The sequence below is a fragment of the uncultured Bradyrhizobium sp. genome, assembly GCF_936943645.1.
Lineage (GTDB): Bacteria > Pseudomonadota > Alphaproteobacteria > Rhizobiales > Xanthobacteraceae > Bradyrhizobium.
Map to the genome: position 1 here is coordinate 1 of NZ_CAKZJO010000102.1, position 56,168 is coordinate 56,168.

A 56,168-nucleotide genomic window follows, 5' to 3' on the forward strand; every position below is an offset into this window, starting at 1 on the left:
TCCACAAATACTTGATTCTCAGCCAAAATTACTGCGACCGGCTGACTCAGTACGATTAGCCGAAGGCGTAATCCGCCACCTTTGCTGCGGCAGGACGGCGGATTACGCTGACGCTAATCCGCCCTACGATGCTACGACTATCCAAACACATACGACGCCATCGCGACGCCTGCGACTTCGTCGACGAAGACGCGCTTGCCGACGTCGCTGCCCGCCGCGCCGGCGGCGACCATCAGCGGCAGCAGATGGTCCTCGCGGGGATGCGCGAGGCGCGCGCTCGGTGCGGTCTCCCAATCCACCAGCATCGCATTGCGGCGGGCCGGATCCGGATTGCTGATCGCCTCGTTCAGATAGGCCTCGAAATCGTAGGAGACCGGCTTGGACTCCGGCCGGTTGAAGCCGCGCATGTTGTGATAGGTCAGCCCGCTGCCGACGATCAAGATGCCCTCGTCTCGCAGCGAGGCGATCGCCTGCCCGACCTTGATGTGCTCGGCCGCGTCGTAAGCAGATTTCAGCGAGAGCAGCACGATCGGCATGTCGGCGTTCGGATACATCAGGCCGAGCGGCACGAAGGTGCCGTGATCGAAACCCTGATTGGGATCTTCGTGGCAGTCGACGCCGGCGCCGGCCAGCAACGCCTTCACCTTCGCCGCAAGCTCCGGCTTGCCCGGCGCCGGATATTTGAGGTGGTAGGTATGCTCGGGGAAACCGTAATAGTCGTACACCATCGGCGGATGCGCCGAGGTCGACACGGTGAAGGCATCGGCCTCCCAATGCCCGGTGATGACGAGCACCGCCTTCGGGCGTTCGGGCAACAAGCGCGGCAACCGGCCGAACTCCTCGGCGGTCCGGGCATATTGCACCCGCCTGTCCTCCATGAACGGCCAGGGGCCGCCGCCATGCGACAAGAACAGGGTCGGAAATCGCGTCATCGGGCTCGCCTCAATGGCAATACGCGCGCCAGTTCCGCGCGACCGGCGGCGAGCATAGGCAAACCGGCATGGTTAGCAAGTCGTTAACGATTTGCCGCCCAAAATCGGGCCGTGGCCGAAGCAGTCGGCCTGAAGACAAGTGAGACGTGAGATGAGGAAGTTTGCGCTGGGGGACGTCGTCAACAGTGACAAGGGCCGCCGCGGCATCGTCCGCGCCGCCTTCAAGTCGCGCGAAGGCCAGCAGTTCTACGCCGTCGAGAAGGACGGCGCGGTGGACTATCTGGAGGAAGACCGGCTGACGCCGGCTCCGCGCGTCGAGCTCGCGGCGTAAATCCGCTTCATTCTTGTCGCGCTAGCGCGCGAGCCGGTCGAGACGCTCCGCCAAGGGATCGTCGCCGCTCGCGATGCGATCGTTCGTGATCAGCAGCAGGCGGTCGCGGCTTGCGGCTCCATCCCAACGCGGCAGATCGGGACCGTTGGGATCGCCGGTCCTGGCGAAGTTGATCCAATAGGACCGTATGCGGCTTGCGACCTCGCGATCGCCGCGCGCGAGGATGCCCGCTCCCGGCACGCCCTCCACGCCGAAGATGAACTGCAATTCCCGCCCCTGCCCGCCCTCGGGGTTTGCGCGCCGGGCCTCGGGCACATAGGCGAAGCGATAGCGGAAGGTTGCCGCGCCGCTTGCGGCGTGCAGACGGGCCAGCAACCGTGCGGGCTCGGAAAAGACCTTGTCGGTATAGAGCCGTGCCGCAAGGTCGGAAGGCCTGGCGAGGTCGGGATAGAGCTTGCGCAGCTCATCGCTCGTGATGCCCGACGAGGCGACCTCCTCCTTGATGTCGAGCTCGCTGTCGAAACCGGTCTCGTCGCCGTTCGAGCCGATGATCAGGGGAATGCGGCTTTGATGTCCGGCGGCAAAACCCGCGGCAATGTCCTCGGTCACCAGACTGCCATCCAGCATCGGCGCGAAGCTGCGCCGCGATGTCTCCAGCAATCGGATTTCGGCGGCGAGCAGGCGTCGCGGTTCGACGGCGCGTGCATCCGCCGGCGATCCCAACACCGCCACGAACTGCCGGCCGATCGTTTCCGCCTCCTGCGCCGATCGCAACCGGGCGCGCGCGGGGATCGATTGCAGAATGGCCTTCTGGAACAGACCGCGCGCTTGCGCACACAGCATCAGAAGCGCGATCGACCTCGCGCCGGCGTCACGGCCAAACAAGGTGACGTTATCAGGGTTGCCGCCGAAGGCCGCGATGTTGTCGTGAACCCAATGCAGCGCGGCGATCTGATCCATCAGGCCGTAATTGCCGGAGCCGCTTTCCGAGAGCGCGGGATCGGCCAGCCAGCCGAGCGCGCCGAGGCGGTAATTGGCGGTCACCACGATGAGGCCGGCCTGCGCAAGCCTCGCGCCGTCGAACAGCGGCTCGTTCGCGGTGCCACCGATGAAGCTGCCGCCGTGAATGAACATCATCACCGGCAGCGGGCCGTCGACCCCGAAGGGGCGGAACACGTTCAGCGTGAGACAATCCTCGCTCGCCTCACGCCGCGCCGGCTGAAGACACGCCACGCCATATTCGTAGGCGGTGTGCATCTCCGAGTTCTCGGGCGTCGGCTGCGGCGGACGCCAGCGCAGCGCGCCGACTGGCGGCGCCGCGTAGGCGAGCCCCTTGAACGAGGCCACCTCGCCTTCGACAGCGCCGAGCATTTGTCCTTCGCGCGTCAGCGCAAATGGAAACTGTCCGACCGGCTGGGCCGTGGCCGAGCCGGCGAGCAAGGGGAATGCGGAAGCCGCAATGAGCGCAAGCAGGGATCGCATCTTCTGGGCATTTCGATGCGCGGAAACGTTTCCGTGAGGTTATGTCCGCGGCGCGCCACGAGGCAAGCCTGACGGCTCACTCACCGCGCTTTGCGAGGATCTCCGCCAGCGCGCGCCGCGCGATGATGCCGAGCTCACCCAGCGTGGAGTGCCCCGCCTGCGCGGCCTCGATCAGACGCTCGGCGATGAATCTGCGGCTGTCGTGATCGCCGCCATGCGGCAGCTGGCGGCAGGTCTCCTCCAGGACGACGTCCATGTTCGCTTTGGTCCGCTCACTCAACTCTGGCATGACGCTCGGTCGCTACGCGTGGCTTGTAACCGCAAGCATACACAGGCGGATCGGGCATGATTAGCCCGGGTGATCACGGCCATTGTGCATCGCGATGCGTGTAGCGCCGCAACATTCACGTGGCCACGATGCCGCCGCAAACAACCACCGAAGATTGCACTTGCTATGATGACAAGCTGAACCTGCAGCGATAGCCTGCCGGCAAAACGAAACATACGGGAGGAATGCCATGTCTGACGCGATGGTTGCTACACGTGCCTCCGAGGAACGCGGAACCGCTCAGCAGGTCGACGTCGCCGTGGTCGGCGCCGGATTTTCCGGCCTCTATCTCCTGCATCGCCTGCGCAAGGCCGGCTTCTCGGCCGTCGCCCTCGAAGAGGCCGACGACGTCGGCGGCACCTGGTACTGGAACCGCTACCCCGGCGCGCGCTGCGACATCCAGACCATCGACTACAGCTACACGTTCGATCCCGAGCTCGAGACGGCCTGGACCTGGTCGGAGAAATACGCCACCCAGCCCGAGATCCTGCGCTATCTCGGCTTCGTCGCCGACCGCTACGATCTCAGGCGCGACATCCGCTTCAAGACCAAGGTCACGGAAGCCCGGTGGGACGAGAAGGCCCAGCGCTGGCTGATCACCACCGACAACGGGCCGCCTGTCTCCTGCCGCCATTACATCATGGCGACCGGCTGCCTCTCGGCGCCGAAGCCGCCGGAGATCGAGGGCGTCAAGGATTTCAAGGGCGAGATCTATTTCACCGGACGCTGGCCGCATGGCGGCGTCAATCTCGCAGGGAAACGCGTCGCCGTGATCGGCACCGGCTCGTCGGCGATCCAGTCGATCCCGCTGATCGCCGAGCAGGCCGCGCATCTCACCGTGTTCCAGCGCACGCCGAACTTCGCGCTACCCGCGCATAACGGCCCGGCGCCGTCGGACCGCATGAGCCTGCTAACGAGCGACCGCGCCGCCTATCGCGAGCAGGCGCGCCAGTCGATGGCCGGCGTGCCTTATCCGCAGCAGACCGTCGTGAGCTGGCAATTGAGCGATGCCGAACGACGCGAGCGGTTCGAACGCGCCTGGGCCGCCGGTGATCTCGTCCATATCCTGACGCAGCTCTGGGCCGACCAGGCCGTCGACGTCGACGGCAACAAGATCGTCCAGGATTTGATCCGCGAGAAGATCCGCGCGGCGGTCAAGGACCCCGAAACGGCGGCGGCGCTGATGCCGGACGATCATCCCTTCGGCGCCAAGCGTCCCTGTCTCGACACCAATTACTACGCGACCTACAACCGGCCCAACGTCACGCTGGTCAATCTGCGCCAGGAACCGATCAAGGCAATCACGGCGAACGGCATCACCACGTCCAAGCGCGGCATCGACGTCGACGTCATCGTGTTCGCGACCGGGTTCGACGCCATGACCGGCGCGATCCGCGCCGTGCATCCGATCACCGGGCGCGGCGGCAAATCGCTCACCGACGTCTGGGCGCAGGGGCCGCAGAGTTATCTCGGTCTCACCGTCGAGGGCTTCCCGAACTTCTTCATGATCACCGGGCCCGGCAGCCCGTCGGTGCTGTCGAACATGGCGGTGTCGATCGAACAGCATGTCGACTGGGTGGTCGACCGCCTGGCCGCTCTGCGCGATGCCGGCTTCACCACGATGGAGCCGACCGAGACGGCGCAAGCCGGCTGGAACAGGCACATGGCCGACTGCGCGATGCTGACGCTGCACCGGCTAGCCAACACCTGGTACACGGGCGCCAACGTTCCCGGCAAGGTGCACGCCTTGATGCCCTATACCGGCGGCGTCGGCCCCTATCGCAGCATCTGCGACGAGGTCACCAGCCGCGGCATGCTCGGCTTCAAGCTCACCGGCCCCAACGGCGCCACGCAATGCAATGACGGCGAGGTGGTCCGCCTGCAGCCGGACGTGCGGCTGGTGCTCAACCTCCTGGCCACCCTCAACCTGCCGCCGATCGAGTCGATGGGAGCGGAAGGCGCGCGCGCCTTCGTGAACGAGTTCAACAAGGGCCGGCCCGCGGGTCGGCTGATCGGCGACATCGTCGACGGCACCCTGCCCGTCACCGGCGGCGCGCTGCCTTACCGGATCTACAAGCCTGCAACGCCCGGGCCGCATCCGGTCGTGGTCTATTTCCACGGCGGCGGCTGGGTGCTCGGCGACGAGCAGTCGGACGAGCCGTTCTGCCGCGACATGGTGCGGCGGACCGGCATGATGTTCGTCAGCGTCGGCTATCGTCACGCGCCGGAGCATCGCTTCCCGACTGCGGCCGAGGATGGCTACGCGGCAACACGCTGGATCGCCGAGCACGCCACCGAGCTCGGCGGCAGGTCGGGCCCGGTGCTGGTCGCGGGCTGGAGCGCCGGTGGCAATGTCGCCGCCGTCACCTGCCAGCTCGCGCGCGATCGCGGCGGGCCCGAGATCGCCGGCCAGCTCCTGATCTGCCCGGTCACCGACTGCAGCTTCGACCGTCCCTCCTACAACGACAATGCGACGGGCTATTTCCTGACGCGCTCGCTGATGTTCTGGTTCTGGGACCTCTACTGCTCGCCGGCCGACCGCACCGATCCGCGCGTCTCGCCGCTGCGCGGCAAGGTCGACAGGCTGCCGCCCGCTTTCGTGGCGACCTGCGAGTTCGATCCGCTGCGCGACGAGGGCATCGCCTATGCCGAGGCGATGTCGGCGGCGGGCGTCCCGGTCGAGCAGCTGAAGGCCCACGGCCATTTCCACTCGTCCTACACCATGGTCGACGTGGTGATCACGGGCGTGCCCGGTCGGGTGCAGATGGCGGAGGCCTTGCGGCGCTTCGCAGGGCTTCCGCCCAAGATCAGCAGCAGCGACGATCACGGCCACGGCCACGCCAGCCCGGGGCACAAGATCGCCGCGGCTGCGAGCTGAACGCGACGCGGCGGGGCGGGAACCTTTTGCCGACCGCCGCGTTGAGGCGTTGTGGCATTGAGATGCAGCGACAGGTGTAGGCCCCGGCACGCGGACCCGCGTGCTGGGGCGTTTTTTGCGTGAGGCGGGACGATGGGGGACGCGGTTGCGGAGTCAAAGGTCGATTTCGGTGCGCTTGCAGTGCTGAACAAATGGCCGTCACTGGGCAATCAGCGTCAGCCCGACCGGGAGCCTTACCAGGTCATCGAAGGCACGCTCGACGATTGCATCTCGGCGTTCATGGACAAGCCGGCGACAACCCGGCACCTCTATGAGATCCGCACCGCGGCGCAGCCGCCGCTCGTCACCGAAATCCTCTCGCCCGAGCACGTCCTCGAACTCTCGCGCCTGAGGGAATTCCTCTAACGGCCTTTCCGAAAATCGCGCTGGAACCTTCTTCCGGATTTTCCCGTTAATGGGGATCGAAGTCCGGAAAGCCAAGTCGCGAGTGCCCTGAGGATGCTTGAAGCTGGCCCATCATCTCCCGTCGTGCCCTATGGCGCAGACCAGACCCTGTTCGTGGTGATCGACCGCCGCGACAAGGCGACCGAGATCCGTGTCGAACGGAACGATCTCGAAGCCACGATCGGCGAGCTCGTCGCCGGATGCTTCAACGATCCCGTCAAGGTGATCTCGTTCAACACGCTCGAGCATTGGATGAAGGACATCTCGATCGATGTCGCCGGCGAGATCCGTGCACGCTGCGATATCGACGGCGTGAGGCTGCCGGACTATCTCAGCGACTTCGTCGAGAGCCATTCCCGATAGCGCGTCGCGCACGTTTGCCTGAAAGCACCTCGCGCCTTTGCGCGGACAACAAAAAAGCGCCGCTGCTGCGGCGCTTTTCGCGTGGTGTGAAACCTCAGTGGTGCCAGAACAACGCCAGCAGCAGAACGATCGGCAGCGGCACGCCAAGCAACCAAAGCAAAGCACCTCGTCCAAAACCCATGGTGTCCTCCTCTTTCTCCACTGCCCATATGACGCAGGAGAGGCCAAGAAGTTCCGCGCGTTTCGGAGAGGACGAATGCGTTCAGAGCATGGTTTACGGGCGTTATGCGCGGCGATATTTGCCGGCCATGACCTCGATCTCGCGGCGGCGTTCGTCGGCGAAGGTCTGGAGCTTTTCGATCGTCAGCGTATCGGTGATCCGTTTGGCGAGCCGTTCGGCGCGGGCGGCCTGATCTTCGAGATACTGGATCGTCTTCAAGCGCCCGCCTCCCCAACAGCCCCAAATTGTCTGGACACGCATGGTGCTTGAGAAGCCGCTAACAGCCGGTTAAGCGGCGGGCCGAACGCGATGTCTCCAACTCACTGCACCACGTCGAGCCGGACATTGGTGATGCCCTTGTCGACCATGCCGAGCGCCTCGGCTGCGGAGGGCGAGATGTCGACCACGCGGCCGCGGACGAAGGGGCCGCGATCGTTGACCCTGACGGTGACGAAGCGGCCGGAGGACACGTCGGTGACGCGCAGCTTCGTGCCGAACGGCAGGCTCGGATGCGCCGCGGTCAGTTCGTTGCGGTCGAACTTCTCGCCGCTCGCCGTCTCCGTGTCCGAATAGAAGCTGGCAACGCCGTGCGAGGCTTGCTTGGCCTCGCCCGGCGCCTCGGGAACGCGCGCCCGGCTGATCGGCCTTGGATGCAGCGCCGCCACCCGGTGCGGCCGCTCGACCGCGGCCTGCCGGCTGGTCGTCGCGAGATCCGCCTTCTGGCGGCCGACCGGCGATTGCGCGCAGGCGGCAAGCGAGGCGGCAGCGATGATGGCGAGCAGCAGCCGGGATGCGGCTGCTGGGGAAATCCGGGCAGTTTCGGCACGTGCGATGCAAGACATGGTACGCCCCTTCCGAACTGGGGCGGATTTTCGGTGGGCAATGAGGGCCAAACCTTGTCGGAACAAAAGCGGGCGTGGGGCCGCCGCCGTTTCGCACCGGCTGTGACGATTCCACCACAGTGATGCGTCCAGAATCGGGACAGATGGGCCCGCGCCGGCGCGCCTCACAGCGAGATCAGGCGCCCGCCGGAGGTCCGGGTGGCGCCTGACTACAGTTGGGTGTTCTTGCGCTGATCGCCTGTTGGTCTGGCGACGTCAGTAATGCGGCTCGTACATCTGGGACTGCACCAGCGCCTTGACGTCGTTGGGCGCCGGTCCATCCGCGAGGCCGCGCTGATAGGCGACGTCGGCAACGGCCGCGGCGATGCGGACCGAGACCTCGCGGATGCGCGGCAGCGCCGGATAGAGACTGCCTTGCGCGAGGTCCTCCTTGCCGACGCAATCGGCCAGCGTATGGGCGGCCGCCATGAACATCTCATCCGTCACCAGCTTCGAGCCGCTGGCGATGACGCCGAGGCCGACGCCGGGGAAGATGTAGGAGTTGTTGCCCTGGCGCGGCACGAAGCTGCGGCCGTTCAGCGTCACCGGATCATACGGGCTGCCGCAGGCGAACAGCGCGCGTCCTTCAGTGTAGCGATAGGCATCTTCCGCCGAGCATTCGGCCTTCGAGGTCGGATTGGAGAGCGCGAACACGATCGGCTGCTCGTTGAGCTCGGCCATCGCCTTGAGCACTTCCGGCGTGAAGGCGCCGCCGACCGCGGCCACGCCGATGATCGCCGTCGGCTTCAGCGTCTTGATCGCGGTGAGGAAGTCGGAGATCGGCGCCTGGCCGGTGTGCGCATAGCGCAGCTTGTGGCCGGAGAGGCCTTCGCGGCCGCCGACGACGAGGCCGCGGGAATCCACCAGCCAGTTGCGCCGGAGCGCGTCCGCCTCGGAAGCCCCCTCCGCCATCATCGCGGACACCACGAGATCGGCGATGCCGGTCGCCGCCTCGCCTGCGCCCAGGAACAGGATCTTCTGGTCCTTCAGCTTGCCGCCGGAGATGCGCAGGGCCGAGAACAGGCCGGCGAGCGCCACCGCCGCGGTGCCCTGGATGTCGTCGTTGAAGACGCAGGCCTCATCGCGATATTTATGCAGCAGCTTGAACGCCGAATGATTGGCGAAATCCTCGAACTGGATCAGCACGCCCGGAAACGTCTTTCGCGCGGCCGTCATGAACTCGTCGACGAAGCTGTCATAGGCTTCGCCCGTGAGCCGCCGCTCGCGCAGGCCGAGATAATAGGGATCGTTCAGCAGCTCTTCGTTGTTGGTGCCGACGTCGAGCACGATCGGCAGGCAGGCTTCCGGATGCACGCCGGCGCAGGCCGAATAGAGCGACAGCTTGCCGACCGGAATGCCCATGCCGTTGGCACCGAGATCGCCAAGTCCCAGAATGCGCTCGCCGTCGGTGACGACGATCAGCTTGGCCTGATAGGGCCAGTTCTTCAGGAGCTCGGCGATCTGGCCGCGGTCGCGCGAGGAAATGAACATGCCGCGCGGCCGCTGGAAGATCAGGCCGTATTTCTGGCAGGCGAGCCCGACCGTCGGGGTGTAGATGATCGGCTGGATCTCGTCGATATTGTCGACGACGACGCGGAAGAACAGCGCCTCGTTGCGATCATGCAGCGCGTTCAGCGCGACATATTTTTCCAGGTCCGTGGGCAGCGTGCGCAGATTGGTGAGGACGCGCTGCGCCTGCGTCTCCATCGTCAGCACGCATGGCGGCAGCAGGCCACGCAGGCCGAGTGCGGCGCGCTCGGATTCCGTGAAGGCAGTGCCCTTGTTGAGCAAGGGATCGCGCAGCAGCGCCATGCCTTGCGGCGGATTGGTCGAGGTCGATTGGGCAACGACCCGGGCAGGTCTATTCACGAATTCCCCCAAAGAAAGCTTCACATTGAACCGCGCGCATTGTCGGCCAGCGCTTCTTCGAGATCAAGGACGTAGCGACCGGGGCCTCGATTGTGATCTCGCACCGCAGCGAGATTTGCGCGAACGACTCGCAGCCGCGCGAGACGCAAAGGTTAACGCCGCGAGCTATTCCGGCTTGATGTTGGCTGCCTTCACGACCGGCCACCATTTGTCGGTCTCGGCCTTCTGAAACGCGGCGAGCGCTGCGGGTGTCTGCTGGTCGGGCGGTGGTATCTCTTGCCCCAGTTCGGCAAAGCGCTGCTTGACCGCGGCATCGGCCAGCACGGCGACGATCGCCGCGTTGATCTTGCCGACGATCTCCTTCGGCGTGTTCTTCGGTGCCCAGATGCCGTGCCAATAGGAAATATAAAGTCCCGGCAAACCCGCTTCGTCGACGGTCGGAACGTCGGGCGCAGAGGCAAGCCGCGTCGGCGAGGTCACGGCGAAGGCCTTGATCGCACCGCTCTTGACATGCGGCAGCGAGTTCGACGCCTGGTCGAACATGATGTCGATCTGGCCGGCGACGAGATCGATCATCGCGGGCCCTGCGCCGCGATAGGGCACGAACTGGAAATCGGTGCCGGTCTTGTCCTTGAAGAACACGCCGGCGACATGTGCGCCCGTGCCGGCGCCGGCCGTCCCGGCGGTGGCCTTGCCGGGATTGGCCTTCAGCCAGGCGATCATCTCCTTCAGATTGTTCGCCTCCAGCGACTTCCGGCCGACGATGAGCTGCGTGCCCATCGCGATCATCGCGACCGGCTCGAAATCGATGACGACGTCATAGGGCAGCTTGAAGATCGCGCCGTTCAGCACATGGGTGCCCCAATGGCCGATCGTGATCGTGGTGCCATCGGGCGCAGCGCGTGCCACGCGCGCGCCCGCGATGCTGCCTGACGCGCCTGCCACGTTCTCGACCACGACGGTGGTGTGCAGCTCGGCGGCGATCCGTTCCGACAGGATCCGTGCCAGCGTGTCGGTCGGGCCACCGGCCGCGAACGGCACGATGAGGGTGATCGGGCGCGATGACTGGGCGCCTGCCGGTGCCCACCACATCGCGCACCCGATCAACGCGCCAACGACGATCACATGACCGCGCAACACGGCCCAAAGCCCCCGCATCAGCCTCTCCCCCTTTTTGCCGCCCGCATGTCGTCAGCGGGCTGGAGGGCGAGTGAACGCTGCCGGACGGGCCGAGACAAGCGGTAAGTTGATCGCTATCCGGCTGCGCGCCGCGGCGTCAGGTTGGCGGCGCCATCGGCCGGCGGCGCGATATGCATCAGGATGGTCTGGGTGGCGGAGGCGACATTGATGCCGTGCTGCTGGAAGCGCAGCTTCATGCGGCGGTTGAATTCGCGCTGGACCGGCCAGCGTCCGGCTTCGGTGCAGCGGATCTGGCCGACGATCGAGACCATCGCGCCGTCGACCTTGTCGATGCCCCAGAGGTCGAGATCGCCCCGGATCAGCGCGCGGAAATCCGGCTCGCGGCGCATCTCCTCGACGATCTCCTTGAGGATCTGGCCGGCACGGTCGGTGTCCTCCTTGTAGGCGACGTTGACGCTGACCGAGGCGTTGCCGGCGCCGCGGCTGGCATTGGTGATGGTCGTGACCGCGCTGAACGGCACGATGTGCACGGCGCCGTCGCCCGCGCGCAGACGTATCGTTCGAATGGACACATTCTCGACCACGCCCGACAGCCCCGAGACGCTGACATTGTCGCCGACCTGCACCGTGTTCTCCAGCAGCAGGAACAGCCCGGTGATGAGATCCTGCACCAGCTTCTGCGAGCCGAAGCCGATGGCGATGCCGACGATGCCGGCGCCCGCCAGCAGCGGCGCGACATTGACGCCGATCTCGCTGAGCGCGGTGAGGCCGACGACGGTGGCGATCAGGCAGAGCAGCGCGGTGCGCAGCATCGGCTGGAAGGTGCGCAGGCGCGCGGCGCGGGCATAGTGCCCGTCGCGCGACAGCGTGTTGATCTGACGGTCCAGCAGCGCGTTGCTGGCTTCCCAGATCGCCGCTGCGATGAACACGGCGAGGCCGATGGTCACCACGGCCGAGATCAGCCGGCTGCCGATCTGGCCGCCATAGAACCAGACGATGGCATCCACGCCCCAGACCTCGAGAACTGCCACGAAGCCGATGAAGGCGATCACGCCGGAGACGATCTTGCGCAGCAGCGGCAGATAGCGATTGGCACGGATCTCGAGGCCCGGAAAGCGCTGCAGGATCTCCGGCTTGATGCGGAAGCCGCGGTCGATCAGGCTCAGCGTCACCATGATGGCAACGCGCGTGATCAGCGCGACGGCGATGGTGCCGACGAAATATTGCAGCAGCAGCGAATAGCCGTTGCGGATGTTGAGCGCCCACACCGCCCACAGCGCAAGATCGAGCGCGATGGCAAGATAATGCCAGCCGCCGGCAATGCGGTTGCGCAAACGTGCGGCGATGCCCTGCCGCTCGGCGGGCGCGCGGATGGCGTCGGCCACCTGGCGGCGGCATTGCAGGATGATGACGACGACGAAGAGGTGCACGACCAGCATCACCATGCGCAGCAGCGCGGCGTAGCCGGCGCGGTGCAGGCCGAGCAACAGCGCCACATTGGCGAAAGCGATACCGGTGACGCCGACGCCGACGATGCGGCGCGCCCAGATCTCGACATAGGCCGCGGTCTCGGCGCGGACCGGAAACAGCCCGAACGGCCCCGCCAGTGCCCGAACCACGCAAATGAGCCCGCGCGAGAACGCATAGGCGTTGACGACCGCAAGGATGACGAGACGAACGGTGGTGGGCTGGCCGATCTCGGTGCCCAGCAGCGCCGTCGCGACACCCACGAAGAGAAGCACGGGAAGCAATTCGAGGACCAGACGGCCGAACACGTAGGGCAGCCGCAGCATGACCTGCCAGACCCGCGCCAGGCTGTGGCGGCGCTTGTTCAGCTCGGGCGCGGGGGTGACGTCGGCAACCGACGACGGCGGATCGGCAATCGGCAATACCTGCGCCGGAAGATGCGCGGCTTGCGGCACGCGTTCCTCGAGAAACGCGACCGGGCGGCGGATCAGGCGGAACAGCACCCACTCGGCCGCGAGCGCGCAACCGACCACCAAGGCAAGCTTCCAGGCGATCTCGATCAGAAGGTTATAAGCCGCAGGATCGTTCGCGGTCCGCACGATCCAGTAGTAGAACGCCGGGAAATGCGTGATGGTCCGCGCCACGCTGGCAATCTCGCTCGAGATATCGCCGATCTCCTCGGACACCGTGAGCAGAAGCTGCGCACCGAGACCGTCGGCCGAGAGCGGGATCGGCGACTTCTGCTCGGGTGCGGGCGGCGCATTCTGCTGCGGACCGGATGCATTGGCGATGGCGCGCAACGTATCGATCATCTGCGCGCGCTTCCTGTCGTCCTGGAGCGTGTCCAGCGCGCGCTTGGCTTCATCGGGCGACAAGGCAGCAGCATTGTTCGTCGCCGGCCGGACCGGCTCGGCACGGACGCCGGAGAGAGAAAAGATCGCGAGGAAGAGAGCAGCGAGGAACGCCGGGGCAAGCTTGTGCGACACGAGGATTCCCTGGAAAAATGAATGCGCCGGCGGCGTCGGGACCGTCACCGCCGAAGCACATGCGTCATGTCGGATGGCCGTTATTCGCCCCCGCGCTGTGTCGGAAGTTGGCCAGCGGGACGACATTCTCTTGGCATTTGCCGCAATGCGAAGATGGGGAACCCGCGCTTCAGCGGCTCTCACATGCCGATGGAACGCGTTTCGCCATTCTGCAAGCGACAGGAAGCCGCCATGATGATGGGGAGACCCAGCGCGCCCCGAGTGCACAGCTCATCTGCAATCGCCCGCCTGTCATTCCGGGCGCCAGCCCGGAATGACAGCGAGGAGGAGGAGGAGAAAAGCGGGATGTCAAAAGGCACTCTGCACGGCGGCCTCGTCGCGGCCAGCCGACACGATTGACGTGATGCAAAATACAGCGCCGGGAAGGTAGGGGCTCTGCCTTACTGATGCAGCCCGCTAAACCTTGACCCGGCGTGCCGTTCGCGGTTTCTGCCGCTATGCGATAGTCCGAACGAGCTCCATCGCACTTAACGCGGCTGGATTTGCGGAGGTGGAGTCATAGACCTCCCCTTGCTCTGAGATGGACGTTACGCGTCGCTTGTTGGCGACCACGAACATGGTCCTCCTGTGACACAAAACTGTCAAGCGGGATCAGTGATGTGAGTGATCACAATTGGACGCACCAGTTCCACCATCGCAGCGCGGATGCAGCGGGGGAAAAACGATGACTTCATCGCCCTGTTTTGCCCGACACGACAAGATGATTTCGCAACGTCGAAAGCCCTTCCCGCCCCATCAGCAAGCCGTTGATTTTGCTGTCGCCGGCTACTGTGCATGGGGTTGTTTCACGATTTTTTCGTCTTGCCCTTCTTTTCTTCCTGCTCCAGCGCCTTGCGCACCTCGTCGAACTCCCGCAGCGAGGCCTTGTCGGCGCGCGGAAACTTGAGGTCGAGCTTCTCGAGCGCAGCATTGATCACCGAGCCGATCACGACGCGCGCGAACCATTTGTGGTCGGCCGGCACGACATACCAGGGCGCGTGGGAGGTCGCCGTGTGCCGGACGATGTCCTGGTAGACGGCCTGATAGCGCGGCCACAGCGCGCGCTCCTTGATGTCGTCCATCGAGAACTTCCACTGCTTGGCCGGGTCCTCCAGCCGGTCGAGGAAGCGCTCGCGCTGCTCGTCCTTGGACACGTTGAGGAAGAATTTCAGCACCACGGTACCGTTGCGGCAGAGGTAGCGCTCGAACGCCGAGATGTCCTCGAAACGCTCCTTCCAGATGCTCTTGGTGACGAGCTTCTGCGGCAGCTTCTCCTTGGCAAGGATCTCCGGATGCACGCGCGTCACCAAACATTCCTCGTAATGCGAGCGGTTGAAGATGCCGATGCGGCCGCGCTCGGGCAGCGCGATCATATGACGCCAGAGGAAGTCGTGATCGAGTTCCTTGCTGCTCGGCGCCTTGAAGGCATGGACCTCGCAGCCCTGCGGGTTGATGCCCTCGAAGATCGCCTTGATGGCGCTGTCCTTGCCGCCGGCATCCATGGCCTGGAACACGATCAGCAGCGACCAGCGGTCCTGGGCGTAGAGCTTCTCCTGAAACTCGATCAGCCGCTTCTTGTTGGCGTCGAGCAGCTCCTGCGCCTTCTCCTTGTCGAGATCGCCCTTCTCGTTGGTCTTGTGCGCCTTGAGGTGGAACTTGCCCGAACCGTCATAGCGGAACGGCGTGATGTAGCGATCAAGCTCCTGGGCGAGCGATTTGGACGGCTTCTTGCTCATGAGCGCGGGGCACCTTGCGTTGCGGCTTCAATCGGTCGAGCAAGCTACCAAGGATGCCCTTGGGAAGGAATATGATGAAAAGCACCAGCAGCACGCCGTAGACGAGGTTGTCCCAGCCGACCGCCTTGGTGCCGAAGCCGATGCGCAAGGTCTCGGCCAGGAGAATGGTGATGATGGCGCCGAAGGTCGGCCCCAGCGAGACGAACAGGCCGCCGACGATGGCCGCGAACACCATCTGCAGCGACACGGCGATGCCGCTGACCGTGTCGGGCGTGATGAACATCTGGTACTGGCAGTAGATCGCGCCCGCGAGCGCCGTCATCAGCGCGCTGAGCAGCGTGATCTTCAGCTTCTCGGCGGTGACGTCGACGCCGGCGGCGGCCGCTGCGTCCTCGTCCTCCGAGATCGCCTCCAGCGCGTAGCGGGCCATGCTGCGGTCGACCCAGTGCCAGACCACGATGCCGAACAGCCAGACCCCGAGCGCGATCAGGTACCACGTCGTCTTGTCGTCGAATTGCAGCGCCAGCAGCTTGTTGCCGGACGCCCGGTTCGGCGTGTAGCCGAGCGAGCCGCCGGTGTAGTCGCGCGTCGCCGTGATGACCTGGAGCACGATGCCCGACAGCGCCAGCGTCACCAGCACGAAATAATGCCCGGTGATGCGGAAGCGGAAGCAGGGATAGCCGACGATCAGCGCCAGCGCGCCTGCCGCGACCATGCTGATGGGAATGCCGATCCAGGGCGACCAGCCGAGATGATTCCAGAGCAGCGCGGTGACATAGGCGCCGATCCCCATGAAGCCGCCATGGCCGAGCGAGACGAGGCCGAACCGTCCCATCATCGACCAGGACGTGTAGGCGAACGACCAGATCAGGATCAGCACGAGGATGTGGAGATGGTAGGGATCGCGATACAGAAACGGCAACGCGACCAGCGCCGCCAGCCCGATTCCCCAAGCCGCAAGCCTTCCCTGCCCGATCATCGGCGCCTCGCGAGCAGGCCCGCGGGCCGGATGAACATCATGACGATGAAGAAGGCGAAGGCGAGCACGTAGCCCCATTCGAGGTCGGAGAACAGCCCGCCAAGCGAGATGATCTCGGCGAAGACGAAGGCGGCGATGAAGCCACCGATGAAATTGCCGAGGCCGCCGAGCACGCAGATCAGGAAGGTGATCGGCCCGAAGGAGAGACCGACGAAGGGGTGCACGTCATATTGCAGGACCAGCAAGCACGCGGCGAGCCCGGCCAGCCCGCCGCCAATGGCTGACGTGATGAGATAGATCCGCTTCGTATCCACGCCCATCAGCGCCATGATCTGGCGGTCCTGCGAGATGGCGCGGATCGCGGTGCCAGTGAAGGTGCGCGTCATGAACAGGTAGACCGCGACCATGCCGACCAGCGCGGCCAGGAACGACAGCAGCCGCGCATAGCTGAAATTCATGTCGCCGAAGGCCAGCACCGGCAGGCGGATGCCGAGATTGCGGAAGTCGATGCCGAAGGCGACGGTGGCAAAGCTCTGCAGCACGAACAGCACCCCGCCGGTCGCCAGCAGCTGGTTGATCGGCGGCGCGGTCAGGAGCGGCGCGATCACGAGATAATGCAGCGCCGCACCCAGCAGCGCGACCAGCAGAACGGTGAGCGGCGCCGCAATGAAATAGCTGAGGCCGTAATACTGCACCATGAAATACATGGCATACATGCCGATCATCACCAGCTCGGCGTAGCAGATCCAGGTGACGTCGATGACGCCGAAGATCAGGTTGAGCCCGAGCGCGAGCAGCGCCAGCACGCCGCCGAGCAGGATGCCGTTGATCACGGCCTCCAGCAAATAGATGTCGAAAATATCCAGGAACGCCTGCATGAACATCACACCCCGAGATAAGCTTCCTTGACCGTGTCGCTCGCCAGCATCTCGGCCGAGGTGCCGGACGCGCGGATGGTGCCGGCCTCGATCAGATAGGCACGGTCGACCACTTTCAGCACCTGCTGCACGTTCTGCTCGACGATCAGCACGGTCAGCCCGCTGGCGCGGATCCGCTTCACCAGCTCGAACACCTGCTGCACCACGACCGGCGCAAGCCCGGCCGAGGGTTCGTCAAGCAGCAGCAGCTTTGGATTGGACATCAGCGCGCGCCCGATCGCGCACATCTGCTGCTCGCCGCCGGACATGGTGCCGGCCATCTGGTGACGGCGCTCCTTCAGGCGCGGAAACAGGTCGAACACGACCTCGAGCCGCTCGGCATAATGGCCGCGCGCCTCCTTCATGAAAGCACCCATCTTGAGATTGTCGTCGACCGAGAGCTGCGGAAACAGCCGCCGGTTCTCCGGCACATGCGCGATGCCGAGGCTGACGATCTTGTGCGACGGCGTTGCCACGACGTCCGTGCCCTCCATCCGGATCGACCCGCGCGAGGGCCGGATCAGGCCGGAGATGACGCGCATCAAGGTGGTCTTGCCGGCACCATTGGGGCCGATGACGCCGACGGCTTCGCCGGCCTTGACGTCGAGATTGACGTCGAACAGCGCCGGGAAGGTACCATAGCCGGCGTTGACGCCGCGCAGCTCCAGCATCACACCCCTCCTGCACGGCGGCGCGCTTCGGCCGCCGCCGCCTGCGTGGTCTCGGCATCGGTGCCGAGATAGACCTCGATCACGCGCGGATCGCCGGCCACCGCGCTCGGCAGCCCTTCCGAGATCTTCTCGCCGTGATCGAGCACCATGACGCGGTCGACGACGCGCATCAACACGCCCATGATGTGCTCGACCCAGATGATGGTGATGCCGAGCTCGTCGCGGATGTTGCGCAGCATGTCGGCGGCCTGATCCATCTCGGCCTCGTCGAGGCCGCCGAGGCTCTCGTCCGCAAGCAGCAGCTTCGGCGCGGTGGCGAGGGCCTTGGCGAGTTCGAGCTTCTTCAGTCCCGCCGCGCCGAGGCCATCGACGCTGGCATGGCGATCGGTCGGCAGGCCGACCATTGCGAGTGAGCGCTCGGCCGCCTCTTCGGCCTTGACGCGGCTGTGGCGACCCTGGCCGTAGAAGCCGGCCAGCGCGACGTTCTCGAAGATGGTCAGCCGGCGGAAGGGGCGTGGAATCTGGAAGGTGCGCCCGATGCCGCTGTTGATGATCCGGTGCGGGGCAAGGCCCGCGATCTCGGAGCCGCCGAACAGGATCGAGCCCGATGTCGGCGCCAGCGTGCCGGAGAGCATGTTGAAGATCGTGCTCTTGCCCGAGCCGTTGGGGCCGATCAGGCCGAGGATCTCGCCCTGGTCGACCCGGAACGACACGTTGTTGACGGCGGTGAAGCCGCCGAACCGCTTCACCAGCCCGCTGACCTCCAGCACCAAAGCCCTCCGCCGCTACTGGTTGCTGTAGGTGGTGCCCTTCGGCAGCGGCAGCACCGCCTCGCGCTGCGCCTGGCTCTTCGGCCACACCACATGGGACTTGTCCTCGAGATACTGGATCACGACGGGGAACGAGCGCTCGTTCTGCCCGGCCATGGGCGTGCCCTCGCCGTAGAACTTCACGCCGAAGCCGAGCATGGTGCCGCCTTCAGGGATGTCGGTGTCGAGCGCGGCCTTGCGCAGCGCCTCGGGATCGACGCCGCCGTACTTCTTGATCGCCCGCGGCAGCACATCCGCCATGAACACGTAGGTGTTGGACGCGCCGATGCCGACATGGGCGGAGCGGATGGCAACGCCGGGCTTGATCTTGTCGAATTCCTCGCCGACCATCTTGATGACGGGCGGGAGCTTCGGATCCATGGTCTTCTGGTTGGCGAGCCAGATCGAGATCGGGTCGGTGTTGAAGATATAGGTAGCGTCGGCCCCCATGCCTTCCTTCAGCTTTTCATAGACGCCATAGCCTGCGCCATGCCCCATCAGCGCGCCGAACTTCAGGCCCTGCTCGCGGGCCTGACGCAGCAGCAGCGTGATGTCCGGATTGTAGCCGGTGTGGAAGATGACGTCGGGCTTGGCACGCTTGAGCTTGGTCACCAGCGCGGAGAGATCCGGCGCGGTCGCCGAATAGCCCTCCTTGAGCACGACGTTGAAGCCGGCCTTCTTGGCACCGACCTCGTTGCCCTTGGAGACGTCGACGCCGTAGGCGCCGTCCTCGTGGATGATGGCGACGCGCAGATCCTTCGGCTCCTTGCCGAACTTCTCCTTGGCGTTCTGCGCGATGAAATCCATCGTCATCATGCCGAACTGGTCGCCGCTGGCCTGCGGGCGGAAGACGTATTTGTAGCCCTTCTCGTTGAACACGGCCGACGAGATGCAGGTCGTCATCCACATGAACTTCTTGAGCTGCTCGACGCGGGCGGCGACCGGCACGCATTGCGCCGAGGAGAAGAAGCCGAGCACCATGTCGACCTTCTCCTGCTCCAGCAGGCGCACGGATTCGTTGATGGCGATGTCGGGCTTGCTCTGCGCGTCGGCATAGACGGCCTCGATCTTGTAACCCTCGACGCCGGTCTTGGCGAAATGGTCGAGGATGATCTTGGCGCCGACATAGTTGAGCTCGGAGCCGCCGCCGGCCAGAGGCCCGGTCAAATCAAAGACGACACCGATCTTGATCTTCTTGTCCTGAGGTCTGTCCTGGGCTTTGGCGGACACCGCCAAGCCCGTCGCCGATATCGCGACCAACAGCCCACCTAGCAAACGGGCAGCCATGCGCACGCGCATCAAAACCTCCCTGGACGATTGTGCATTGCATTCGTCTTGATCTTGCTTGCCCCCATCACATGGGCAGAGCGCAGGGATGTCAAGTCTTGCGCATCAGCGCGAGGCGAACTGCTGCTCGACGAAGGCCGTGACAAATCGCGGCATGGTCGGCCTGAGATCACTCATCCCGCGCACGAGATGGATGGCCGACAATTCGGGCTCATCCTCGCGGGCGAGGTTGGCTTCGATCCGGGCGCGCGCCTCTTCGCCCGACATATCCAGGTTGAGCACCTGCATCATCGCAATCGTGGGGCCGCTGACGATGCAATGCCAGTCCGGCTCGGCCTGAAAGTCCGCCGCGGTCAGGCCGGTCTCCTCCTCGAGTTCGCGGACGACGCTGCCGGGAATGTCCAGCGTGCCATCCCTGACGTCGTCGAGATCGGGCGTGCCCGAGGGGAAATAGATGCGGCCCGCATTGGCGGTGTGCGCCGCCATCTCGCCCATCACGAAGGCACCGTCAGACGCGCGCAGCGCGCCCATGCCAAAACCGTTGAACACGGCGGGGCCGGGAAAGCCCCAGTCGCGCCAGGCAAGGAAGCTTGCGAAATCGGTCTCGAAATAGGTCGAGGCGAAACGGCCGCCTGTGAACACGGGATCGCGCCCGAGCAGGACGCGGCCGTTCCAGATCTTCGGCCTCTCGCGCTGCTTCTCGGCGAAGTGCGCCGCGATCTCGTCGCGGCGCTCCTCGGCGAACGGCCAGTCGATCGGCCGCACGGCAAGATCAAGCGTCGTGACGCGGTGAATGATGGGTGTCGTCATGACGGACGATTACCACATCTTCGCGTCAGCTATTTGGCATTCCCCGTCGTCTTCTTGGCCTGGTCGACGAACTTGTTGGTGAAGGTCTTGCTGACGTCGATCTTGGCGTTGGCGACCTCCGGCGAGCCGACGCTGAACACCGCGAGCACGGCGTCCGCGCCCTTCGGGTCCATCTTGCCGGTCTCCGAGTACATCGGGATCGTGTTCTTCAGCGCGGCGAGATAGAGGTCCTTGTTCTTGCCGACCGTCTCCTCCGGCATCTTCGCCATGATCTCCTCGGGGCTGTGCGAATGGATCCAGCTGAGCGTGGCGAGGATCGCGTTGGTCAGCGCCTGCGTCTCCTTCTCGTGCTTGGCAACCCAGGCCGCGGTCGAGTACAGCGCGCCGCCGGGATATTCGCCGCCGAAGGTCTCGAGCGTGTCCTTCTGCGTCCGGGTGTCGGAGAGGATGCGCAGATCCTTGTGGCTGCCCTGCAGCACGGTGACGGAGGGATCGAGCATCACGGCGGCGTCGATCTGGCCCTGCTCCATCGCGGCGACCGCGGTGGCCCCTAAGCCGACGCCGATCACGGCGGCGCTGGTGGGATCCACCCCGTTCTTCTTGAGCATGTATTTCAGGAAGAAGTCGGTGGAGGAACCGGGCGCGCTGACGCCGACCTTCTTGCCGGCGAGGTCCTTGACCGACTTGATGTCGTTGGTGCGCGAGGGCGCGACCACCAGCACGAGGCCGGGATAGCGGTCATAGACCACAAAGGCCTGCAGCTCCTGCTTCTTGGCGGCCAGGTTGACGCAATGGTCGAAATAGCCGGAGACGACGTCGGCACTGCCGCCGAGCACGGCTTTCAGCGCGTCCGAGCCGCCCTTGAGGTCGACCAGCTCGACATTGAGACCCGCCTTCTCGTATTCGCCGAGCTGCTTGGCCAGCACCGTCGGCAAATAGCATAGGCAGGAGCCGCCGCCGACCGCGATGGTGACCTTGCTTTGCGCCGCGGCAAATCCGGTGGTGAGCGTCAGTGCGAGCAGCGCACCGGCGAGCCTGGCAATTGTGTTCTTCATTGGTTTCCTCCGTTCGGCCGGCGGCACCATAGAGCAGCAGGACTGGCTTGAGAAGCGCTGCCAGAGGCACTGGCCATCGGCCTTTCGGCGCAATAGCATGTCCGGACAAGAACAAGTCTCGATGGGGAGGATCATCCATGAATCGTATTACAGCCGGACTGTCGATTACGGCCGCCTTCATCGCCGGCTGCGGCGCAACCTACCTGCTCGGTCCGGCGCTCGCCGCCGAGAGCATCACCGCACAGATCATCCATACCGGTGAAATGGAAGGCGACGCGCTGGGCCCCGCCAACAAGGTCGGCTACCGCTCCAAGACGTTCATGACCGCCGACGGCGCCACCGTGTCGATCCAGGTCGGCAATGTGCCCAAGCACCTGCATCCCAACACCAACGAGATCCAGTACATCCTGGACGGCACCGGCACGATCTGGCTCGGCGACAAGGAGGTCACCGTGAAGCCGGGCGACCTCGTCATCATCCCGAAGGGCACGCCGCATGGCGGCACCAAGCCGATCTCGGGCCAGGTCAAGGCGATCGCGATCAAGACGCCGCCGCAGGCGCCCGACGACGTCAAGCTGCTGGATTGAGGCCGAAAGCCAGGCCTGGTCGAGTGACCGGGCTCGCACGGCCGTGCGAGCCCGTTTCGTCCATTCTGGTGCTAGATCGGGCGCGCCTGCTTGCGGATCTCGTTTGCGATCGGCTTGAGGGTGTCGCCCGGCAGCTGGCCGACGAGCGTGTAACCCATGCCGCCCTCCGCCCACACGAAGCCTGCGACATCGCCGGTCGATTGCGGCATCATCGGCGTCGCCAGATCGCGGTTGCTCATCGGGCGCGTCAGCACCACGAGACGGTTGCCGCGATCATCGTCGTACATGAACATCGCTGCCGGGCCATGCGACGTTGGAACCAGGCGGCCTCCCATCAGCCGATAGCCCGAGACCGAGAGATCGGGCACCTTCACCGGCTGCTTCAGTCGGGTCGTAGCCCATTGCGCGAACTCGGCGCTGTTGGACGCCTTGATCTCGACCGGCCGCACGTGGTCCGGGGCAAAGACGCTATAGGAGTAAGCGGCCTCCTGCGCCAACGAGGACAGTCCGTTCGAACCGTCCTGCAACAGACCATGCATGGTCCAGCCACCGAGACCGCCGAGGCCAATGAGCAGCATGGCTGCGACCATTCCCCCGGCCCATCGCGGACGCCGTTTCCGGCCCTCGATGATATGCGACAGGTTCAATTCTGCCGGTAAGGGCTCGTCAGCGATTGACGCCAGTGCGCCGCGCAATTGCTCCCGCTGCGTGGCGAAGGCCGCGACGCGCGTGGCCACGTCGGGATGATTGTCCAGATAGGATGCGACCGCCGCGCGACGTTCGGGCTCGAGCGCCTGGTCCACATAGGCGTGAAGATCGTCCTCTGTGATCGGCCGCTGGTTCATTTCAAGCTCCGCATTACCACGACGTTTCCTGGCGCGACGCCATCCATCTCCTGCTGAAGCCGCTCCCTTGCCCGTGACAGGCGTGACATCACCGTGCCGACCGGGACGTTGAGAACCGCCGCAGCGTCCGCGTAGGAAAGATCCTCGACTGCAATCAGCAACAACACGGACCGTTGCTCTTCCGGGAGTTTTGCAAGCTTGCGCAGGACATCCTGATAGATCAACCTCTGTTCCTGGTCTGCCGCACTGGCAAGCTCCTGCTCGCCTGCATCGTCAATCGGCATATGCCTGCCTCGCGCCGTGGCCTGGCGGAATTGCGTGATCGCCAGATTGTGGAGGATGGTGAACAGCCAAGCGCGCACGCTGCCGTCACGCCGCTCATGCCAGCGGCTGACGGCGCGCTCCAGGCAGTCCTGGACCAAATCGTCAGCTGCCGCGCGATCGCGCATGAGTGCACGCGCATAGCGGCGAAGCGCGGGGATCAGTGGTTCGACCTGAACCAGCATATCCTTCATAGAGCGCTCCGCCATCTTTCCGATGTCGTCCGGACCAAGGTCATTGCGCCTCGATTTGAACCGCCTCGCCCGGCACCGCGGCGTCGCCGGCGGCAATCACCAGATAGCGCTTTGCTGCCGCACTCGATTGATCGACGATCTGCCGGATCGGGCCGGCGGCGTTGACGATGGCCGACCCGGCCGGATTGGTCATGAACGCTGCCAATGGCTGCAGGGGACCCGTCCCGTCACCGCGCTCCGCCAGTGCAAGCACGTATTTCTGCTTGGGCTGAAGCCCGGTTACCGAGGCCTGCAAGATCTGGATCAGCCCCTGATCGAACAGCGACACGCTTGTCGGCGCCTTGCCGTCCTTCGCACCGTCTTTCGACGTGAGCGAGAGATGAGCGACTTGGCCGGCAACGCCGAGCGCCTGCAGGTTCTGGCGGTCGTCCGGGTTCGGCGCGGCGTTTGGAACATACGCGATCGCCTGCGGTGCCTGGCCGACCGGGACGTTGGCAATCACCCTATTGGTCGCCGTATCGATGGCCGCAAGGGCGTCGGCGTTCTCCAGCCCGACATAGATCCGGGTGCCGTCGCCGGACGGCCACACGCCGTGCGGCAAACTACCGACCGGGATCATGGCGACCTGCGAGAAGTCGTCGGTGCGGAACACCTTCACCTCGTTCAGGCCACCGACGGTGACATAGGCGAATGTGCCCTTGGCGGTGTGCGCGAAATTGACGTGATTGGTGATCGGTCCGGTGTCGATCGTCTTGATCAGGTTGAACGGCGGCTTCGCGTTGAACACTTGGGTGCGGCCGACATCCTTCAGCGTGAACCAGACCTGGTTTCCATCGGGCGTCGCCGCGATGTTCGGGCAGAACGGGCTCTCCTGCTTCACCGTGGCGATGATCTTGTGCTCGGCGACCGCAACCACATCGATCTCGGGATTGAACGACGAACAGATGTAGCCATACTTGCCGTCGGGCGAGAAGATCTGCATGCCCGGCCCGTTCGGGGTCGTGATGCGGGACTTCTCCGCAAAGCTCTTCGCATCGATGACCGAGATGTAGTTCTCACCGCGAACGGTGACCCAGACCTCCTTGCCGTCGGGGGTGTAGAATGCCTCGTGCGGCGCGCGCCCGACATAAGTCGTGTGCTTGACCGCATTGGTCGCGGTATCGATGAACGTCACCGAATTCGAGCCGATCGACACCACGGCAAGCGTCCTGTGATCAGGCGAGAAGCCCATGCCATGCACGAGAACCTGGCCCTTGTAGAGCGGACTGAAACTGCCGGGTTGCGGGTCGCCTAGCCGGATCACGCCGAGCAGCTTGTTGTCGACGGGGTCGGTGACCGAAACCGTATTCGAGAACTGTTCTGCGGCGTAGACGCGGTCGTGATGGCTGATCGGAATATCGGGTGCGGACAACGCGCCCGGTGCCTGCCCCGCCCATACCGCGGATCCGGTCGCCAGCATCGTGGCTGCAAGGAAGATGCTCTTGATCATATTGCTTCGTGACGTGGTCATCTGCGGCTCCTACTTCTTCATTCCATTGGACATATCCATCTGCATGCCCGGACGATGAGGACCGGCTGCGGCGGGAGCGAATGGCGACTGGGTCGGAGCAGGCGTCGTATCCGTCGCTGGCTCGCCGATGGCGAGCTTCATGGCCGCGATTTCCTGCATCTGGTCGACGATGATTTCCTGGGCGATACGCCTCAGTTGCTCGTTCTTGCCGTAGCGCAATTCGATCACCGCCATGTCGATCGCGCCCTGATGATGCGGGGTCATCATTGCCACGAAGTCGCGATCGACATCGCCGGTCGGCTTGGCTGCCATGTCGTTCATCATCTTGGTCATGGCGGCTTCGTTTTCTTCCAGGAACGCCCGTTCTTCCGTACTCACCGCAGCCGGCGGAGCGGCAGGATGGGATTCATGCGCGAACGCAAGCGGAGGCACCGCGAACGCGACCAGAATGCGTGCGGCCAGGAATGCCGTGCCGAGGCCGGGCCTGGGGCATCGGCTTACGAGCGTCGTAACGACGCGGCGAAACTGTAACGAGTGCATCCTGAACTCCCATGCAGGCGGTTGCATGGGGGTATGACGCGCGGGCGCGCGTTCTATTCCGAACGGCCAATCACATAAAAGTCAGCGGACGATCGAGCCTACCCCCGCCCGTCCGACGCGGTCGGCCGCCACACCAGCAGCCGCCGCTCGACCAGCGTCACGCCATAGTCGATCAGGATGACGAAGGCGGACAACACGAACATGCCGGCGAATACGCCGGCGACGTCGAACACGCCCTCGGCCTGCTGGATGAGATAGCCGAGCCCCGCCGCCGATCCCAGATATTCGCCGACGACGGCGCCGACCACGGCGAAGCCGACCGAGGTGTGCAGCGAGGAGAACATCCACGACAGCGCCGACGGCCAATAGACGTGCTGCATCAGCTGCCGCTCGCTCATGCCGAGCATGCGGCCGTTGTCGAGCACGGTGCGGCTGACCTCCTTGACGCCCTGATAGACGTTGAAGAACACGATGAAGAACACCAGCGTCACGCCGAGCGCGACCTTGGACCAGATGCCGAGGCCGAGCCACAGCGCGAAGATCGGCGCCAGCACCACGCGCGGCAGCGCGTTGACCATCTTGACGTAGGGGTCGAACACCGCGGCGACGAGCGGCTGGCGCGCGAACCAGAAGCCGACGAGAACGCCGCCGAGCGATCCGATCACGAAGGCCAGGATCGATTCCGCCAGCGTGATGCCGAGATGCTTCCAGATCACGCCGGAGACGAACCACTTCACGATCTGGCTGAACACGTCGAGCGGGTTGGAGAAGAAGAACGGCGGCAGCAGGATCTTGCCGAACACCGGGACGGTCGACAGCACCTGCCACAGCACGATGCAGACGACCGCGACCAGCACTTGCAGCGCAAACAGCGTCGGGCGCGACATCAGACCGCCTCCGCCGCTTGGGTTGACTGCGCGTAGCCCTTCATCACCTCGTCCTTGAGCACGCTCCAGATCTCGCGATGGAGCGCGTGGAACTCCTTGTCCAGCCGCACCTCGAAGATGTCGCGCGGGCGCGGCAGCGTGACCTTCCAGTCGCCAATGATGCGCGAGGACGGCCCCGCGGACATGATCACGACACGGTCGGCGAGCGCGATCGCCTCTTCCAGGTCATGGGTCACGAACAGCACCGCCTTGCGGTCGGCGCTCCAGAGGTCGAGCAGCAGATTGCCCATCACCTGGCGCGTCTGCGCATCGAGCGGCCCGAACGGCTCGTCCATCAGGAGGATTTTGGGATCGCGGATCAGCACCTGCGCCAGCGCCACGCGCTTGCGCTGGCCGCCGGAGAGCATGTGCGGATAGCGATTGGCAAAGGCCCCGAGGCCGACCGAGGTCAACCATTGCTGCGCCCGGGGCAGCGCTTCGCTGCGCGGCGTGCCCTTGATCTCGAGCCCGATCGCGACGTTGTCGAGCGCGGTCTTCCACGGGAACAGCGCGTCGGCCTGGAACAAATAGCCGGCCTCCCGGTTCAGCCCGGCAAGCGGCCGGTCGAAAATGCTGACGCTGCCGGCGGCCGGCTTCAGCAGCCCGGCCGCGACGTTGAGCAGCGTGGATTTTCCGCAGCCGGTGGGGCCGACGATGGCGACGAACTCGCCCTGCGCGACCGCAAGATGGGCCTTCTCCACCGCCGTATAGACCCGTCCGTCCCCGAGCCGGAACGCAACCTTGGCATCCTCCAGCGCCACTGCCGTGGGCGTCGACATCTGCTTCCTCCGAATTTCACTTGATGCCTTAGCCGCTCGCGCGGCCAAGTTCAATCAAGGCGCCAAGCGTGCTAGGCATGGGGACTTGCCGCGCTCTTACCCTCCCCTGGAGGGGGAGGGTCGGCACACATTGAGCGCAGCGAAATGTGAGACGGGGTGGGGTGACGGTCTCTCCGCCTCCAACAGTGCCCGTGTTGAGAGATCACCCCACCCCGCTCGCGCTTCGCGCGATCGACCTCCCCCTCCAGGGGAGGGTAAGAGAACAGAGCCTATCTGCGATGCCTTCGAAGCCAGCCATCAGCTACGTCCACGTCACCAAGAGCTTCGGCGCGGTCAAGGCCGTGGACGACGTGTCGCTCGACATCGCCGAGGGCGAATTCGTGGCCGTCGTCGGCGGCTCGGGCTCCGGCAAGACCACGCTGCTGCGGCTCGCCAACCGGCTGATCGAGGCTGACGGCGGCACCATCACGGTCGAGGGCGAGGACGTGCGGAACGTCGATCCGGTCGCGCTGCGGCGGCGGATCGGCTACGTATTCCAGAGCGGCGGATTGTTTCCGCACTTAAGCGTCGCCGACAATATCGGGATCACGCCAAGGCTGCTGGGCGCGCCGGCTGCGGATATCGCAGCGCGTGTCGACGAATTGCTGGCGCTGGTGCAGCTCGACCGCGCATCACATCGCGACCGCCTGCCGGATGCGCTCTCCGGCGGCCAGCGCCAGCGTGTCGGTGTGGCGCGGGCGCTGGCGGCGAAGCCTCGCATCGTGCTGATGGACGAGCCGTTCGGCGCGCTCGATCCCCTCACCCGCGATGCGCTCGGCGAGGATTATCGTTCGCTGCATCGCCAGCTCGGCCTGACCACCGTGATGATCACCCATGACATGACGGAGGCGATCCTGCTCGCCGACCGCATTGCGGTGATGCGCGGCGGAGAGCTGCTGGCGCAGGGCACCCCTGCCGAGTTGTCGAACAGCGGCGATGCCTACGTGCTCGAGCTGTTGCGCACGCCGCGGCGCCAGGTCGAGCGGCTGAACGCCCTGTTGCCACGAAGCGGTGCGGCATGAGCTTCTTCACCGATCCGCGCTGGAACGAGGCGCTCACGCATCTGCCCGATTATCTCGGCAATCATGTGCGGGTGAGCCTCGCCGCGCTCGCGCTCGGGCTCGCCGTCAGCCTGCCGCTGGCGATCCTGACGCGCAACCGTCCGGCGCCGCGCGCCATCCTGCTCGCGCTCGCCAGCATCGTGCAGACGGTGCCGGGGCTGGCGCTGCTCGCGCTGTTCTATCCGCTGCTACTGCTGGCCGCATCCGTGACGCTGGCCTGGTTCGGCGTCTCCTTCTCGGCGTTCGGCTTCCTGCCCGCGATGCTGGCACTGGCGCTCTATTCGATGCTGCCCGTGCTGCGCAACGGCATCACCGGGCTGAACGGCATCGATCCCGCGCTGATCGAGGCCGCGAAAGGCGTCGGCATGACGCAGCGGCAGTCGCTCGTGTTGGTCGAGCTGCCGCTCGCGCTGCCGGTGATGATGGCGGGCATCCGCACCGCCGCGGTGTGGGTGATCGGCACCGCGACGCTGTCGACACCGATCGGACAGACCAGCCTCGGCAATTACATCTTTGCGGGGTTGCAGACCCAGAACTGGGTATTCGTGCTGTTCGGCTGCTTTGCCTCGGCTTTGCTCGCGCTCGCCGTCGACCAGCTGCTCGGGCTGATCGAGAGCGGCCTGCGCCAGCGCAGCCGCTTGCGCACCGGGTTCGGCGCAGCCGGCATCGCGGCACTGGTCGTCGCAACACTGGTGCCGACGATGGGGCGCTCGTCGCAGGGCTATGTCGTCGGGGCCAAGACGTTTGCCGAGCAATACGTGCTGTCGGCGTTGATGAGGGACCGCCTCCAGGCGGCGGGCCTGTCCGCCACGGCGCGCTCGGGCCTCGGCTCAAGCGTGATCTTTGGGGCGTTGAAGGCCGGCGACATCGATCTCTATGTCGATTATTCCGGCACGCTCTGGGCCAACCAGCTGCATCGCACCGACATCAAGCCGCGCGCCGAGCTGGTCGCCGAGCTGAAGACCGCGCTGGCCAAGGACGACATCACGCTGCTCGGCGAGCTCGGCTTCGAGAACGCCTATGCGCTGGTGATGCCGAAGAAGAAGGCCGAGGCGCTCGGCATCCGCACCATCGCCGATCTCGCCGCACATGCCTCGACGATGTCGATTGCCGGCGACTACGAATTCTTCTCGAGGCCGGAATGGGCGGCGCTGCAAAAGGCCTATGGACTTCAGTTCCGCGCCCAGCGCCAGATGCAGCCGGATTTCATGTATGCGGCGGTCGCCAGCGGCGAGGTCGACGTCATCGCCGGCTACACCAGCGACGGGTTGATCGCGAAATACGATCTCGTCGCGCTGGACGATCCCAGGCACGCGATCCCGCCCTACGACGCGATCCTGCTGCTGGCGCCGAAGCGCGCCGGCGACGCGCGGCTGAAGGCGGCGCTCAAGCCGCTGCTCGGCAAGATCGACATCGCCACCATGCGCGAGGCGAACCTGCGCGCCAGCGGCAACGACGCCAATTCGTCGCCCGATGCGATCGCGAAGTGGATGTGGGAAAAGATCAGGTAGAGCAAGTCGAGGGGGTGGCCGCAATGGCGAATCTCCGACCACCCCCTCTCGCCCATCTCCTGGAGGAAGAGAGGGCAATGCCAATCCGTCTCGGCTCAGGCTCTCACCTCCTGCCGCTGGAACAGCACGTAGCCGAAGGCGAACAGCACGATGGTGCCCGCAATCAGGCCGACGGTCTGTGGCCAGGCGATCATGACGCTCTCCCTGAACGGAAGCGGTGCGCCCATGACGGCGCCTCGGAGCTGGTCGAGAAACACCGGGCCGAGCGTACGCGTCGTCGGCGACAGCACCGCGAGCATCGCCTCTCCGAACAGGTCGTTGGGCGACAGCCGCAACAGCTCCTGCGTCCAGACCGCGGTAACCGGATCATTGAGGCCGAGCAGCGCATAGCGCGGATCGGCAGGCGCGATCACCTGCGCCACGGCCGGAGCCAGCATCGGCCACAGCACCGTCAGGAACAGCCAGACGCCCAGCGAGACAAGCGCCGCGGTGGCTGCTGACCGGAACACGGTGGACAGCAGCATCGCCAGCGACAGCCAGACGCCGGCGTAGCAGATCGCCACGACCAGGAACACCAGCGATCGCGCGATCTCCTCTCCGCCCGGCGGAACGCCGAGGAAAATAAGGCCGAGCCCGATCACCAGCAGCCACAAGGCGGCGAGGCTGATGCCGATGGTGGCAAGCGCCGCGAGGAATTTCCCCAGCAGCAGCGCATCGCGATAGATCGGCTGCGCCAGGATGCGAGACAGCGTCCGCCTGTTGTGCTCACCGTTGATTGCGTCGAAGCCAAGACCGATCGCCATCAGCGGAATGAGGAAACCGAGGATGGCGACGAACGAGGGCAGCGGCGCCCGGTCGATGGTGAAGAGCCGCAACAGCAGGAACGGATCTTCGGCAGTGGTCTGCCGGAGACTGTTGATCGCTTCGTAGAGGGCAGCCAACGCCGTGAACACCACTAGAAACTCCAGCATCAGCATGCGGATGCTGGAGATATGATCGGCGAGCTCCTTGACGAAGACGGTCGACAGTCCCTGGAACGGTGATCCCTCACGCCGCATGACGGATGTCTCCCGTGGACGTGGTCTGGAAGTAGCGCGCATAGATCGCTTCAAGACTCGGCTCGTCGACCGACAATCTTCGCAAAGCTCCATCGACCGCGACCACGGCGCGGGCGGCATCTGCCCGCACGTCGCGCTCGGCCGTCATGCGAAAGCGATCGACGGCGAGGGTTTCCACCTGAGTCACCCCCGGGATCAGCGCCAGCCGCCGTGCGATGCCCGGCCCTTCGGCCTCGACCTCCACGACGAAGCCCGCACCGAGCACCTTGACCGCGAGATCAGGTACCGCGCCCATCAGCACGATCCGACCGGCCTTGAACAGCGCGACGCGATCGCAGATGCGTTGCACCTGGTCGAGCATGTGGGACGACAGCAGCACGGTAATGCCCTCGGCCTTCAGCTCTCCGATCAATCCGAGGAACTCCAAGGTCGCCTGCGGATCAAGCCCGGAGGTCGGCTCGTCCAGGATCGCGATCTCGGCCCGCTTCATGATGATTTCGGCGAGGCCCAGTCGTTGCCTCATGCCGCGCGAGAAGGTCGCAACACGCTTCGAGGCGACGTCGGCCAACCCGACCCGTAACAACGCGGCTTCGATCAACCGCGCTCGTTCGGCGCGCGCGAGCCCCATCAGCTTGGCCGTGTAGGCGAGGTTCTCCGTAGCGGTGAGCTGGTCGTAGAAGCCGACGGCGTCGGGCAGATAGCCGACGCGCCGCTTGACCTTCAGCGGCTCGCGAGCCGGATCGAAGCCGAGCACGCGGATCTCTCCCGAGGAATTCTCGGTCAGGCCCAACATCATCAGGATGGTCGTGGTCTTGCCCGCGCCGTTCGGACCAAGCAGGCCGAACACCTCACCGCGGGCAATGTCGAAGTCGATGGCATCCACCACGGCAGTGGCGCCATAGCGCCGGGTCAGCCCGCGCGCGGCAATGACGGGATCTGGTGCCGTCCCTCGGCTCTCGCTGGATTGATCGGTCATCGCCGTCCGAACCTCGCGACTGCACCCAGCATCAACAAAAGCGCGACGCCGATGACGCCGGCACCTGCCATGCCCCATACGGTCGACGTTCCGACCGTGATGCGGAACTGGCTGGAAGCGCTCTCTCCGCGCGACGCGGCGCGGATCGTGGCCTGGTAGTCACCGGCCAGCGACTTGTCGCTGGGCGTGAGCAGCGCCTGCACTTCGCTGTCCTTGCCCGGCACCAGGCGCTCGATGGTCGCCGGCTCGAACGTCACCTTCCACCCGCTCGGCGCCGTTCCCGCCAGCGTGATGTTCTCCGCCGGAGCCGTACCGGAATTGGTCACGACGATCGGGATCGAGCTTTGCTTGCCGGCGACCGCCCGCGCACTCAACAGACCGTCGCGACCCGAGATCTGAAGCTGCGGCTCACCGACAACGTCGAGTGCAAGTTCGGTCGACGCGGAAGCGTCCTCCGCCTTCACCGTCACCTTGACCGGGAAGTGGCCGGCATCGATCGTGGTGGGCGGCCGCACCTTCAGCTTGATGTCCTTGGACTGGCCGGCATCGATCGGGATCGACGAGAGCTCCTGCGTGCCATAGGCCTCGGTGAACGAGGTCTCGAAATTGGCGGGAGCTTCCGCTGAAAAGCTGGCAACGAGGTTGCGGCCTGAATCGTTCTTGACCGAGAGCGTGTAATCGAAGTTGGATTTCGGACTGCCGCGCAGCGACGGCAGGGTGGATTTCACACCGAGCTTGGCCGGCAACTCCTTGGCGAGCGAAACCGCGATCGGGAGCTCGGCCGTCGTGCCCTGCCCTTCGGCCTTGACCGTGAGCGTATGCGGCGCGAGATCGTTGCCTGCGGGCACGTCGAGCCTGAGCTGAAGCGCGACGCTGCCATCGGGCGCCGGCATCGCGGCGCCGACCGGCTGACCGCCGCCCAGCAACGTCGCGTTCCAGCCGTTCGGCACGCCGGCGACCGAAAGCTGATAGCGCTCCGGGGAAAGACCGTAGTCCTGCAGCCGCAGCGAAATGTTGGTCGTGGTCCCCGGCCGCACCGTGACGGCCGGATAGTCGGTCATGAGATAGAGGCCCTTGATGTCGTGCGCAGCTTCGGTCGCGTGGGCAGCCGGAACGAGCAGCACGAGGGCAAATGCAAGACGCGCAGCATCAAGCGCTCGCATGGATGATACTCCTGCAAGAAAAGGTGGACCAGGGACTGGCTTCGCACCGCCGGGAAGAACGCTTTGGCGGTGTGACGAATGATGGAAGTAATCGTGACGAAGTTGCGGAAGGGAAGCGCACCGCCGATTACAAGTCGGTGATTTCAGGCAATCGCGCGTCAGACTTTAGTCCGAAAACCCCTCGATCGCGTCGAAGATGAACATATCGTAATGCGATGTATTACGCGCCTGCCAAGCTCGCGTCATTACAGGCGATGTCACGTCGGGGCGCTGGGTGGACTACAGCCCCCGGATCATCCCGGCGTTGATCAGCAGGCGGTTCAGCCGGCGCGCTTCGGCGCCGTCCTTGCAGCCGTAGAAGATGCCCTTGCAGCGGAGCATGATCTCCTTCTGCTCGGCAAACGAGGGGTCGAGCGGGATGCCGGCGGCCTCCTGGATCACCAGCGGCAGATAGGGGCCGTCGATCGTGTCCATCACCGTGTCGCTCTTCACCGGCTCGAAATTGACGGCATCGATCGCGTAATAGGTTGCGTAGAGGCGCGGATCGTAGGCATCCAGCTTCTTGCCGATGGCGCCTTCGTCCAGCCCGGGCTCGAGAATGGCAGGCGCAAATTCCGGCTGGTGATCGCCATAGCGCACGATCAGGAAGGGCTCGCCGGGAAAGGTCTTCTTGAGGCCCGCGATGAACGCCTTGTACTGCTCGGCGCTCATCGCCTGCCGGCGCAGATATTCGTCGATGGACGCCACGTTGCCCGGCGCGCGCCAGTTCGGCAGCAAGTCGGGACGGAAGCGCGTCTCCCAGGGGAAATGATTGGCACCGAGATAGATGAAGGTGAACAGCGGCTTGTTGGGCGGCTGCTGGCCCATCAGCTGCAGCGCCTTGTTGTAGAAAAAGCTGTCGGGCTCGACGTCCTTGGCGTGGAGATCCTTGGAGTCGAAAAAGCGTTCGATGCCCGTCGTTATCTGGAAACTGCGGGCGGCCATGAAGCCGCCATAGGCGGGATAGAGCGACATCGTGTCGTAGCCGCAACGGCGCAGCGCCAGCGGCAGCCCGCGCTCGACGCGGTTGGAGGCGATGCGCGTCACGAAATAGGCGAAGCGGCCAAACGAGCGCGAGGACAGCCCCGCGAGCACGTTGTACTCGGTGAACCAGCTCGGCCCGCCATTGCTCTCGGCGAGGAAGGTGCGCTGCTTGCCGTCCCAGGACTTGAAATGGCTGCCATAGCCTTGCGGCACTTTGATGCCTTGCGCGGCGCGAATGTCGAAGCTCGATTCATCATGGATCATGATGATGTTCGGCCGGCGTCCTGCCGCGTGGCAGGAATCGACCAGCGGCACGTTCAGCCGCTCGTTGCTCGCGGCGGCCGATTCCATGAAGCCGTATTGCACGAAGTCGGACACCGAGCTGACGCCGGAGCGGAAGAATTTCGAGAGATAGCCGTCGTCGTAATAGCCGCGCCAGGCCTCGTCCGGATGATAGAGCGAATAGCCGACCAGCGCGGCAAGGCATGCCAGTTTGCAGGCGAGCGCCGGCAGGCGGCGGATGCGGAACGGATCGAGCCACCACAGCGCATACATCAGCGGCAGCGTGACGAGACCGGCCAGGATCACCGACCAGCGCAAGTTCGGGAAGATCGTGAACAGGAAGGCGACGGTGTCCCGGTCGATCATCATCAGGTCGATGAAGTTGACCGTCATCTGGACGACGTCGTGCTTGAGCCGCGACAGCAGCACCAGCACCACGACCATGGTCAGCGACAGCGCGCCCGACAGCGCCGGCCGCCGCAGCAGCGTGATCCAGAAGAAGTTGAGGATGCCCCAGGCGAGCGCAAAGGAGAGCCGCGAGCCGAAATCGGTCTCGGTCTCGTACATCAGCGCGAGCGCGGCCAGATGCGGCGCGGCGACGGCGAGCAACCGCCAGATGCCGAGCGCGGCGACGCTCGCCAGCACCGCAGTCGTGGCAGAAGGACCTGGATTAGGCGCGGACGCCATCGACGACACGCAACAGCTGGTCCGGCGCAATGTAATGCCCTAGCCGTCTGGCCGGCCCAAGGGTGGAAAGAGGGCGGCTAGGCGTCCGGCGCAGCCGGAAGCCTGCACCGTGTCATAAAACTGTAACGGAACGGTCAAGTACAGGCAACGTGCGCGGTGATCCGACCTTCGCTTGATGTCGGCGCTCAGACCGGCGCGCCGCCCCGCCCGGACGCTCCGCTAGAGGCCTTCCACGCCGACCAGCCGGGCGGAGCTGCAGGCGTCCCGGACGGACTTCAAGCCCTGATAGGTGGCGCCGTTATAGAACTCTTCCCAGGCGGCAACCGACGGGAATTCCAAAAGGACGATCCTGCGGGGATTCCAGTCTCCCTCGTAGACCTTGTGAGCCCCGCCGCGCGCCAGATATCGCGCTCCCGCCGCCTCCAGTGCAGGTTTCACGCCCAACATGAAGCTCTGATACTGCTGGGGGTCGCTGATCTCGACGTCGAAAATCACGTAGGCCGCCATTTCGATCACCTCCAGGGATAAACAGGGACAATCTGCCGCGTCTGCCGGACCGGCGCCGAGGCCGGCCGCCTAGTCGACGACTTCGTCGGCACGGGCCAGCAGGGTCGGTGGAATCGTGATGCCGAGGGCCCTGGCCGTCCTGAGATTGACGATGGTCTCGATCTTGGTCGAGCGCTGAACGGGAAGATCGGCGGGCTTGGCGCCTTTCATGATCCGGGCCGCATAGCCCCCGACGAGGCGCGCGGCGTCCTGCGCGCTGGCGCCGTAGCTCAGCAGGCCGCCGAGATCCACGAACTCGCGCTGAAAATACAGCGTCGGCACCCGCTGCTTTGCGGCGGACTCGATGATCTGAACGCGATTGACGATGAAGACCGGATCAACCGTGACGAACAGCGCATCGACCCGCGCCGGCCCGAGATCCGCAAACACCTTGTCGATATCGTCCCGGTTGCCCGCCTTGAACGCGAGCACGGTCTTGCCGATGGCCTTTGCCGCGGTCCTGGCACTTTCGAGCTGGGCCTCTGCGGTCGGACGGTTGGGGTTGACGAGGACACCGATGGTCGCGGCATTCGGCAACAATTCGCTCGCCAGCTCCAGGTTCTTTGCGCCGAGTTCGGCCGCAAGCCAGGTCACGCCGGTGACGTTGGCGCCGGGCCTGCTCAAGCTTTCCACCAGACCCGAGGACACCGGATCATCGGCCGTCAGGAATACGATGGGGATGGCGGGCGTTGCCCGCTTGGCCGCAAGCGCGGCAACATTGCCGCCCATCGTGACGATGACACCGACCTGCTGCCGGATGAGCTCGGCGGCAAGCGAGGGCAACCGATCGAACTGCCCCTGCGCCCAGCGATACTCGATCGCGACGTTGCGCCCCTCCGTCAGCCCGGCGGCGCCCAGTCCCTCGCGAAATCCGGTGACGACGGTGGCGAAGGTCTCAGGCGAGCCACTGGCCAGCAAACCGATCGCGGGACGGGAGTTTTGCGCAACAGCCTGGGAAAGCCATAGCGGCGCGGCGCCGGCCGCGAGAACAAATGTGCGTCGATCCATCTTCGCGTACTGTCAAAATATCGAGTTCAAATATGTGCGCGAGTGTATTCGCAAGTCGCGGAACCTGCCAATCCAAATTCGGAAGAAACAGGCCTCAAGGCTCTAGGCCTTGGCGATGCCTGCGATGAACAGATCGATCACTGCTTCCGCCAACCGCTCGATCTCGCCCTCTTGGACGCCCCAGCGCGGAAAGTGGCCGTCGAGATTCATCCGGGCGAAGCCGTAGACCAGCGCGCGGCCGGCGATCTGGACCTGCTTGAGATCGGCGGAGCGCAGCAGACCCTGCTCCGCCGCTTCAGCGAGGATTCCCTCGGTCAGGGCGATCAGTTCGGCGTTGTCGCGGGTCAGCTCGGCGGAGCTGCCATGGGCGAAATAGCGCCCGGTGGAGATGATTTCGAAATGCGCGGGATTGCGCATCGCCCAGCGCAGGTAGGCAAGGCCAAAGGCGCGGAAACGGGCGAGCGGGCCGGCGGCCAGAGCTTCGCTCAGCGCCGCCTCGATCTCGGCACGGAAACGCCGCTGCGCCTCCTCGGCCGCCGCCGCCATGAGGGCATCGCGGTTCGGAAAGTGCCGGAACGGCGCGCCCGGCGATACTGCAGCCCGGCGCGCGGCCTCACGCACCGAGACTTCCGCTCCTTCCGCAGCGAGCTGCAGCGCAGCATCGATCAGGACGCGGCGAAGATCGCCGTGGTGGTACGGCCGGGGTTCGACTGCCGGGCGGCGGGTGCGCGGCTTGGGTGCTTGGCGAGCGGCTTTGGGCATGAGAAGCGCCATGGCGGAGGTGTGCTCCCTCTCCCGCTTGCGGGGGAGGGCTGGGGTGGGGGTCGTGCCACAACGAAGAATCCCTGAGCGGAGAAAGCCCCCACCCGGCGCTCCGCGCCGACCTCCCCCGCAAGCGGGAGAGGTTGCAGCGAACTCGTGGACGCACCGAGCCTAGCATCACCCGAACGTGAATGTAAGCAGCGATTACACGGTTGACCGCGCAAGCGCGCCGAAATGTAATCGATGATTACATAACGAAGGGAGACCATCATGTCGCAACGTCAAGGCTGGCTCGAAGGCTGGCGGCTGCTGGCCGCCCTCACCCTCAGCCTGGTCATTCTCAGCTTGTGGATCGCCTCGATGCGGCAGTTCGAGGTCGAGGGCGTACGGATGGTGATCCGCTTCACGGCACGCAGCTCGCTCACGCTGTTCTGCCTCGCCTTCAGCGGCGCGGCGCTGGCGCGGCTGTGGCCCAATGGCTGGACGCGCTGGCAGCATCGCAACCGCCGCTATCTCGGCTTGAGCTTTGCGGTCTCCCACGCCATCCACGCGGTCGCGATCATCGCCTTCGCCAAGATGGATCCAGCCGGTTTTGCGGAGGCCACCTCGCCTGCCTCCTACATCTTCGGCGGGATCGGCTATGCCGTCATCATTGCCATGAGCGCGACCTCGTTCGACCGCACCGCCGCGCTGATCGGGCCGCGCGCCTGGCGGACACTGCATCTCGCCGGCGGCTATTATCTCTGGCTCCAGTTCATGGTCTCGTTCGGCAAGCGCGTGCCGGCGATGCCGCTCTATGCCGCCTTCCTCGTTCCGCTGTTGATCGTGATGGCGCTGCGCATGATCGCGATGGCTCGCCATCCGCGCGGCCAGACCGTTGCGGCGGGCTGAAGCGGCCCGCCTAAAGCGCGATGAGATTTGGATGAATCGTCATCGCACTTTAGATCGTTGTTTACGCATGATCTTTCCGGAAAACCGCTTCGCACTTTTCCGGATCATGCTTTATTGCGGCAGGAATCCGAGTCGCTTGGCAATGATGCGGTCGAGCGTCCGTTTCGGCAGCACGGCCGTGATCAGATGGCGCATCGGATCCGGCGTGATCTGGTAGCGCACCTTCGGGCTCGCCGCGGTGAGCGCCTCGAACACGATCTCGGCGATGCGCTCGGCCGGCAGGCCCTTGGCGCCGAGATCCATCATGAAGGCCATGACCTTGTTCAGCGCCGGCAGATAGGGCGAGTTCTGGTAGACGGACAGATCGATCTCCTCCGCCTTGCTCCAGATCGGCGTCTTCACCGCGCCAGGCGCGACGATGATGACGTCGATGCCGAACAGCATCAGCTCGCGGCGCAGGCTTTCGGACAGTCCCTCGATGGCGTGCTTGGAGGTGCAGTAGGGTGCCGACAGCGGATTGCCGTTCTTCCCCGCGACCGAGCTGATCATCACGATCCGCCCCTTCGGCCCCTTCAGCGACGGATCGGCGCCGAGCAGCGGCCCGAACGCCTGCGTCGCGATCACGGGGCCGACGACGTTGATGTCCATCTGGCGGCGGAAATCGTCGGCCGACAATTCGAGCACGGGGCCCGCGACGGCGATGCCGGCATTGTTGACGAGGCCCGCCAGTGTCTCGCCATTCAGCGCCTCCCGTACGTCTCGCGCGGCCGCGAGGACCGCGGCCTCGTCGGTGACGTCGAACAGCAGTGGGGTGAAATTGGCGCCGAACTCGCCCTTGAGCCTGATGGCATCGGCCTGCTTGCGAACGCTGCCGAACACGCGATAGCCGCGTCCGATCAGAAACTTTGCAGTAGCCCAGCCGATGCCTGTGGACGCACCGGTGACGACGACGGATCGCATGGTCAATTCCCCCCTGTTGTGCCCCGCGATCAATGTAGGATACGGCCGCGCCGACGCAACGCCGTCAGCTTCTCAAGCCGCGCATCCATGATGCTTTTTCGAGCCATAGACTGGCTGCAAGAAGCCGCCGCAGATGTCGGTTCTCAAGATGAAGCAGCGCGCGAACGTCAAAAGGCGCAATAGACCGCATCATGAGAACGCGGATGAAGAGCCGAATCCTAGACTCTGACAGCACAGCGCTTTTCGCGGTCGCAGCTTTTGAAAAAGCGCTGACAAACGAGGCGAGATCAAGAATGTGGTTTAAGCGTCAGTTCTTCGTGCTCAGAGGGCACGTCAGCTCGCGAAGAATTTGATTGAAGCAGCAATGCTTGGCGCGAGATGAAAAGAGCGAGACCGCTGTCTGCGATCTCGCTCCAATATAGTCGCGAAGGCTTAAGATTTGGTTTGGCGCACGAAGCTTGTGCTTTCGCTTCCTTGTCCCGGACGCGGTGCAGCGCGGAAGCGATGCGCCGCAGAGCCGGGACCCATCTCACCACATGGACCCCGGATCAGCAGCGCACCACTTTGCGTGATGCGCTGCGTCCGAAGAACGCAAACCTTAGTTCTTCGACTTGTCGACCAGCGCGCCCTTCTTGATCCAGGGCATCATGTCGCGCAGCTTGGCGCCGACTTCCTCGATCGGGTGCGCAGCGAGCTTGGCGCGGGTTGCCTTGAACGAGGTCTGGTTGACCTTGTTCTCGAGCATCCAGTCGCGGGCGAACTTGCCGCCCTGGATGTCGGCGAGGACGCGCTTCATCTCGGCCTTGGTCTCCGCAGTGACGATGCGGGGACCGGTGACGTACTCGCCGTACTCGGCGGTGTTGGAGATCGAGTAGTTCATGTTGGCGATGCCGCCTTCATAGATCAGGTCGACGATCAGCTTCACTTCGTGCAGGCACTCGAAATAGGCCATTTCCGGGGCGTAGCCGGCTTCGACCAGGGTCTCGTAGCCGCCCTTGATCAGCTCGACCAGGCCGCCGCAGAGCACGACCTGCTCGCCGAACAGGTCGGTTTCGCACTCTTCCTTGAAGGTGGTCTCGATGATGCCGGCGCGGCCGCCGCCGACGGCCGAAGCGTAGGACAGGCCGAGGTCATGGGCGTTGCCCGAGACGTCCTTGGCGATCGCGATCAGGCAGGGCACGCCGCCGCCGCGCTGGTACTCGGAGCGCACGGTGTGGCCGGGGCCCTTCGGCGCGATCATGAGCACGTCAAGGTCGGCGCGCGGATCGAGCAGGTTGAAGTGGACGTTGAGGCCGTGCGCGAACACGAGGGCAGCGCCCTTCTTCATGTTGTCGTGCAGGTGCTCACGATAGATGTCGCCCTGAAGCTCGTCCGGGGTCAGCATCATGACGAGGTCGGCCCATTTGGCGGCTTCGGCGACTTCCATCACCTTGAAGCCTGCGGCTTCCGCCTTCTTCACCGAGCCCGAGTCCTTGCGCAGCGCAATGGCGACGTCCTTGACGCCGGAATCCTTCAGATTGAGCGCATGGGCATGGCCCTGGCTGCCATAGCCGACGATGGCGACCTTCTTGCCCTTGATCAGGTTCAGGTCGGCGTCGCGATCGTAATAAACACGCATAGGTCGTTTCCTCGTTCAGGGCCGAAATCGGCCATTGGTCAGTGTCCGAAGGGTGAAATTTGCGGATTTCGGGGGCTGTCTAGAGCATTTTCAGCCCGTAGGGAAACCCGTTTCTGCATGGAAATCCGCGACATCATGCATCCATGAAAACGGGGTAGAGGGAGGCCAGCAGCAGGAGCGCCATCAGGATGTTGAAGGCGCGGACCAGCCGCTGCGAGGTCAGGACCGGCCGCAACGCTGAGCCGAACAGGGCCCAGACCACGGTCGAGACCGTGCCGACGAGCAGGCTGATCAGGGTCTGGATCGCGATGTTGAGCGGGAATTGGGCGATCGCGGCATAGGCGGTGATGGTGCCGATCACGATCACCCAGCCCTTGGCGTTGATCCATTGGAACATCGCCGCGCCCCAGAAGGTCATCGGACCGCGGCCATCCCCCTCCCCGGGCTTGGTCGGGCCGGACATGGCAATCGCGGCGGCCAGGTAGATCAGGTAGGCGGCACCGGCATATTTCAGGATGGTCTGCAGGATCGGATAGGCCAGGAACACCGAGCCGAGCCCGAGGCCGACAGCGGCGACCATGAAGGCGAAGCCGAGGACGATGCCGACGATGTGCGGGATGGTGCGCCGGAAGCCGTAGGTCAGGCCCGAGGACAGCAGCATGATGTTGTTCGGCCCGGGCGTGAAATACATCACGACCATGAAGATGAGGAAGGCATAGAACAGCGACTGGGACATGTTCACCTCACGCTGCCTTTCCCGCTGCCTTGGGCAGGACTTGCGGGCGCCGCGCCAGCACCATCACCGCGATACCACCGATCACGGTCAGCATGCCGGCGAGCCGCAAGGGTCCGAACCGCTCGCCGAACACGATGCTGGAGGCCGCCGAACCGATGAACGGGACCAGCAGCGCGAACGGCACCACTTGCGCGGCGGGATAGTCGCGCAACAACCGGCCCCAGAGCCAATAGGCGATACTGGTGGAGATGGCACCGATCACCAGCAGGCAGATGAGACCTTTAAGCGACATGTGGATCAGCGACTGGAAGGTCGGCACCGGCCCGTTGACGACCAGCGCGAGCGCAAAAAGCGGCACCGCGGCCGTGAGGCAGAGCCAGGCAAACAGGTCGAACATCGGCGCGCCGCGGGCTCCGCGCAGCAGAAGATTGCCGACGGCAAAGCAGATCGGGGCGATCATCAGCACCGCAAAGGCGGCGACGCTGAAATCGTAACCCACCGTGCCGCAGATCATGAGCAGGCCCGCGGCCGCAATGACGACACCAAGCGTCTGCACCGGCGTCGGCCGTTCGCCAAAGGCGATCGCGGCGAATCCGATCGTGAACAGCGCCTGACTCTGCACCACGACGCTGGTCAGCCCGACCGGCACGCCGTGGGCAATGCCGTAGGCCTGACTCAGGAACTGGCCGAGGAACAGCGTGAGGCTGATCGCGATCAGGAGCGACCAGGCGACCTTCGGCTTCGGAACGAAGAGGCACGGCACCGCCGCAATCGCAAAGCGCATCGCCGTCATCAGCTCCGGCGAAAACTCGTCGAGCGCGATCCGGCTCGCCACGAAGGCAAGTCCCCAGATGATCGCCACCACGATGGCGATGAGGATATCGGCCGGCTTCATTGTTGTTCTCGGTTCTGCCCTGTCGTGCAGCCCTGTTGTTGTTCGTCTAGCCTTGCTCGCCGGCTCTTGGTTTCCGCAGCAGATACGTGCCGTGCATCGGTGCGTGGTAGTCGGCCGAGACCAGCGTGAAGCCGACATCGGTCAGCATCCGCTCCATCACCCAGCCGAAGGTGGAATATTCGTCGCGCATATGTGTCACCACGCCTTCGCGGGCGAAATCGTGGTTCTTGATCTGGAAGTCGGCCCATTGCTCGACGTCGCGCTCGATGGCATCCGGCATCGAAGCGTAGACGATGTCGCGCAGGTAGAACGTCGCCCCGGGCTTGAGCGCGCGAAAGATCCGCGACATCGCCACTGCCTTCCAGAAATCAGGCAGGTGATGCAGCGTGAATTCGCTGACGATCAGATCGTAGGATTCCGGCCGATAGGCGAAGCTGAGCAGACCGGCGGACTGGGTGCGCACGGGCGCCTTGCGATCGCGCGCGTAGATCTCGGCAAGCGCCAGCATCGCCGGTGAGATGTCGATGGCATCGACCTCGGCGCCCATCAGCGCGGCTTCGGTCGCCAGCACCCCGTTGCCGCAGCCGATGTCGGCGATGCGCCAGCCGCGCTGGACTCCCAGCATTTTCAGTGCGGCGCGCGCCCGCAGATCGGCATCGTCGTGGGCGTCGTAGATCGACGCCACAGCGGGCCCGATGCCCATCCGGTTCCGCTCGTTATAGTACCAGTCGCGCGCCAGCATGGTTCACATCCCTTCAGGCCCGCGGCCGATCGCGGCAACGCCGGTGCGCGACACCTCGACAAGGCCGAGCGGGCGCATCAGGTCGATAAACTGGTTGATCTTGTCGGTGTTGCCTGTGATCTCGAACACAAAGCTCTCGGTGGTGGCGTCGATCACCCGGGCGCGGAACGCATCCGCAAGCCGCAGCGCCTCGACCCGGTGCTCGCCCTGCCCGCGGACCTTGACCATCGCGAGCTCACGCTCGATCGAGCGCCGGGTCTGGGTCATGTCGACGACCTGGTAGACCGGGATCATGCGATCGAGCTGGTTCTTGATCTGCGCGATCACCATCGGCGTCCCCGTGGTGACGATGGTGATGCGCGACAGATGCTTCTGCGCCTCGGTCTCGGAGACCGTGAGGCTTTCGATGTTGTAGCCGCGGCCCGAGAACAGGCCGATGACGCGCGCGAGCACGCCGGGCTCGTTCTGCACGAGCACGGCAAGCGTGTGCGTCTCGTTCGGATCGTGGCGCTCTTCGATGAAGTAGGCGGATGCGGGCTGGTTCATTGTCGTCCCCTCAAATCTCTCTCGTCACACCAGCGCCTTGCCGCCGGCGAACGCCTTCGCGGTCGCCTCGTCATTCGCCTGCTCCGGCAGCAGCATCTCGTTATGCGCCTTGCCGGAGGGAATCATCGGGAAGCAGTTTTCGAGCGCCGCGACGCGGCAGTCGAACAGCACGGGGCGCTTGACCGAGATCATCTCCTTGATGGCGCCGTCGAGGTCGCCGGGCTTGTGCACCTGCAGGCCGACGGCGCCATAGGCTTCGGCGAGCTTGACGAAATCCGGCAGCGCCTCCGAATAGGAATGCGACAGACGGTTGCCGTGCAGCAGCTGTTGCCACTGCCGCACCATGCCCATGTACTGGTTGTTCAGGATGAAGATCTTGATCGGAAGCTCGTACTGAACCGCCGTCGACATCTCCTGCATCGTCATCTGCACCGAGGCATCGCCCGCGATATCGATGACGAGGCTGTCCGGATGGGCCACCTGCACGCCGACCGCGGCCGGCAGGCCGTAGCCCATGGTGCCGAGACCGCCCGAGGTCATCCAGCGGTGCGGCTCGTCGAAGCCGTAGAACTGCGCCGCCCACATCTGGTGCTGACCGACTTCGGTCGTGATGTAGGTGTCCTTGCCACGCGTCGCCTCGAACAGGCTCTGGATCGCGTGCTGCGGCAGGATGACTTCGTTGCTCTTCTTGTAATAGAGCGAGTTGCGGGCGCGCCACTGCGCGATCTGCTGCCACCACGACTTGATATCGGGCTTCTTCGCCTCCGCCTTGAACACCTGGAGGATGTCGCCGAGGATGTTGGCGCAATCGCCGATGATCGGCACGTCGACGCGGATGTTCTTGTTGATCGAGGACGGGTCGATGTCGATGTGGATCTTCTTCGAGCCCGGCGAGAACGCATCGACGCGGCCGGTGATGCGGTCGTCGAAGCGCGCACCGACGCACAGCATGACGTCGCAATCATGCATCGTCATGTTGGCTTCGTAGGTGCCGTGCATGCCGAGCATGCCGAGCCAGTTCTTGCCCGACGCCGGATAGGCGCCGAGGCCCATCAGCGTCGAGGTGATCGGAAAGCCGGTGACCTCGACCAGCTCGCGCAGCAGCCTGGTGGCTTCAGGACCGGAGTTGATGACGCCGCCGCCACTGTAGATCACGGGGCGCTTGGCACCCGCGAGCAGCGAGACCGCCTTGCGGATCTGCGACGCATCGCCCTTCACGCGCGGCGCGTAGGAGCGGTGCACGTCGGATTTGCGCGGCGGGTGATAGGTGCCGGTCGCGAACTGCACGTCCTTGGGCACGTCGACCAGCACCGGGCCCGGACGGCCCGTGGTCGCGACGTAGAACGCCTCGTGCAGCACTTTCGCGAGATCGTTGACGTCGCGCACCAGCCAATTGTGCTTGGTGCAGGGACGCGTGATGCCGACGGTGTCGCATTCCTGGAACGCGTCGTTGCCGATCAGATGCGTCGGCACCTGACCGGAGATGCAGACGAGCGGGATCGAATCCATCAGCGCATCGGTCAGCGGCGTCACCATGTTGGTGGCACCGGGACCGGAGGTCACCAGCGCGACGCCCGGCTTGCCGGTCGAGCGCGCATAGCCCTCGGCGGCATGGCCCGCGCCCTGCTCGTGGCGGACGAGGATGTGCTGGACCTCGCTCTGCTGGAAGATCTCGTCATAGATCGGAAGCACCGCGCCGCCGGGATAGCCGAAAATGTCGGTCACGCCGTGATCGATGAGCGCGCGGACGATCATCGCGGCGCCGGTCATCTGGTTCGGATCGTGGCTCTTGTCGGTCATTGGCTTGCTCCGGATGCGCTGTTGTCAGCGGCTTCGTACGTGTCGGGTTCGGGAAATAAAAAAGGCCCCGAAGAGGGCCCATGCACACCGCCTGTCTTGTGGATGGCAGCTAGCCATCCCCGGCGGTGTGCCTGGGTACGACGGCGATAAGGAGTTTGGTAATAATGTTACGCATGGCAGGCGCTCGGCTTCCCAAAGGTTGCGCGAAACATAGCGGCCAAAGCCCGGATGTCAAGGCAATGCGGCCGTTCCCGCGCGATTTTGGCAGTGTAGCGGTGTTCCCCGGGTTCGGCGAGAGGTAAATTGGGGAACCCGGCCAGAAAAGCGCGCCGATCCGCCCGCCTGTCATTCCGGGCGATGCGAAGCATCGAGCCCGGTATCCAGAACCACAGGACGCGTTGGCTCCCGAGCTGATGGCCAAGAGCCGTCGCCACGCGGGCGCGCGGGGTTATGGATTCCGGGCTCGCGCTACGCGCGCCCCGGAATGACGACGGACGTTGTCATCCCTGGTCCCGCGCCGCGCTGACGACCGCCGCGAGCCACCCCCTCGCCGCTTCCGGCTTCACCCATTCGAACTCAGGCAACTGGTGCCGGAACCAGGTAAATTGCCGCTTGGCGTAGTGGCGCGTGTCGGCGCGGCCGATGGCGGCGGCCTCGTCCAGGCTCAGCTCCCCACGCAGATGCCGGATCAGCGCCGGCACGCCATGGGCCTTCATCGCCGGCAGCAGCGGATCGAGCTGTCGGGCGGCCAGCCGCTCAACCTCCCTCAAGGCACCCGCGCCCAGCATGGCATCGAAACGGGCATCGATCCGCGCATAAAGCTCCTCGCGGTCGGGCGCGAGAAACACCGCGCGAAAGCTGTCCTTGGGCAGCAGCGGCGGCTGACCCTCCCGATGCCAGTCGAGCAGCGAGCGGCCGGTCGCCTCGACCACTTCGAGCGCACGCGCGATCCGGGTGCGGTCACGCAGGTTCAGTCGGTCGGCGGCGCGGGAATCGCGACGTGCCAGTTCCGCATGCAGCGCCTCCGGGCCGTCCCGTTCCAGCCGCGCACGCACGTCCTCGCGCACCTCGGCAGGAATCGGCGGCACCACGGAAAGTCCCGCCGTCAGCGCCTTGAAATACAATCCGGTGCCGCCGATGAAGATCGGCAGGCGGCCTTCCGCCTTGGCCTCGTCGAGCGCCTTGGCCGCGTCAGCCACCCAGGCGCCGGCCGAGAAGTTCACGGCCGCATCGACATGGCCGTAGAGACGGTGCGGAGCGCGGGCTTCCTCGTCATGTGTCGGCCGTGCCGTGATGATGCGCAGATCACGGTAGACCTGCATGGAATCGGCATTGATGACGACGCCGCCCGCGCTGAGGGCCAGCTCGAGCGCCAGCGCCGACTTGCCGCTGGCGGTCGGGCCTGCGATAAGCACGGCCTCGCCAACAGGCCTTCTGCCGACTTGCCTCTCGCTCACGAAAACCTCAAATGTCCTTCGTCGCCACGCTGATCTGCAACCCCGACAATCCCGCGCTCGACTCCACCATCGTCGACGGCGCCCGCGCCGTGCTGCCGCAGGCCGCGCCCGCGCACTGGCTGTTCGACGGCGTCGCGGTCGATATCCCCTTCGGCGCCGACAATAGCCTCGAAGCCGACCGTCACGCCATCGAGCAGCGGCTGCGCGAGCTTCGCGGCGACCTGCCCGTCGACATCGTCGTGCAGCCTGCCGGCTTCAGGCGCAAGAAGCTTTTTCTCGCCGACATGGATTCGACCATGATCGGCCAGGAATGCATCGACGAGCTCGCCGACCTGGTCGGGATGAAGGCCCATGTCGCAGGCATCACCGAACGCGCCATGCGCGGCGAGATCGAGTTCGAGCCCGCGCTGCGCGAGCGCGTCGCGCTGCTGAAGGATTTGCCCGCCAGCGTGGTCGACGAGGTCCTGGCCAAGCGCATCACGCTGACCCCGGGCGGCAGCACACTGGTCGCGACCATGCGCAAGCACGGCGCCTATACCTGCCTCGTCTCCGGCGGCTTCACGCTGTTCACCAGCGCGGTCGCCGCCAAGATCGGCTTCCAGGAGAACCGCGCCAACGAGCTCGTCGTGCGCGACGGCAAGTTCACCGGCGAGGTGAAGGAGCCGATCCTGGGACGGGCGGCGAAGCTTGCCACGCTGGTCGATCTGATGGAGTCGTTCGATCTCGACGACATCGACTCGGTCGTGGTCGGCGACGGCGCCAACGATCTCGCGATGATCCAGGCCGCGGGGCTGGGTGTGGCGTATCATGCCAAGCCGGCAGTGGCTGCGGCGGCGGCCGCACGGATCGACCACGGCGATCTCACCGCGCTGCTTTATGCGCAGGGCTATCGGCGGGACGAGTTCGTGGAGGGGTAGTTTCAAGCTGCACATTCCGCAGCCGTAGGGTGGGCAAAGGCGCACTTGCGCCGTGCCCACCATCTCTCTCGATTAGCCAAAATGCGTGGGCACGCTTTCGCTTTGCCCACCCTACGGGACCTATCGCGCGACTACTGCACGCTCAGCGCGACGAACCGCAGCTCGCCGTCGGCGTTGGAGACCAGCAGCAGCACCGACTTCTTGCCGTCCTTCTTGAGCTGGTCGACCCGCTTCTGGATATCGGCGCCGCTCGACACCGCCTCCTGCGCAACCTCGACGATGACGTCGCCGGCGGAGAGCCGCTTCTCGGCGGCGTCGGAATTGGCGTCGACATTGGTGACGACCACGCCCTTGACGCTCTCCTTGATCTTGTAGCGCGTGCGCAGATCCTTGTTCAGCGCGGCGAGATCGAGGCCGAGCGCCTTCTGCGTCACCGGCTTCTCCGGCGCCGGCCCCTCGGTCTTCGCCGCGGTCTGCACCTTGTCGGGATCCTGCAGGCGGCCGAGCGTGACCTTCTTGGTCTCTTCCTGGCCCTTGCGGATGATGACGACGTCGACCTCCTTGCCGACCGCGGTGTCGGCGACGACGCGGGACAGATCCTTGGGATCCTTGACGTCCTTGCCGTCGAACTTGACGACGACGTCGCCGGGCTCGATGCCGGCCGGCTTGGCCGGCCCCTTGTCGTCGACGCCGGCAACCAGCGCGCCGCGCGGCGGCTTGATGTTGAGGCTCTCGGCAATCTCGTCGGTCACGCTCTGGATGCGCACGCCGAGCCAGCCGCGGCGCAGCTCGCCGAACTGACGGAGCTGGTCGACGACGCCCGCGACCGTCTTCGACGGCACGGCAAAGCCGATGCCGATCGAGCCGCCGGAGGGCGAGATGATCAGCGTGTTGACGCCGATGACGTCGCCTTCGAGGTTGAACAGCGGGCCGCCGGAATTGCCGCGATTGATGGCGGCGTCGGTCTGGATGTAGCTGTCATAGGGACCCGAGGAGATGTCGCGGTTCTTGGCCGAGACGATGCCGGCCGTCACCGTACCGCCCAGGCTGAACGGGTTGCCGATCGCGACCACCCAGTCGCCGAGTCGCAGCTTGTCGCTGTCGCCGAACTTCACCGCGACCAGCGGCTTGGTCGGCTTGAACTTCAGCACGGCAAGGTCGGTCTTCTTGTCGACGCCGACCAGCTCGGCCTTGATCTTGGTGCCGTCGTTGAGGATGACGTTGATCTCGTCGGCGTCCGCGATGACGTGGTTGTTGGTGACGACGACGCCCGATGTGTCGATGATGAAACCGGATCCGAGCGAATTGGTCTTGCGCGGCGGGTTGGCGGAGCCATCGCCGCCCTTGCTGCCACCGCCGGGACCCCTGCGGTTCTTGAAGAAGTCGTCGAAGAACTCCTCGAAGGGCGAGCCGGGCGGCAGTTGCGGCATGGTGTTGCTGCCGCCGCCCTTGGCGTCGACGGTCTGCGAGGTCGAGATGTTGACGACCGCGTCGATCACCTTCTCGGCGACGTCGGCGATGCCCTCCGGCCCGCGCGCTTCCGCCGGCGTGCCGAACGCAGTGAAAGCACTGACGGCTAGCGCGGCCAGCCCTAAACGCAAGCGGGTCGGGGCAATGGTGGCAGCGGTCATTGGGTTCTCCAGAGAAAGGATTCGACGTCCAGACTGCGCTCGAACGGGGGGACGGCGCAAGCACGGAGCTTAACGGGCTTCAAGGCCCCGATAATACGGCGAAAACCGGTCTTTCGCCTTCACTTTGGCGTTGGCGCAAGAGCTAAACCGGGCGCCGCATCACCCAGATCAGGATCAGGCCGGCGACGGCTGAACCGATCCCGACCACCCGCAGGATATTGTCCGGCGTGGCGATGGCACTCTTCATGGCTTTGCGCATCCAGTTCGGACTGGCTGCGAACATCAAGCCTTCCAGCACGAACAGGATGCCCAGGCCGATGAGGAAGTCGGCGAACGCAATGGACCTCATCGGATGGGAACCTCCCGTGGTGCTGTTTTCGTTTGGACGAAGGGGCGGCGAGATTCGCCGCCCCCTGTCTAGCTTACGGTTTTGCCGGCGTCTCGGTTGCCAGCTTGCCGGACGGGTTGCTGAAATACCGGAAGAAATCCGAGTCCGGCCGCAGCAGGAAGCGGGTGTCGTTCGACTTCAGCCCGTTCTCGTAGGCCGTCATCGACCGGTAGAACGCGAAGAAATCGGCGTCCTTGCCGTAGGCTTCCGCGAACAGGCGGTTGCGCTCGGCATCGCCCGCACCGCGGGTCTGCTCGGCCAGCGAGTTGGCTTCCGCGATGATCACGGTCGCCTCGCGGTCGGCCTTGGAGCGGATCTCCTGGGCCTTCTGACCACCCTGGGCGCGGAACTCGGCCGCCTCGCGTTCACGCTCGGTCTTCATGCGCAAGTAAACCGCCTGGCTGTTCTGCTCCGGCAGGTCGGCGCGGCGGATCCGGACGTCGACGACCTGGATACCGTAGCCGTCGGCCTCGCGGTCGAGTTGGTCGCGGATGCGCTGCATCAGCTTCTCGCGGTCGTCGCGCACCACGTTGATGAAGGTGACCTCGCCGAGCACACGGCGCAGCGCCGCGTTCAGGAGCGTGGTGAGCTGGATGTTCGCAGCCTGGATCGAGCCGACGCTCTGATAGAAGCGCAGCGCGTCCTTGATGCGGTACCGCGCGAAGGCGTCGACCACGAGCCGCTTCTGGTCGGAGGCGATCGCTTCCTGCGACGGGTTCTCGAGGTCGAGAATCCGCTTGTCGATGTTGATCACCGAATTCCACGGCGCCTTGAAGTGCAGGCCGGGCGCGGTGACGACGTCGACGGGACGACCGAACTGCAGCACGATGGTCTGCTCGGTCTGCGCAACCGTGAACAGCGACATGTAGCCGACGACCACGACGAGCAGGAGGCCCATCAGCGTGACGATACCTGTGACCGGAGACCTCATCGGTTGCCTCCGCTCGAGGGCTGCCCGGTGGTAGGCGGCCGCTTGGTGGTCAATTCGCCCAGCGGCAGATAGGGCACGATGCCCTGGCCCGAGGCGCCGCCGTCATAGACGAGCTTGTCGGCGCCGCCGAGCACGCGCTCCATCGTCTCCAGATAGATCCGTTCACGCGTCACGTCGGGCGCCTTCTTGTATTCCTCGTAGACCTTGAGGAAGCGCGCGCTCTGGCCCTTGGCCTCGGCGACCGCCTGCTCCTTGTAGCCTTCCGCATCCTGCTGAATCTTGGCGGCGCGACCGCGTGCCTGCGGCACCACCTGGTTGGCGTAGGTCTGCGCTTCGTTCTGCAACTGCTCGAGGTTGGCGCGCGCCGCCTGGACGTCGCGGAACGCGTCGATCACCTGCGCCGGCGGATCGACCTTCTGCATCTGCACCTGGGTGATCTGGATGCCCGCGCCGTAGCTGTCCAGCGTCTTCTGGATCAATTCCTGCACGCCTTGCTCGGTGACGTTGCGCGCACCGGTCAGGATCGGCTGAATCTGCGAACGGCCGATCACCTCGCGCATCGCGCTCTCGGCGACCGCCTTCACGGTGCCCTCAGGGTTCTGGATGTTGAAGAGGAAGTCGCCGACGCCATCAGGCTTGATGCGCCAGAGCACGGTGAAATCGACGTCGACAATGTTCTCGTCGCCGGTCAGCATCAGGCTCTCTTCCGGCACGTCACGAATGGAGCGGCCGCGGCGCGCCGGATCGTCGATCAGCGTCATGCCGATGGAGATGGTGTTGACGCGCAGCGCCTTCGGCAGCAGCACCGTCTCGATCGGATAGGGCAGATGATAGTTCAGGCCCGGCTGCACGGTGCGGACATGCTTGCCGAAGCGCAGCACGACGCCGAGCTCTTCGGACTGCACGCGGAAGAAGCCCGACAGCAGCCAGAACGCGACGATCAGCAGCACGATCAGCGTGATGCCGATGCCGGAGAAATAGCCGCCCGGCATGATCTGCTGGAGCCGATCCTGGCCACGCCGCAGAAGGTCTTCCAGATCCGGCGGCCTCGGCCCGACCGGTTGCGGGCCTGAGCCCCATGGTCCCTTTGGACCCGAGCCCCATGGGCCACCGCCCTGATTCTTCCACGGCATTCGACGCTCTCCTCGGCAGGGTGGAATTGCCCCCGCCCGCTTTGTCCGGATCGGCTTTATAGGGGACAGGCAGGTCCCTTACAACGCGGCCTTCACCGTCTTCCGAGCTATGCTCGGGCACGAAAAAGTCAATGTAAACATTGGCGAAAGCGGTTAATGGCCGCGCCGCCGACGATATGTCACATAGGAGTAGTCGGCGCTGTCGTCGGGGCCGGCAGGATGGCGGATACGTTCAACCTCGTCCCACGCCGCCCTGTCGATGTCGAAATGCGTGTCGCCTTCGGGCCGCGCATGCACTTCGGTGATCTCGAGGCGATCGGCGCGATCGAGCCATTGCCGGAAGATCTCGGCGCCGCCGATCACCGCGATCTCAGTGACCGAACGCCGCAGGGCATCGCCGCGCGCAACCGCCTCCGCATCCGCCGCCGACGTCGTGACGATGGCGCCGTTGGCGCGATAGTCCGCATCACGCGTGATCACGATGTTGGTGCGGTTCGGCAGCGGCCGGCGCGGCAGGGATTCGAAGGTTTTGCGTCCCATGATCACGGGCTTGCCGATGGTCAGCGCCTTGAAGCGCGCCATGTCGGCCTTCAACCGCCACGGCATGGCATTGCCGGCGCCGATGACGCCGTTCTCCGCGATCGCAACGACGAAAACGATGTCCATCAGGATGCGCTCCCCGCAAGCCGCGTCAGCGCCGGGCCGGTGACGCGGCACAGCGTCCAGTCGTCCATCATGACGGCACCAAGCGATTTGTAGAAGGCGATCGACGGCGCGTTCCAGTCGAGCACCGCCCATTGCAGGCGCGCCCAGCCGTTGTCGACGCATTCCTTGGCGAGATAGACCAGCAGCGCCTTGCCGAGGCCCCTGCCCCGATGCGACGGCCGCACATAGAGGTCTTCGAGGTAGATGCCGTGACGGCCGCTGAAGGTGGAGAAATTCACGAACCAGACCGCGAAGCCGGCGGCCTCCCCGTTCCATTCGGCGATCGCGCAATAGAGCCGCGGCCTTTCGCCGAACAGTGCGTCGGCGATGTCAGCCTCGGTCGCCTCCACCTCATGCGAGAGCTTTTCGTAGTCGGCGAGTTCGCGGATGAAGGACAGAACGAGCCCGGCTTCTCCGGGCTGCGCGCGGCGGATGTTGAGCGACATCGGTCTATTCTTTTTTGCGCATGATCTTATCGGAAAACCGCTGCGCACTTTTCCGGATCATGCGCTAGACCGCGACTTCCGCCTTGATGTGCGGATGCGGGTCGTAGCCGACGAGCTCGAAATCCTCAAAGCGGAAGGAGAAGATGTCCTTCACGTCGGGGTTGATGCGCATCACGGGCAGCGCCCGCGGTGCGCGCGAGAGCTGCAGCCGCGCCTGCTCGATATGGTTGGAATAGAGATGAGCGTCGCCGAACGAATGCACGAAGTCGCCGGGCTTCAGGCCCGTGACCTGTGCCACCATCATGGTGAGCAGCGCGTAGGAGGCGATGTTGAAGGGCACGCCGAGGAAGACGTCGGCCGAGCGCTGGTAGAGCTGGCACGACAGCTTGCCGTTGGCGACGTAGAACTGGAACAGCAGATGGCACGGCGGCAGCGCCATCTTGTCCACGTCCGCTGGATTCCAGGCCGTCACGATCAGCCGACGCGAATCCGGGGTACGCTTGATCATGTCGATGACCTTCGCGATCTGATCGATGCTGCCGCCGTCGGGCGTTGGCCAGGAGCGCCATTGATGGCCGTACACGGGGCCGAGATCGCCGTTGGCGTCCGCCCACTCGTCCCAGATGGTGACGCCGTTGTCCTTCAGATATTTGATGTTGGTGTCGCCCTTCAGGAACCACAACAGCTCATGCACGATCGCCTTCAGCGGCAGCCGCTTGGTGGTCAGCATCGGGAAGCCGGCCGACAGATTGAAGCGCATCTGATGGCCGAATACCGAGAATGTACCGGTGCCGGTGCGGTCGGTCTTCTCGACGCCGTCTGAAAGAATCCGCTCGAGCAGGTCCTGATACTGGTGCATGTGCGACTTGAGCCTTTGGGGAAGCGGCGAACTTAGCGGCCACCCCCGCGCTGCGACAGCGGCGATTCGCTGTCCGAACCGATTATACCCGGAAAAATGAGTGATCTCCGCGCAAACGACAAGGGGCGGAACTCGACGTTCCGCCCCCGCCTATCGGCTTGAAAGTGCAGCTTAAGTCGCCGGTTTCAGCACCGGGGTCCACTTCGCGATCTCGTTCTTGACGAGGGTGGCCAGCGCCTCCGGCGTCCGCTCAGCGGCGGTCGGAATGACGCTGCCGAGCTCAAGCAGGCGCTTCTTCACCGTCTCGTCGTCGAGCGCCTTGCTGGCGGCGGCGTTCAGGCGGGCGATGATCGCAGGCGAAGTTCCCTTCGGCGCGAACATCGCATTCCAGGCCTGGGCCTGGAATTTCGGCAGGCCGGCCTCCGCCGTGGTCGGCACGTTCGGCAGCGACGGATTGCGCTCCGGCGTTGCGATCGCATAGGCCTTGATGGTGCCGGCGTTGATCTGCGGCACGGCATTGACGATCTGGTCGCACATGTAATCGACCTGCCCCGCCACCAGCGCGTTCATCGCGGGGCCCGTGCCGTTGAAGGGCACGCCGACCGGCTTGATGTCGAGGATCGAGTGCAGCAGTTCGCACGAGACGTGCGAGACCGAGCCGACGCCGGCATGCGCGGCGTTCACCTTCTCGGCGTTCGCCTTCACGTAGGCCACGAACTCGTTGAGGTCCTTCGGCGGAAAATCCTTGCGCGCCAGGATCAGGATCGGCGTGCCCGCGAGCAGCGCGATCGGCTCGAAATCCTTCTCAGGATGGTAGGCGAGCTTGGGATAGAGGGGCACCGAGGCGGCATGGGTGCCCATGTGACCGGTGATCAGCGTGTAGCCGTCATTGGTCGCGCGCGCGGCGCGCGTGGTCGCGGTGGTGCCGCCGGCGCCGACCACGTTCTCGATGATGATGCTCTGTCCGAGCGTCTGCGCCATGTGCGCCGTGACGATGCGCGCGACGACGTCGGTGGGGCCGCCGGCCGCGAACGGCACGATCATGGTGATGCTGCGCGTCGGATAGGTCTGCGCCCCGGCCGGCGCAATGAGGACGCCCAGCGATGCGAGCGCGGCCGCACATGCGCCCGTGAGCGCGCGAAGGAAGGTCATGTCGGTCCCCTTGGACAAAAACAAATGCCGGCCCAAAGGCCGGCATTTCCATTTCACGAAGCCGTAACACGAGTCGATCCGACTTCAGGATGCGGCGCGCCGACGCAGGTGCGCGGCGACGACGCAGGGCGCGGCGCTCAGTTCTCGGATTCGGTGAACACCTCGTCACGTTTCGAGCGCAGCACAGGCAGCACCGTGAGCAGCAGGAGGCTCGCCGCGATCGCAAGCAGCACCGCCGACAGCGGACGCGTCAGGAACACGCTCCAGTCGCCGCGCGAGATCAGCAGCGCACGGCGCAGGTTCTCTTCCATCAGCGGTCCCAGCACCATGCCGAGCAGCAGCGGCGCCGGCTCGAAATCGTGCTTGATCAGCCAGTAGCCGACCAGACCAAACACGCCGGCGAGGATGACGTCGACCGGTGCGTTGTTCACCGAATAGATGCCGATCGCGCAGAAGATCACGATCGAGGGGAACATCAGCCGGTACGGCACGCGGAGCAGGCGGACCCAGATTCCCACCAGCGGCAGGTTGATGATGATCAGCATCAGGTTGCCGATCCACATCGAGGCGATCATGCCCCAGACGAGGTCGGGCTGCTTCTGCATCACCTGCGGGCCCGGCACGATGCCGTGGATGGTCATCGCGCCCACCATCAGCGCCATCACCGCGTTCGGCGGGATGCCGAGCGTCAGCAGCGGGATGAAGGAGGTCTGCGCCGCAGCGTTGTTGGCGCTTTCCGGCGCCGCCACACCCTCGATCGCGCCGCGGCCGAACCGCCTCGGATCCTTGGCGAGCTTCTTTTCGAGCGTATAGGCTGCGAACGAAGCGATGACCGCACCGCCGCCCGGCAGGATGCCGAGGATCGAGCCGAGCACGGTGCCGCGCAGGATCGGCGGCGTCGAGTCGATCAGATCCTTCT

55 protein-coding genes (1 of these 55 running past the window's edge) are annotated in these 56,168 nt (G+C 65.0%); 9 read left to right on the top strand and 46 right to left on the bottom strand.

Annotated features, from left to right (window positions below; all coding sequences use genetic code 11):
* Positions 1–137 precede the first annotated feature (137 nt).
* On the bottom strand, positions 138–932 hold the full coding sequence (locus Q0743_RS29350; protein WP_298244940.1) for a class III extradiol ring-cleavage dioxygenase: 795 nt from the start codon (positions 930–932) through the stop codon (positions 138–140).
* Between the two features lie 151 nt (positions 933–1,083).
* Here Q0743_RS29350 and Q0743_RS29355 point away from each other — a divergent pair, with 151 nt between their 5' ends.
* Positions 1,084–1,263: a hypothetical protein gene (locus tag Q0743_RS29355; protein ID WP_097665084.1), complete on the top strand. Its 180-nt coding sequence runs from the start codon at positions 1,084–1,086 to the stop codon at positions 1,261–1,263.
* 21 nt (positions 1,264–1,284) lie between these two features.
* Here the strand turns inward: Q0743_RS29355 and Q0743_RS29360 are convergent, their stop codons facing one another.
* Together Q0743_RS29360 and Q0743_RS29365 are read right to left on the bottom strand one after the other, a co-directional pair.
* Entirely contained in the window at positions 1,285–2,745 is a 1,461-nt protein-coding gene (locus tag Q0743_RS29360) for a carboxylesterase family protein (protein WP_298244941.1), read from the bottom strand.
* Between the two features lie 76 nt (positions 2,746–2,821).
* On the bottom strand, positions 2,822–3,001 hold the full coding sequence (locus tag Q0743_RS29365) for a hypothetical protein (protein WP_245444573.1): 180 nt from the start codon (positions 2,999–3,001) through the stop codon (positions 2,822–2,824).
* A gap of 262 nt (positions 3,002–3,263) precedes the next feature.
* On the opposite strand from Q0743_RS29365, the gene Q0743_RS29370 reads away from it, so the two are divergent.
* The 3 genes from Q0743_RS29370 (at position 3,264) to Q0743_RS29380 (ending at position 6,758) form a co-directional block, all read left to right on the top strand.
* On the top strand, positions 3,264–5,951 hold the full coding sequence (locus Q0743_RS29370) for an alpha/beta hydrolase fold domain-containing protein (RefSeq protein WP_298244942.1): 2,688 nt from the start codon (positions 3,264–3,266) through the stop codon (positions 5,949–5,951).
* A gap of 132 nt (positions 5,952–6,083) precedes the next feature.
* A complete protein-coding gene (locus Q0743_RS29375) occupies positions 6,084–6,356 on the top strand; it encodes a hypothetical protein (protein ID WP_298244943.1) in 273 nt (90 codons plus the stop codon).
* A gap of 93 nt (positions 6,357–6,449) precedes the next feature.
* Positions 6,450–6,758 carry a hypothetical protein gene (locus Q0743_RS29380; protein WP_298244944.1) on the top strand — a complete coding sequence of 103 codons (309 nt, stop codon included), beginning with the start codon at positions 6,450–6,452 and terminating at the stop codon, positions 6,756–6,758.
* Between the two features lie 283 nt (positions 6,759–7,041).
* Here the strand turns inward: Q0743_RS29380 and Q0743_RS29385 are convergent, their stop codons facing one another.
* From Q0743_RS29385 to Q0743_RS29445, 13 genes are all read right to left on the bottom strand, one after another.
* A complete protein-coding gene (locus Q0743_RS29385; protein ID WP_298244945.1) occupies positions 7,042–7,197 on the bottom strand; it encodes a hypothetical protein in 156 nt (51 codons plus the stop codon).
* 101 nt (positions 7,198–7,298) lie between these two features.
* Positions 7,299–7,820: a septal ring lytic transglycosylase RlpA family protein gene (locus tag Q0743_RS29390; protein ID WP_298244946.1), complete on the bottom strand. Its 522-nt coding sequence runs from the start codon at positions 7,818–7,820 to the stop codon at positions 7,299–7,301.
* A gap of 255 nt (positions 7,821–8,075) precedes the next feature.
* The gene (locus Q0743_RS29395) at positions 8,076–9,728 is read right to left on the bottom strand and encodes an NAD-dependent malic enzyme (protein ID WP_298244947.1); all 1,653 of its coding nucleotides are present in this window, start codon (positions 9,726–9,728) and stop codon (positions 8,076–8,078) included.
* Between the two features lie 165 nt (positions 9,729–9,893).
* Positions 9,894–10,886, bottom strand: a complete 993-nt coding sequence (locus Q0743_RS29400) for a tripartite tricarboxylate transporter substrate-binding protein (RefSeq protein ID WP_298244948.1) — start codon at positions 10,884–10,886, stop codon at positions 9,894–9,896.
* A gap of 95 nt (positions 10,887–10,981) precedes the next feature.
* The gene (locus Q0743_RS29405; protein ID WP_298244949.1) at positions 10,982–13,321 is read right to left on the bottom strand and encodes a mechanosensitive ion channel domain-containing protein; all 2,340 of its coding nucleotides are present in this window, start codon (positions 13,319–13,321) and stop codon (positions 10,982–10,984) included.
* A gap of 845 nt (positions 13,322–14,166) precedes the next feature.
* Positions 14,167–15,096: a polyphosphate kinase 2 family protein gene (locus Q0743_RS29410; RefSeq protein WP_298244950.1), complete on the bottom strand. Its 930-nt coding sequence runs from the start codon at positions 15,094–15,096 to the stop codon at positions 14,167–14,169.
* Entirely contained in the window at positions 15,056–16,075 is a 1,020-nt protein-coding gene (locus Q0743_RS29415; RefSeq protein ID WP_298244951.1) for a branched-chain amino acid ABC transporter permease, read from the bottom strand. The genes Q0743_RS29410 and Q0743_RS29415 overlap by 41 nt, the downstream gene beginning before the upstream one ends.
* Positions 16,072–16,953, bottom strand: coding sequence for a branched-chain amino acid ABC transporter permease (locus Q0743_RS29420; protein WP_298244952.1), 882 nt, complete (start codon positions 16,951–16,953; stop codon positions 16,072–16,074). The genes Q0743_RS29415 and Q0743_RS29420 overlap by 4 nt, the downstream gene beginning before the upstream one ends.
* 5 nt (positions 16,954–16,958) lie before the next feature.
* Positions 16,959–17,663 (bottom strand): ABC transporter ATP-binding protein, encoded by a 705-nt coding sequence (locus Q0743_RS29425; RefSeq protein ID WP_298244953.1) that lies wholly within the window; start codon positions 17,661–17,663, stop codon positions 16,959–16,961.
* Positions 17,663–18,433: an ABC transporter ATP-binding protein gene (locus Q0743_RS29430; protein WP_298244954.1), complete on the bottom strand. Its 771-nt coding sequence runs from the start codon at positions 18,431–18,433 to the stop codon at positions 17,663–17,665. Before Q0743_RS29430 ends, Q0743_RS29425 begins: the two co-directional genes overlap by 1 nt.
* A gap of 15 nt (positions 18,434–18,448) precedes the next feature.
* A complete protein-coding gene (locus Q0743_RS29435) occupies positions 18,449–19,771 on the bottom strand; it encodes an ABC transporter substrate-binding protein (RefSeq protein WP_367184950.1) in 1,323 nt (440 codons plus the stop codon).
* A 93-nt stretch (positions 19,772–19,864) separates the two neighbouring features.
* Positions 19,865–20,569, bottom strand: coding sequence for an NUDIX hydrolase (locus Q0743_RS29440; RefSeq protein WP_298244956.1), 705 nt, complete (start codon positions 20,567–20,569; stop codon positions 19,865–19,867).
* 29 nt (positions 20,570–20,598) lie between these two features.
* Positions 20,599–21,624 (bottom strand): ABC transporter substrate-binding protein, encoded by a 1,026-nt coding sequence (locus Q0743_RS29445; protein ID WP_298244957.1) that lies wholly within the window; start codon positions 21,622–21,624, stop codon positions 20,599–20,601.
* A 137-nt stretch (positions 21,625–21,761) separates the two neighbouring features.
* Here Q0743_RS29445 and Q0743_RS29450 point away from each other — a divergent pair, with 137 nt between their 5' ends.
* Positions 21,762–22,211, top strand: coding sequence for a cupin domain-containing protein (locus Q0743_RS29450; protein WP_100180623.1), 450 nt, complete (start codon positions 21,762–21,764; stop codon positions 22,209–22,211).
* A 71-nt stretch (positions 22,212–22,282) separates the two neighbouring features.
* On the opposite strand, the gene Q0743_RS29455 is transcribed toward Q0743_RS29450, so the two are convergent.
* The 6 genes from Q0743_RS29455 to Q0743_RS29480 all read right to left on the bottom strand — a co-directional run bounded on the left by Q0743_RS29455 (position 22,283) and on the right by Q0743_RS29480 (position 27,326).
* Positions 22,283–23,056 carry an anti-sigma factor gene (locus Q0743_RS29455; protein ID WP_298244958.1) on the bottom strand — a complete coding sequence of 258 codons (774 nt, stop codon included), beginning with the start codon at positions 23,054–23,056 and terminating at the stop codon, positions 22,283–22,285.
* A complete protein-coding gene (locus Q0743_RS29460) occupies positions 23,053–23,571 on the bottom strand; it encodes a sigma-70 family RNA polymerase sigma factor (RefSeq protein WP_298244959.1) in 519 nt (172 codons plus the stop codon). Before Q0743_RS29460 ends, Q0743_RS29455 begins: the two co-directional genes overlap by 4 nt.
* 40 nt (positions 23,572–23,611) lie before the next feature.
* Positions 23,612–25,081 (bottom strand): YncE family protein, encoded by a 1,470-nt coding sequence (locus Q0743_RS29465; protein WP_298244960.1) that lies wholly within the window; start codon positions 25,079–25,081, stop codon positions 23,612–23,614.
* A 9-nt stretch (positions 25,082–25,090) separates the two neighbouring features.
* Entirely contained in the window at positions 25,091–25,648 is a 558-nt protein-coding gene (locus tag Q0743_RS29470) for a DUF305 domain-containing protein (RefSeq protein WP_298244961.1), read from the bottom strand.
* Between the two features lie 71 nt (positions 25,649–25,719).
* Complete coding sequence (locus tag Q0743_RS29475) at positions 25,720–26,508, bottom strand: ABC transporter permease (protein WP_298244962.1); 789 nt, start codon at positions 26,506–26,508, stop codon at positions 25,720–25,722.
* On the bottom strand, positions 26,508–27,326 hold the full coding sequence (locus Q0743_RS29480) for an ABC transporter ATP-binding protein (RefSeq protein ID WP_298244963.1): 819 nt from the start codon (positions 27,324–27,326) through the stop codon (positions 26,508–26,510). Before Q0743_RS29480 ends, Q0743_RS29475 begins: the two co-directional genes overlap by 1 nt.
* 278 nt (positions 27,327–27,604) lie before the next feature.
* On the opposite strand from Q0743_RS29480, the gene Q0743_RS29485 reads away from it, so the two are divergent.
* Together Q0743_RS29485 and Q0743_RS29490 are read left to right on the top strand one after the other, a co-directional pair.
* Positions 27,605–28,387, top strand: coding sequence for an ATP-binding cassette domain-containing protein (locus Q0743_RS29485; protein ID WP_298244964.1), 783 nt, complete (start codon positions 27,605–27,607; stop codon positions 28,385–28,387).
* A complete protein-coding gene (locus Q0743_RS29490) occupies positions 28,384–29,937 on the top strand; it encodes a glycine betaine ABC transporter substrate-binding protein (RefSeq protein WP_298244965.1) in 1,554 nt (517 codons plus the stop codon). The genes Q0743_RS29485 and Q0743_RS29490 overlap by 4 nt, the downstream gene beginning before the upstream one ends.
* Positions 29,938–30,032: 95 nt before the next feature.
* Here the strand turns inward: Q0743_RS29490 and Q0743_RS29495 are convergent, their stop codons facing one another.
* From Q0743_RS29495 to Q0743_RS29525, 7 genes are all read right to left on the bottom strand, one after another.
* A complete protein-coding gene (locus Q0743_RS29495; RefSeq protein ID WP_298244966.1) occupies positions 30,033–30,995 on the bottom strand; it encodes an ABC transporter permease in 963 nt (320 codons plus the stop codon).
* Positions 30,985–31,971 (bottom strand): ABC transporter ATP-binding protein, encoded by a 987-nt coding sequence (locus Q0743_RS29500; RefSeq protein ID WP_298244967.1) that lies wholly within the window; start codon positions 31,969–31,971, stop codon positions 30,985–30,987. The genes Q0743_RS29495 and Q0743_RS29500 overlap by 11 nt, the downstream gene beginning before the upstream one ends.
* A complete protein-coding gene (locus Q0743_RS29505; protein ID WP_298244968.1) occupies positions 31,968–33,134 on the bottom strand; it encodes an NEW3 domain-containing protein in 1,167 nt (388 codons plus the stop codon). The genes Q0743_RS29500 and Q0743_RS29505 overlap by 4 nt, the downstream gene beginning before the upstream one ends.
* A 279-nt stretch (positions 33,135–33,413) precedes the next feature.
* On the bottom strand, positions 33,414–35,126 hold the full coding sequence (locus Q0743_RS29510; RefSeq protein WP_298244969.1) for a sulfatase-like hydrolase/transferase: 1,713 nt from the start codon (positions 35,124–35,126) through the stop codon (positions 33,414–33,416).
* Between the two features lie 219 nt (positions 35,127–35,345).
* Entirely contained in the window at positions 35,346–35,633 is a 288-nt protein-coding gene (locus Q0743_RS29515; protein WP_298244970.1) for a DUF1330 domain-containing protein, read from the bottom strand.
* Between the two features lie 69 nt (positions 35,634–35,702).
* Positions 35,703–36,680, bottom strand: a complete 978-nt coding sequence (locus Q0743_RS29520; protein ID WP_298244971.1) for an ABC transporter substrate-binding protein — start codon at positions 36,678–36,680, stop codon at positions 35,703–35,705.
* A 102-nt stretch (positions 36,681–36,782) separates the two neighbouring features.
* Positions 36,783–37,442, bottom strand: a complete 660-nt coding sequence (locus Q0743_RS29525) for a TetR/AcrR family transcriptional regulator (protein ID WP_298244972.1) — start codon at positions 37,440–37,442, stop codon at positions 36,783–36,785.
* Positions 37,443–37,712: 270 nt separating this feature from the next.
* On the opposite strand from Q0743_RS29525, the gene Q0743_RS29530 reads away from it, so the two are divergent.
* Positions 37,713–38,333: a hypothetical protein gene (locus Q0743_RS29530; RefSeq protein ID WP_298244973.1), complete on the top strand. Its 621-nt coding sequence runs from the start codon at positions 37,713–37,715 to the stop codon at positions 38,331–38,333.
* Between the two features lie 111 nt (positions 38,334–38,444).
* Here Q0743_RS29530 and Q0743_RS29535 read toward each other — a convergent pair whose 3' ends face one another.
* The 8 genes from Q0743_RS29535 to miaA all read right to left on the bottom strand — a co-directional run bounded on the left by Q0743_RS29535 (position 38,445) and on the right by miaA (position 47,087).
* The gene (locus Q0743_RS29535) at positions 38,445–39,293 is read right to left on the bottom strand and encodes an SDR family oxidoreductase (RefSeq protein ID WP_298244974.1); all 849 of its coding nucleotides are present in this window, start codon (positions 39,291–39,293) and stop codon (positions 38,445–38,447) included.
* A gap of 598 nt (positions 39,294–39,891) precedes the next feature.
* Entirely contained in the window at positions 39,892–40,911 is a 1,020-nt protein-coding gene (ilvC, locus tag Q0743_RS29540) for a ketol-acid reductoisomerase (protein ID WP_097667105.1), read from the bottom strand.
* A 133-nt stretch (positions 40,912–41,044) separates the two neighbouring features.
* Positions 41,045–41,647, bottom strand: a complete 603-nt coding sequence (locus Q0743_RS29545) for a LysE family translocator (RefSeq protein ID WP_298244975.1) — start codon at positions 41,645–41,647, stop codon at positions 41,045–41,047.
* Between the two features lie 7 nt (positions 41,648–41,654).
* Complete coding sequence (locus tag Q0743_RS29550; protein ID WP_298244976.1) at positions 41,655–42,542, bottom strand: EamA family transporter; 888 nt, start codon at positions 42,540–42,542, stop codon at positions 41,655–41,657.
* Between the two features lie 46 nt (positions 42,543–42,588).
* Entirely contained in the window at positions 42,589–43,284 is a 696-nt protein-coding gene (locus Q0743_RS29555; RefSeq protein WP_298244977.1) for a class I SAM-dependent methyltransferase, read from the bottom strand.
* Between the two features lie 3 nt (positions 43,285–43,287).
* Entirely contained in the window at positions 43,288–43,830 is a 543-nt protein-coding gene (gene ilvN / locus Q0743_RS29560) for an acetolactate synthase small subunit (protein ID WP_028137987.1), read from the bottom strand.
* Positions 43,831–43,854: 24 nt separating this feature from the next.
* Positions 43,855–45,630 (bottom strand): acetolactate synthase 3 large subunit, encoded by a 1,776-nt coding sequence (locus tag Q0743_RS29565; protein WP_298244978.1) that lies wholly within the window; start codon positions 45,628–45,630, stop codon positions 43,855–43,857.
* A 500-nt stretch (positions 45,631–46,130) separates the two neighbouring features.
* On the bottom strand, positions 46,131–47,087 hold the full coding sequence (gene miaA, locus Q0743_RS29570) for a tRNA (adenosine(37)-N6)-dimethylallyltransferase MiaA (protein ID WP_298244979.1): 957 nt from the start codon (positions 47,085–47,087) through the stop codon (positions 46,131–46,133).
* An 11-nt stretch (positions 47,088–47,098) separates the two neighbouring features.
* Between miaA and serB the strand changes: the two genes are divergently transcribed.
* On the top strand, positions 47,099–48,004 hold the full coding sequence (serB, locus tag Q0743_RS29575) for a phosphoserine phosphatase SerB (RefSeq protein ID WP_298244980.1): 906 nt from the start codon (positions 47,099–47,101) through the stop codon (positions 48,002–48,004).
* A gap of 131 nt (positions 48,005–48,135) precedes the next feature.
* Here serB and Q0743_RS29580 read toward each other — a convergent pair whose 3' ends face one another.
* From Q0743_RS29580 to Q0743_RS29620, 9 genes are all read right to left on the bottom strand, one after another.
* Positions 48,136–49,635: a Do family serine endopeptidase gene (locus tag Q0743_RS29580; RefSeq protein WP_298244981.1), complete on the bottom strand. Its 1,500-nt coding sequence runs from the start codon at positions 49,633–49,635 to the stop codon at positions 48,136–48,138.
* Between the two features lie 142 nt (positions 49,636–49,777).
* Positions 49,778–49,984 carry a DUF2065 domain-containing protein gene (locus tag Q0743_RS29585; RefSeq protein WP_270162114.1) on the bottom strand — a complete coding sequence of 69 codons (207 nt, stop codon included), beginning with the start codon at positions 49,982–49,984 and terminating at the stop codon, positions 49,778–49,780.
* Between the two features lie 73 nt (positions 49,985–50,057).
* Complete coding sequence (gene hflC, locus Q0743_RS29590) at positions 50,058–50,954, bottom strand: protease modulator HflC (protein ID WP_298244982.1); 897 nt, start codon at positions 50,952–50,954, stop codon at positions 50,058–50,060.
* Positions 50,951–52,087, bottom strand: coding sequence for an FtsH protease activity modulator HflK (hflK, locus tag Q0743_RS29595; protein WP_298244983.1), 1,137 nt, complete (start codon positions 52,085–52,087; stop codon positions 50,951–50,953). Before hflK ends, hflC begins: the two co-directional genes overlap by 4 nt.
* Positions 52,088–52,240: 153 nt before the next feature.
* Positions 52,241–52,753 carry a dihydrofolate reductase gene (locus Q0743_RS29600; protein ID WP_298244984.1) on the bottom strand — a complete coding sequence of 171 codons (513 nt, stop codon included), beginning with the start codon at positions 52,751–52,753 and terminating at the stop codon, positions 52,241–52,243.
* On the bottom strand, positions 52,753–53,238 hold the full coding sequence (locus tag Q0743_RS29605; protein ID WP_298244985.1) for a GNAT family N-acetyltransferase: 486 nt from the start codon (positions 53,236–53,238) through the stop codon (positions 52,753–52,755). The genes Q0743_RS29600 and Q0743_RS29605 overlap by 1 nt, the downstream gene beginning before the upstream one ends.
* Before the next feature lie 64 nt (positions 53,239–53,302).
* A complete protein-coding gene (locus Q0743_RS29610) occupies positions 53,303–54,097 on the bottom strand; it encodes a thymidylate synthase (protein WP_298244986.1) in 795 nt (264 codons plus the stop codon).
* A 171-nt stretch (positions 54,098–54,268) separates the two neighbouring features.
* A complete protein-coding gene (locus Q0743_RS29615; protein WP_298244987.1) occupies positions 54,269–55,249 on the bottom strand; it encodes a tripartite tricarboxylate transporter substrate binding protein BugD in 981 nt (326 codons plus the stop codon).
* 137 nt (positions 55,250–55,386) lie between these two features.
* Positions 55,387–56,168: the 3' portion of a tripartite tricarboxylate transporter permease gene (locus Q0743_RS29620; RefSeq protein WP_298244988.1), read on the bottom strand. 733 nt of this gene lie beyond the right edge of the window; the window shows 782 of its 1,515 coding nt (coding positions 734–1,515); its start codon lies off the right edge, out of view — the gene reads right to left on this strand; it ends in the stop codon at positions 55,387–55,389.

Bases quoted from the DNA above. Each gene is read 5' to 3' on its own strand.
- Q0743_RS29350 (WP_298244940.1), bottom strand. From the start codon at position 932: ATGACGCGATTTCCGACCCTGTTCTTGTCGCATGGCGGCGGCCCCTGG.
- Q0743_RS29355 (WP_097665084.1), top strand. From the start codon at position 1,084: ATGAGGAAGTTTGCGCTGGGGGACGTCGTCAACAGTGACAAGGGCCGC.
- Q0743_RS29360 (WP_298244941.1), bottom strand. From the start codon at position 2,745: ATGCGATCCCTGCTTGCGCTCATTGCGGCTTCCGCATTCCCCTTGCTC.
- Q0743_RS29365 (WP_245444573.1), bottom strand. From the start codon at position 3,001: ATGGACGTCGTCCTGGAGGAGACCTGCCGCCAGCTGCCGCATGGCGGC.
- Q0743_RS29370 (WP_298244942.1), top strand. From the start codon at position 3,264: ATGTCTGACGCGATGGTTGCTACACGTGCCTCCGAGGAACGCGGAACC.
- Q0743_RS29375 (WP_298244943.1), top strand. From the start codon at position 6,084: ATGGGGGACGCGGTTGCGGAGTCAAAGGTCGATTTCGGTGCGCTTGCA.
- Q0743_RS29380 (WP_298244944.1), top strand. From the start codon at position 6,450: ATGCTTGAAGCTGGCCCATCATCTCCCGTCGTGCCCTATGGCGCAGAC.
- Q0743_RS29390 (WP_298244946.1), bottom strand. From the start codon at position 7,820: ATGTCTTGCATCGCACGTGCCGAAACTGCCCGGATTTCCCCAGCAGCC.
- Q0743_RS29400 (WP_298244948.1), bottom strand. From the start codon at position 10,886: ATGCGGGGGCTTTGGGCCGTGTTGCGCGGTCATGTGATCGTCGTTGGC.
- Q0743_RS29410 (WP_298244950.1), bottom strand. From the start codon at position 15,096: ATGAGCAAGAAGCCGTCCAAATCGCTCGCCCAGGAGCTTGATCGCTAC.
- Q0743_RS29415 (WP_298244951.1), bottom strand. From the start codon at position 16,075: ATGATCGGGCAGGGAAGGCTTGCGGCTTGGGGAATCGGGCTGGCGGCG.
- Q0743_RS29420 (WP_298244952.1), bottom strand. From the start codon at position 16,953: ATGCAGGCGTTCCTGGATATTTTCGACATCTATTTGCTGGAGGCCGTG.
- Q0743_RS29425 (WP_298244953.1), bottom strand. From the start codon at position 17,663: ATGCTGGAGCTGCGCGGCGTCAACGCCGGCTATGGTACCTTCCCGGCG.
- Q0743_RS29435 (WP_367184950.1), bottom strand. From the start codon at position 19,771: ATGCGCGTGCGCATGGCTGCCCGTTTGCTAGGTGGGCTGTTGGTCGCG.
- Q0743_RS29440 (WP_298244956.1), bottom strand. From the start codon at position 20,569: ATGACGACACCCATCATTCACCGCGTCACGACGCTTGATCTTGCCGTG.
- Q0743_RS29445 (WP_298244957.1), bottom strand. From the start codon at position 21,624: ATGAAGAACACAATTGCCAGGCTCGCCGGTGCGCTGCTCGCACTGACG.
- Q0743_RS29450 (WP_100180623.1), top strand. From the start codon at position 21,762: ATGAATCGTATTACAGCCGGACTGTCGATTACGGCCGCCTTCATCGCC.
- Q0743_RS29455 (WP_298244958.1), bottom strand. From the start codon at position 23,056: ATGAACCAGCGGCCGATCACAGAGGACGATCTTCACGCCTATGTGGAC.
- Q0743_RS29460 (WP_298244959.1), bottom strand. From the start codon at position 23,571: ATGAAGGATATGCTGGTTCAGGTCGAACCACTGATCCCCGCGCTTCGC.
- Q0743_RS29465 (WP_298244960.1), bottom strand. From the start codon at position 25,081: ATGACCACGTCACGAAGCAATATGATCAAGAGCATCTTCCTTGCAGCC.
- Q0743_RS29470 (WP_298244961.1), bottom strand. From the start codon at position 25,648: ATGCAACCGCCTGCATGGGAGTTCAGGATGCACTCGTTACAGTTTCGC.
- Q0743_RS29475 (WP_298244962.1), bottom strand. From the start codon at position 26,508: ATGTCGCGCCCGACGCTGTTTGCGCTGCAAGTGCTGGTCGCGGTCGTC.
- Q0743_RS29480 (WP_298244963.1), bottom strand. From the start codon at position 27,326: ATGTCGACGCCCACGGCAGTGGCGCTGGAGGATGCCAAGGTTGCGTTC.
- Q0743_RS29485 (WP_298244964.1), top strand. From the start codon at position 27,605: ATGCCTTCGAAGCCAGCCATCAGCTACGTCCACGTCACCAAGAGCTTC.
- Q0743_RS29490 (WP_298244965.1), top strand. From the start codon at position 28,384: ATGAGCTTCTTCACCGATCCGCGCTGGAACGAGGCGCTCACGCATCTG.
- Q0743_RS29495 (WP_298244966.1), bottom strand. From the start codon at position 30,995: ATGCGGCGTGAGGGATCACCGTTCCAGGGACTGTCGACCGTCTTCGTC.
- Q0743_RS29500 (WP_298244967.1), bottom strand. From the start codon at position 31,971: ATGACCGATCAATCCAGCGAGAGCCGAGGGACGGCACCAGATCCCGTC.
- Q0743_RS29505 (WP_298244968.1), bottom strand. From the start codon at position 33,134: ATGCGAGCGCTTGATGCTGCGCGTCTTGCATTTGCCCTCGTGCTGCTC.
- Q0743_RS29510 (WP_298244969.1), bottom strand. From the start codon at position 35,126: ATGGCGTCCGCGCCTAATCCAGGTCCTTCTGCCACGACTGCGGTGCTG.
- Q0743_RS29515 (WP_298244970.1), bottom strand. From the start codon at position 35,633: ATGGCGGCCTACGTGATTTTCGACGTCGAGATCAGCGACCCCCAGCAG.
- Q0743_RS29520 (WP_298244971.1), bottom strand. From the start codon at position 36,680: ATGGATCGACGCACATTTGTTCTCGCGGCCGGCGCCGCGCCGCTATGG.
- Q0743_RS29525 (WP_298244972.1), bottom strand. From the start codon at position 37,442: ATGCCCAAAGCCGCTCGCCAAGCACCCAAGCCGCGCACCCGCCGCCCG.
- Q0743_RS29530 (WP_298244973.1), top strand. From the start codon at position 37,713: ATGTCGCAACGTCAAGGCTGGCTCGAAGGCTGGCGGCTGCTGGCCGCC.
- Q0743_RS29535 (WP_298244974.1), bottom strand. From the start codon at position 39,293: ATGCGATCCGTCGTCGTCACCGGTGCGTCCACAGGCATCGGCTGGGCT.
- ilvC (WP_097667105.1), bottom strand. From the start codon at position 40,911: ATGCGTGTTTATTACGATCGCGACGCCGACCTGAACCTGATCAAGGGC.
- Q0743_RS29545 (WP_298244975.1), bottom strand. From the start codon at position 41,647: ATGTCCCAGTCGCTGTTCTATGCCTTCCTCATCTTCATGGTCGTGATG.
- Q0743_RS29550 (WP_298244976.1), bottom strand. From the start codon at position 42,542: ATGAAGCCGGCCGATATCCTCATCGCCATCGTGGTGGCGATCATCTGG.
- Q0743_RS29555 (WP_298244977.1), bottom strand. From the start codon at position 43,284: ATGCTGGCGCGCGACTGGTACTATAACGAGCGGAACCGGATGGGCATC.
- ilvN (WP_028137987.1), bottom strand. From the start codon at position 43,830: ATGAACCAGCCCGCATCCGCCTACTTCATCGAAGAGCGCCACGATCCG.
- Q0743_RS29565 (WP_298244978.1), bottom strand. From the start codon at position 45,630: ATGACCGACAAGAGCCACGATCCGAACCAGATGACCGGCGCCGCGATG.
- serB (WP_298244980.1), top strand. From the start codon at position 47,099: ATGTCCTTCGTCGCCACGCTGATCTGCAACCCCGACAATCCCGCGCTC.
- Q0743_RS29580 (WP_298244981.1), bottom strand. From the start codon at position 49,635: ATGACCGCTGCCACCATTGCCCCGACCCGCTTGCGTTTAGGGCTGGCC.
- Q0743_RS29585 (WP_270162114.1), bottom strand. From the start codon at position 49,984: ATGAGGTCCATTGCGTTCGCCGACTTCCTCATCGGCCTGGGCATCCTG.
- hflC (WP_298244982.1), bottom strand. From the start codon at position 50,954: ATGAGGTCTCCGGTCACAGGTATCGTCACGCTGATGGGCCTCCTGCTC.
- hflK (WP_298244983.1), bottom strand. From the start codon at position 52,087: ATGCCGTGGAAGAATCAGGGCGGTGGCCCATGGGGCTCGGGTCCAAAG.
- Q0743_RS29600 (WP_298244984.1), bottom strand. From the start codon at position 52,753: ATGGACATCGTTTTCGTCGTTGCGATCGCGGAGAACGGCGTCATCGGC.
- Q0743_RS29605 (WP_298244985.1), bottom strand. From the start codon at position 53,238: ATGTCGCTCAACATCCGCCGCGCGCAGCCCGGAGAAGCCGGGCTCGTT.
- Q0743_RS29610 (WP_298244986.1), bottom strand. From the start codon at position 54,097: ATGCACCAGTATCAGGACCTGCTCGAGCGGATTCTTTCAGACGGCGTC.
- Q0743_RS29615 (WP_298244987.1), bottom strand. From the start codon at position 55,249: ATGACCTTCCTTCGCGCGCTCACGGGCGCATGTGCGGCCGCGCTCGCA.